The following is a 56,213-nucleotide window of genomic DNA, read 5'->3' as shown; positions in this document are numbered from 1 at the left end:
CGCGCGGATCAACCTCCTCGGAAACGCTATCTTTCCGCGGCTGACCAATGCTGAACTTGCCGAAGCAGCCGACTACCCCATTCCCCATGACAGGATCATCGTTCAGACCGAAGTCGTTCGTGCGGACGGCGGCCCGACTCCGGTTCTCCTCTGGGATGTCACGGACACGGGACACGGTTACAACGCCGACCCCTTTATGTTCGTTGGAAACACCCTCGTATACTATGGCGTCGCCCTCATCTTCGATCGCCGTCACCGGCTCAATGACGGCACGCCCGTTTTCCAGGCCAGGACTCCCACCGGTCTCGATACCCTTCATGAGGGTCAAGAGCTCCACAAATATCACACCATGCTTCTGCGTTTCTTCCGGACGCTGTGCCAGCCGGCCGTTGTGATCGAGGACGTCCAGGTCAACGCGCGTTTGAACCGGAAGCGCGCTCGCCGGGGCCTCGCTCCGATGCCGGTGCAGCGCATCGTTCGCCTTCCCGCTGTGATCCGTCGCCAGGTGCAGTTGGACGGCGCGAGACAGCGCGCTCGCGAGCTCGGTCCTCGCGCGACGCACGAGCGTCGTACTCACCGTCGCACGCTTGCCTCCGGCCGGAGCATCCAGGTGAGGGAAACCGTCGTCAATGCGAGGTTCGGCGAGCGGCCTGCGCCGCAGATGTTCCACGTCGAGGAGCCGCCCCCGGAGTGAGGCCTCGGCCATCGCCAAAACTTCTTCCTCGTCTCACTCTCATCGGCACGCATGTGCGGAAAGGTAAATCCATGGTCAGCGCAATCAGCAAATTCTACGCCTCTGTCGTCGAAATCCACCCCAGTTCTCCGCTTTCCGGCTGCAAGCTCGCTGTCGTGCGCGGCGCGTTCTATCTCGTGGAGGAGGGGATCGATCCGCTTCTCGGTGTGGCTGTGCCGTTCCCCGAGGACTGTACGGTCTTCGACCTGCTCGAGGCGATCGACCTCGACGAGGAGAGCCTCGAACAGGCGCTGGCATGTGTCGGACGAATGGCAAGCGGAAGCTCCCGCGGAGACCGTATCGCCGCTCGCAAGGCTGCCGCACACGCGCTGACCGGCTTCATGGACACGGTCACGGCCGTCCGCCTCGAAGGCGAGCCTCTGGAAGCGGCGTAGTAGCTCGTCGACGGGGGCGGCGGTGTTCCGGCGAGCAAGACCCGTTCGGCTTCTTCGACCGGATCGAATGAATGGTGTCGCGCAAACGGCAAGTCAGGGAGCCCAGGTCAGACTGCGGGCTCCCGACCTCTTTCTCCAATGCAGAATAGGCTCCAGTGGAACTATACTTCGTATATAGTCTCGATTATGAGAATAACAAATTCTAAAATGAAAATTATTACCTTAAATATAATCTGGCTTTCTCAAGAATAGTTTGAGAGTTGTATTGACAGAAATGGAAGATGATCTTATCATTTAATTACCGGAAGCGACGGGAAAAGGGATCGGACATGCGCCGCTTTTCTATTTGCTACAAACCACCGCTTCCGGTGTTTTCGTTCCCCACGAGGGACTAGGAAAAACGACGGGTCGAAAGACTTGGACGCCTGATTGTCGTTCCCCTTGAGGGATTGGAATGCCGTATTCCGCCTCGCGCTGAATACGGAAGCGCTGGCGCCGCGCAAAGGATCATCCTCCTCAAAAGGGAAATTCCACGGCGCCGTTTCCTCCCTGACGGGAGGGTGTACCGAGGAGAGGTTGCGGCCTCGATTCAAAAAGGGATTTGTTGGCCTGACGGACGGATCTTTCATCTGCGTCAGCAGAGATTTCCTCCCCCACGGGAGGGTGCAAAACAGGACTCCCTCCCTGACGGGAGGGCTTCAACCGCCATTGAGGCGGAGAGAGAGGTGGCAGAAATGCCGCCTCTTTCGTTTTGACCAGGAGGGTTGCCTTTCGGTCTGCCGCTCTTGCCGGCTCCTTCGATATGCCGGGTGGCTCCCTGTTCCCATCGTTCGCAGTTTCGTCAGGGCCGGTCAGGCCCCTGCGCCGACCGGCTTCTTCTATGCATCGCCGGAAAACATCCTTTTCCCACCAGCGTATTGCGTGAATAGGAAGACTGGCAGGATGACAAGAAAACCGAAGCCAGACAGCACACATCCGGAATGGCACGAAGCGATGGAGGCTCTCGTGCGGGCACTCGACCTTCCTGATCGCTACGATCGCGTCATTCGCGGATTGGTCATTCCGGGCCTCGGTCGTGTGTTCATGCGGTTCTGGATCGCCCAGGACCTCGTCGATCCTGACTTCATGGCCGACCCCGAGGATGACGCCGACGAGCCGCAATGGTACCAGATCGGCGACTGGCCGCAGCGCGCGGGGACACCAGATGGCACCCCGCAGTTCAAATGGAACCGCCGAACTTCCCTGTATTTTCGCTGGTACGGCCAGCATGTCATGCATGTCGTCGACTGGCTCATCTACGCCGACCGCATTGGTGCGCCATGGCTACAAAATCTCGACGGGCATGGGCGGCCGAAGAAGCTTCTGAAGTGCGTGGACCTGCAGCAGCTCGTCCATGAGGCCGACAAGGGCCTTCGATATCGCGCTCGAAACTACGATCCGGGTGGCGCAAACCCGGAAGTCTTACCCGCGCTTGTCGTGCACGACGAAGTCGAGGTCGCCGATCTCGGGGTCGGTCACGTTCTCGTCCGCCTCCAGACACCGAACGCGCTGTTCATCGAGGGCCGGCGCATGCATCACTGCATCGGCCATGGACGCTACGATCATTATCTTTCCAATCCTCACTACCGGTTCTTTTCTGTCCGCGATCCCGAGGGGCAGCCGTTGGCAACGCTCGAGATCGCGGCAGGCGTTGTGCTTCAGTTTCGAGGACCGGAGAATGCCGATCCGGCGCGCGCTGTTGTCGATCTGCTATCTGCCCATGCGGCGGAACAAAAATGGCTCTGTTACGAGAACGCGGCTGCGGGAGGATACCTCGCATACGGTTTCGACGACATCGATGGAGGCGGCGCGGTGGTGATCGATGACATCCCTGCAGGCGACGGCCCGCTCCCAGTTCGTCCCCGGCCGGCGGGATAGTTTGACCGGCCACGCCGGGATGCCGCCCGCCGCAATGGCCGACCGGTACAGGCGACCGGGAGGTGTGACCCCTTGGCCAAAACGAAAGAGGCGGCATTTCTGCCACTTCTCTCTCCGCCTCAATGGCGGTTGAAGCCCTCCCGTCAGGGAGGAAACGGCGCCGTGGAGTTTCTCTTTTGAGGGGGATGATCCTTTGCGCGGCGCCAGCGCCGCCGTATTCAGCGCGAGGCGGAATACAGCATTCCAATCCCTCAAGGGGAGCGATAACCAGGCGTCCAAGTCTTTCGACCTGTCGATTTTCCTAATCCCTCGTGGGGAACGAAAATACCGGAAGCGATGGTTTGTAGAAAAAAGAAAAGCGGCACAAAGACGACCGATATGTTATCGACGGAGTGCGTCGTGCATCAGGAAAGACTTTGGGCACCCGTCATCTGATGTGGGCTCCCAGGATTGTCCTTCAAGCATGTCGATCGCTGGAGCGTGCTGTGGCCGGGTGGATCAGGGTCCTGTCGGCCTGTCCGGTTGTGCCGCCACTATCCAATCCCGCCTCCCAATCGTTGCACCGGTCCGTCATGCGCCAACATGATCAAATCAGGCGACAACGATCCCACCAGCTACGCCGGGCGGTCGGAACGTCTTTGCGAGAAGAGTTTTACCAAACGAGGGAATGCCGGCCTTATTGGGCAAAAGCACTCGACGCGGGGAGCGTTCTTTTGCTCAGGCGTCGCAGAATTATTCCTTTCCAAATACCGTCAATAGCTTTCGTTAAAGTTTTATACGCCTGCAAATCCGGTTAACAGAATCCACGGGAATAATATTTTGAGATACTTGTTACTTTCCTATTGCCGTCCTCTGCGTATCCGGACAGCATGAATACATGAGAAATAAAACGCTCATCCTGATAGCCGGGAAAACATCAAAACCAAAGGAAACGACATGTCGAACGTATCCCCCCATGCCCATGATGCTCTCCAGGCATTCATCGGATTCATCAAACAGCATGAATACTCCGTCAGGAGAATGTTCGTGAAAGACCTCACGACCGGGCACGAAGCCGATGTCGCCGCCTGGTTCCTTGACTACGAACGCAATGCCGCCCGGGAAAAGGGTTATTGGTCCGGCCTGACGGACCAGGCCTTCGCGGCCACTTTGAAGGAGTGGGCCGGTGGGCGCGATTGCGACGTCCTGAGATACTTCCTCGACATCGACGAGTTCGACGAGGAGCAGGACACCGAGCCCAAGGCGATGAGCCTGGAAGCGGCCGCATCCGGAATCGAGATCCTCCGTGGGCAGGTTGACCAAATGGACGATTCGCTCTGCTTTTTGCTCAGCTCCGAGGCGAGTATGGCGTTCGAAGAATCCGTTTCAAACAGGATCGTCGGCGATGAGGCCATGCGCGAGTTCTCTGCCAGCCTGACCCGACTCTGCAGGGCGCTGAACGACATCCAGCGCCGTACCGGCTGTCACTGCGATATCCGACGTCCAGCAGGCCCGGGAAGCGGCCTGATAGCCGGCATACCGGCGGCTTGAAGCGCCTCCTGGCCGATCTCTGACGGGACGTCTTCGCAGTCCCGGAAGAAACCCCGTCGGCCTCCGCTTCAGCTTCACGGCCGCGCATTTGCGGCACCCACGCGATTTCGACCTGTCCAGCCGCAGCACTCGCCAGCGGTCGAGATCGCTCGCCTTTCCGTCGCCGGCCTTCACGTCGGCGACGCAGTACCTCACCCCACATCAACAGGACCAGAAGGAGCCATATGATGACCAACGCACTCGAATTCCGACCCATATTCCGCGATGACGATGACCCTGCCTATCTCCACTTCCGCAAGCTTGCCGAGTACATCGAAGGATTTGTCGAAAACATCGACAGGCAGGACGAAGACCTCAAGACAGCCCCGATGTATGACCATGACCTCGAGCTGCGGTTCGGCACCAATTATCTTAACTTCGCTCATCCGATGAGCGAACGGGATGATGACGAATATGCCGCGTGCGTCCAGTATGGCGCGACGATCATGGACGTCGCAAGTTCGGCCAGGAAAGAGCCCTGGGCACTTTTGGCGCTTCTCCTCAGCGCTTTCAACGAATCGTGGAGTGGCCATTCCCTTGATTCTTACGATTTGCTCTGGCAGGTCAGGGACCACTTCTCCGCCAGCATCGCGCGGGAAGCATTGCGACGGCTTTCTCGCGAGGAGGAGGCGAAGGAAAACGAGCGCAAACGGCTCGCCGACCCGGACGAGCAGGCACCGATCGATCCTGAGCGGGACATACCGTTCTAATCGACGTTCGGCCCCGCCCGGCACGCATGCCCGGCGGCCATGGCGACGTGGCCGGGCATGCCGATGCCGGCGATCTTCACCGAAGGAAAACATGCAGCTCGGGCGACAGGTTCATCAACGCCGTGATGCCGGACTTCATGCCGACAGGCCCGGGAGCCGGAGTCCGGGTCGAGCCGGTGATTTCCGAACATCGGCAGCCCTCGCACGGACCCACGCCAGCACCCGAAACAATATCGGAAGCGGAAATCGGCAAATCCGTTCGCAAAACATAGGTAAGCAATTATTTTCCGAAGAGTATTCGGGATATCGAGATCGGCAACATCAGGGCATTCAGAAAGACTGCGCGAAGCACCCTGACGGACCTTCGTGCGTGCCAGCCTCCTGAAATCAAGCTCGCCAAAGACACCGGTGCGCATCACCTTTCCCCTCGATTGCCGGGAACGGCTATTCCCGAATCCGTTTACCGACGCAGCGTTTTATGCGTCGGCACCACGACCTCTTTCCCATCGGTCATCGGGCTCACACCGGGTTAACCAGTCGATCGCGATATCCGCGTCGGCCGGCTTGCCGGGGAGTCCCGAGCCCGGCATACCAGTCGGCAGAAGCGACAGACGGAGGTTGCGATGGCGAATTTCGGGAACCCTGCTTACGGCGCCGCCATGGGCAACATGGCCGGCATGGCGCTGATCGCAGGCGGTGTGATGTCGCTCACCCAGGGCCTGCTCGCCGGTCTCGACGCAGCCGCCGAAGCGCGCCGTCATCGTGCATATGGCGACGCGCTGTCCGCAGCCATCTGCCACGCCGACGAAATGGAAGACCTTGCCCGCACCGCCGTCGGCCTGGTTGCCGAACTCGAGGCCGAGGTCGCCCAGCTCCGCGCCGCCTGCCAGCAGCGCCAGCAGGTGATCGATGCTTTGCGGGCGCGCGCATGAGCGACATCACGGACGCTGAATGGCAGCTCATCCGCGAGCATTTCGGGGATATGGCCTACGAGGAGCCGGACAATCACCAAGGCATGCTGAAGGTGATCAAGCGAGAAATTCTCGAGCAATATTCGCGAGGGCATCTGTCGGCGCGTGCAGCCGCCGGGAAACTCGGCTTGCAGGACTCTGCCAATCTCCTCGTCGCACTCGGCGATGCGGGGCTGCCGATGCCGCAGCCGCCCGAGGAGGAGGTGAGGGAGCAGGCGAGCATCTTTGCGACCCTGTTCCGCGAAAACCGGGAGGCGCGCGCCGAGGCAGCGGATGTCGCCGAAGGCCTCGCGCAACTGGACCGCGGCGAGAGCGTCGAGATCGATGTCGTCGTCGCGAAAGCCCTGGCGATCCTCGACCGTGTTCCAGGCATGCCACCCGACCCCGGCGACGAACTGCCGGGATAAACACACCGGCCGGACGATTGTCCGGCCGGCCTCGTCTCTCACCACACCTGTCCGGCTTCCAGGGTTGCAAAACACCGGCACGACCCTGCGCGCATACGCGCGCCCGGAATCTTCACATCGCAAAGGAGCCTGATCGATGCAGCCCAAAGTTATCGCTCTTGTCACGGCCTTCGCCACCGCCGTGCCGCTTGCAGGCTGGCTGACCGGTAACGTCGGAACAGAATGCGCGCCCGGCGGACCTTGCCTCCTGCCGGTCGGCTTCGGCCTCGATGCCCCCAGCGGTGCCTTTGTCCTCGGTGCGTCGTTTGTGCTGCTGGATGCCGTTCACGAGGTTGGCGGCTCAAGAGCTGGACACCTCGATTTACCCCGATTTCCTGCATTGACGGGGCGATGTGAGCCTACCGCCGCTCTCGGTGGTGATATTTGAACTGTCTGTATTGGCATTCCCGCCCCTTGCGGGGCGGCCGTCGTCATGCGGCGGCATGGCGACCTTCGTGGAAGACGTATCGGAGCATGTTGTAGGCGATATTGGCCATGCCAATCTTCACCTTGGCCCTTCCAATCCCGATGGTCCTGATGAAGAGCTTCATCTTATCCTTCTGCCTTGCAAAGACATGCTCGACAGCGGACCTGATCTTGGATCGTCGCCCGTTGGCCCGCGACGTCGTTTCCGGCATTGGCTTGCCCTTCGGCTTTCGCTGATGAATGTCCGACTTCAGGCCATTCCTTACCAGCCACTCCTCGTTCGTCTTGGATCGGTAGGCGCTGTCGGCCCAGACCGTTGAGGCGGTATTGTCCTTGGTCACGACATTCCGGAGTTGGGCACCGTCATGGGCGCTCGCACTTGTCACCGTCCATCCCCGTATGAAGCCATGTGCCCGGTCGATGCCCGCGTGATTTTTGTAACCAAACATCGGAATGGCGATGTCATGGGTCTTCGTTGGCGCTGATGTCGGCGTTTCCCTCGGCTGCTTCGCCTTGGAATACTTCACCGTCCAACGCGCATCGCGATCCTTCTGGGCAAGCTTGGCGGGCTTCTCCTTCCAGTCCTGCGGTATCCCGCCGGCTTTGATCGCGTCTTTCTCTTCCTGATTATTGCGCTGCCTCGGAGCCTGGATGATTGTCGCATCGACGATCTGCCCGCCCTTGGCCAGATACCCGGACCGCGAGAGATGTTTGTCGAAGCGAGCGAACAGATTATCGATGGCACCGGCTCGCACGAGACTTTCGCGAAACAGCCAGATCGTCTTGGCGTCCGGCACCTTGTCGGAAAGGCCGAGCCCCAGGAACCGCATAAACGAAAGCCGGTCCTGGATGACGAACTCGGCCTGGTCGTCGGAGAGATTATAGAGCGCCTGGAGCACCAGGATCTTGAACATCAGCACCGCCGGAAACGGCGGACGCCCGCCCTTTGATCCATCCGATCGCTTCAGCGCCTTGGCCAGCGGCTTCTCGAACACAGGCCACGGGATGATGGCATTCAGCTTCTCGAGCGGATCGCCCACGGCGCTCAGCCGTTCATAACGCTCGTCCAGATCAAAGAAACCAGGCTGTCCCCGCATCATCTGCTCCCGCCAAATCACGCATGTCGGATTGAATCACGATTTGCCGAAAAGGGGGGGTTTTTAGAGGGGTCCAGTTGCCCTTGTCGCCATTGCCATCGGCGGCGTCTTGTCGGCCATCTTCGCCGCGCCGGCACTCGTCGTCGCATCCGTGGTCGCCTTCGTCCTGGCTGAACTGGCGGACTTTGCGGCCTACGCACCGCTGCGCAAACGCAGCCTGATGCCGGCTGTCTTTCTCAGCGGACTGGCCGGCTCGATCGTGCACAGCGTTATCTTCCTATGGCTGGCTTTCGGCTCGCTGGACTTCATTGAAGGTCAAGTGATCGGCAAGGCTTGGGTGAGCCTGCTGGTGCTCGCCTTCCTTCCCTTCAATCGACGGATGGCCGGATAGCCCTTCCACCCGATCCGGCGCTGCCCGCGATCAGGCCGCATGGCGATAGACGCCGAGACTATCCAGCGTTTCCGCGAGCATGTCTTCGTAGTCCTCCCTGATGTCGGGCTTCTCGCCGAAATCATCGAGTTCGCGAAGGCGGAACGAAAGCATCATGAGATTGGTGCGCAGCGTCACCTCGTCATGGAGAAGCCGCGCCTTCACGGCGGCCCCGGTCCAGCCCTCCATCCCGCCAAGAAGAACGATGTCGCGAATGAAAGGGGAGGGCGAGACGCGGTCGAACTCGTCCTGGTCACCGAGGATGAACCGGCGGTGAGAGAGCGACAGGGCAGGGCGACGATATGTCCGCGAATCCAGCTCTCCGGCGTGGAGGCCGTCGACGAAGTCCTCGACGGCCTTCTCAACCGTTTTCATGACGTCGATTGCATATATCGCATCTCTCAGGCTGGGTTTCCCCTTGGCGGACAAGACAAGTTTTACCGTCGTGCCTTCTTTTGATTGGTGGGCGTACATGCGCTTCTCCTGGTGCAAAATATAATTCAACAAAGAAAGTGTTCCGCTAATTTCCATCATCGGCAAGAGGAAAAAGCATTGCTGTAAACAAAAATTTCAAAATAATATTATTACATTTCCGTCGCGGCGATCGTTTCATTGCTGATCCGTGAACTGCACCCAGGCCGCCACACACAAGCAAGCGGCCGTTATACTAAAAAGTTCCATTCCAGTATAACTCGCGGCTTCCTCCTCGCCTGCGACAATCGGGACAGACGAGAAGGATGAAGCCGGCTAGACAATGTCCGACCGGCTTCATCCTTGTTCAAGGCCGTGACTGCGGCATCAGCCGACCTTGAATTGGCTTTCGACAGCGCCGCGCAGGCGCGCCTCGTCGTCCCAACGTCGACGATCCGGCGACGATCTCGGCGACCTCGCATCAATCGGGTTCGGCTGATGCACCCCGATTATAGGGACCCCGTGAATACCGTGCTGCTTGCCCAGGCAGAATTTGCGGATCGCCGGCTCGCTTGCCCTGGACAGGGCATTGAGCTCATCTTCGCCCATGGTCAGCAGAAAGGCCATTGCACCGGTATCGACACCCCGAAGGTTCATCGTGGCCCGTTCGGCTTTCGGCGCGGCGCAGAATTTTCGGACGGTGGCGACGATATCCCGTCCGAGAACCTCCACGGCCGCGGCCTGGCGTGCCTTCCTGAACTCGTCAACGACGTCCGCCCGTGTTAAGTTCGGCTCATAGGCAGGCAGCGGCGATCCGCCGCCGAACAGCAGGGAAAACGGCCAGCGGACGATGTCGTCCAACCATTTCCCCGCCGACGGCAAGGAGTTCCACGCTCCCTTCCCGATCGTACCAACGAACCTCGCTATCGCAGCAGCCATCCTCAAAAGCATAACAGTCTCCCTTGCGTTACAAGCAGACTGTCGCTTCACCGGCCGCAACCGACAAATCCGCGCTCGGGCTTTTGCCGGCAAGCCGGGAGAACGAGGGGGAAGCAGAGGACAGCGATGGCTACGCCGCCGCCTGTGGCTTCCATCTGATCCTTGCGATCAGCTCATCCGTCGCCGGAAGCCGGCGACCGGTTGTGTTGTATCCGCAATTGTAATCACCCCACGAAGCACCGTCCGAGGAATTATGCGTGACCGACCAGAGATATCCGTCGGTGGTCAGAAGGATTTTTCGGGTATAGCCGACGGCGTCATGATGAAGGTCCTCCCACAAGATTTCTCCCTCCGGTTCCCGACCGAGCTGCGGCAGGTCCGCGGATTTCTCGACTTCGGCGATGGCCGCCGCGCGACTCCGATATCCCTGCTGCCGCACAGCCGGAGCAGCCTCGCTTGATCGAAAACGCGGATATTTTTCTTCTGGCACTCGCGCGTTATGGCGACCGTTCCTTCGGTTTGTTGCAAGTAAGAAGGTCAGCCGGCACCCACTACCTAAGAACAATCGAAGTCGGATCAAGATACTCAAGGTCAACAGCAGGAAAATAGTTTTTGAGGTATGTGCTCAAAAAACAATTCACCATAACGTCACAACAAAAAACACACCGGCGTTTGAAAAAAGTTGGATACTCACTCTCTTCTCGGACACCCTCATGAACATCCCGGATTTTCAACATGTCGGCGCGCAAGAAAAACCAGATTAAGTCGCCGACTCTCGCCGAAACCCAAGTACTTTCGTCAAAATTCGACATCTCGAACGTCTGCAGCCGCTTGACGTGGATTGCGAGCCACGACAGCTTTTTCATATCGAACACGATGGACGAAAGGAAAACCGAATGAGCCGCAAGATTCCCGGCATCGACAGCATCTACCGCATGGAGCGCGCAGCTCTGAGCAGTCCGATCCCCGAAATGACCGAGGGCCTGATCGCGAAACATATCACGCCGGTGACCGAACCCGGCATTCTGCGGATGCACTATCCCAAGACCAGGACCTCGGAAAGCGATGTAGTCGCGTGCATGAGACATGCCTGCCGCGCCTACACCAGGACTATCGGCTCGGTTCTGGTCGTCACGGATCATCTCGAGACCCTCGCGTTCGGCACGGCGGAGGATCTCGGTCTCGACCTGGACACGCGTGAGATGCAACCGGCCCTCAAAGCGCTCATCAACAGCATTGATCCGGATCATCTCGCGACAACGAGAGCAGCAAGGAATGCCGAGGGGTCCAGCAAGGTGGAATACCCCATCTATGCAATGCCTGCTTACCCCTACGCCGCTCAGGACGGGAAGCTGGTTGCAACATATGGCACTTATCTGGCCAGCTTCCGGCTATGAGGTCGCGTCGAACACCCCGCCCCGTAGAATGTCCGCCACTCGCGCGGGATTTTCCCCAGTCGCCAGTCCATCTGAACCGCACATGGGGAACCTGCCGGGTGGGGCACGCCAACCGGCGGACCAACAGAACACAGCCTCTCGAAGGCTCCAACTCCGAATTAAGGAACTCAGAAATATGGCTGAAGCAATGACACCCGCGTTGTACAAGCGCGGTGCTGAATCGCAGGGGAACCAATTAATCATCGACCTGCCGAAAGCCAGAGCTACGGTCGAGGAACGGGGTGGCGCAAATGGATAATATCTGGATCAGGCAACCCATCCAGGAGTGGTTGCCCGTCAAGTGGTATGCTGGGTTCCTTCCCGGTCTGCCCGACCTGTGCGTCGGCAGGATGCCGGCAGTGCTCGGCCTCTCGGGGCCGCAGGCCTGGAAAGTCTGGTATGTCGAGACGCCCGAGGAGAACCGCGCGCGTCGGGAAGCGCTCGCGAAGCCCATTCCGCTGCGCGACGGCGGTCTCGATTTCGAGCGCGGGCCGGACGCTACAACCAGCAAAGTCAATCGAAACAAGGACTACGGAGAACCCGTCGTGGCTCTTTATGCTCCGAATGCGGACGACAAAGGCTGGCCATGGTTTACGGTCTTCCGATTGTCGTCAGTGAAGGCCGCCGGGCCGCACGCATGCGAACTCGGTCGAGGCGTATACTCCTACGAGATCGACATGTCCGAACAGGACGCGATGCAGCGCATCGCGCAGATGGGGAGCCTGACAGCGGCGGCCGGAGTTATTTCGGAGATCGTCTATCCAGACCATGCGGGTGCGATGTGACCAGCGCGCCCGCACAGGACAATGCGATACCGGCTGTCGGCGCCGCCCGGGCCTCTTGCCCTGGCCAGAAGCTCGGTCCGGCCAATAAAGAGCAGTCGCACCAAAATCGCAGGTCCTTCGTTACGATCTGAAGTGGCCTGGCGCCGGTTCGCCGCACCGGCCATCCGAAGACCCTTCAGCCTTCCCAGACGCCAAACGACCGAGCCGGAAGCGCACCCGCCTCCGGAGCGGACCACTATCGCAGTCTGGCAGAAGCCAGCTCTTGCTCAACACCCGCCGCATCAAGGGGCAATCAGGAGAACGATCAATGAAAAGAGGCTACATTATCATCGACAACGGTTCCGGCCGGATTCTGCGAAGTCAAAACGAGGTTCAGGCCATGACGTATTTGTTCGCTCACAATACGAACGGCGCGGAGATCGAACGCCGGGTGGTGGAACTCACCTCCATGGACCGTATCGGTGACAAGGTCTTCCACGACGTCATTCAGGAGTGGTGCGACGACATGCCCGCGCACACCGCGCTCTATCGCGAAACGGCCTATCTGCACCTCGTCGCCCAGAACGAAGCCATGCTGCCGAATACCGTCGTTCACGCGCTCGATGTTCTCTCGAAGACAGATTGCGGTGACACCGCGCTCGACGCATGCGCCGGAGATGATTTCCTCGAGGACGTTCTGCGGGCATGCCCTGAGTTTCGTGCCCTTCCATATGCTGGGACGGACGATTGTGACGGATTTCATGACGATGACGACGTCATGGCGGCGCTTGATGGCATTGCGTTTCTCTTCGCGGCCGAAGCCGGCCAGACAGAGATCGCCGACGAACTGGCGAAAACCGTCTTTCGTGATCATCCTCTATAGACTGACACCCCGAGTTGAGGACAACGGTTCACAGCGATGCCATCGAAGCAAGCTGCCGTGTGCTACCCTTCACTCCTGTTTTGTCAGATACAGGGAGAGCATGTATGCCATTGTGAGCCCGCCAAATCGGCGGGCCCTTATGTTCGACAGGCCTGGCCCAGCTATCTGGACGTGGTTCTGTCACGAGCGATGTGATCGTCAGGCCGTCGGTAGCGGGGCAGGGGTACCAATACCGGGCACGTCCGTGATTCCGTGCGCCTTTCCATCGATGAACCTCCTGATCGACCAATCTCTGGCCTGAGACAATGCCTTGAACGCTTTCTTGTCCATTGTCGCCAGCACTGTTCTCGTCTCCTCGGGAAGCTCGCTGATATCCATGGCGGCACGTTTGGGCCGCGACGCCTTGCAGTACTGCCTCACGAGCTTAATCCCGGACTTGTCGATCAACTGCTCGAATACTTCGAGCTCTTCGGGCCTCTCGCGGCCGATGAGCCTCGGTACGAGCGCTGAAGCAAACTCGTGAAGACTCAGATCGGCCGCATCGCCGAGAGGAAGATCCAGCTCCCTTGCCTTCGCCTCCGCTTCGGAACCTGGGCGCTTCATTTTCCCAACAGCCGAAATCCGGGATTGCGACAGCTCGACCTCGTAGTTCGCCGGCTTCCCGGTCAAGGCTTCCCGGATGGCAAGACCAATGGCGCAGGCCATGATCGGCGGGAACGCATTCGCGATCTGCCGGCGCTGCTCGCGCGAATTCCCCTCGAAGACCCAGGCGTCCGGGAAACCTTGCAGCCTCGCCCCCATACGCAAAGTCAGGCCCGGCGTATGTTTGAGAGGTGTATCGGGTCCCGGCGCATCAGGTGCAATGCGTTTCGCATCGATATGCCGAGCCGCCCAATCGTCAAGCTGGAGACCCGAGGAAAAGCCCTGGTTCCCGCTCTTTTCCGAGCCGCCGACAAGCGTCGGGCCACGCTCGTTCGCGCACTCTGCCCATGCATCGGCTCCAGGCCAGCCGTTCGCCGCCATCAGGTCATGCAGTGCTTCGCCCAGAGTTACCGGCTCCGCCGTCAGCACCGGCGGCTTCTTGAAGCGGCTCATGAGGCCGTCGCGCATCGCGACAAGAATGAGCCGGGGCCGTGCTTGCGCCAGCCCATACTCATCGGCGCTGATCGCGAAAAGTTCTGCATCGTAGCCAGCTTCGAACAAATCAGCAAAGATTTTGGCTCGGTAGGCATGAGCCTGCCGCTGACCAAACCCAAGGACGTTTTCGAGCATTACCGCGCGCGGCTTGACTTCGCGGATAATATCGATCGCTCTGCCAAAGAGGTCGCGTTCATCGTTCTCTCCCGCCTGCCTGCCCAACACGGAGTGGGGTTGGCACGGTACACCGCCGGCAAAGAGATCGACCTTGCCGACGTAGGGTGCGAAGTCCTTGTGGCGAACATCCGCAAGGAAGATCGGGCCGAGCCGGGGGTTGGCCATGAGCGTTCGAACAGCAAAGTTGTTGCGTTCCATCAGACCGACCGATTCAAAGCCTGCGGCATGAAGACCAATCGCTGCGCCACCGGCACCGCTGCAGATTTCCAGCGAGGTCAGATGTGTCGGTTCGTCAGGGGAATGGTATCCCGCCCACTCTTCCTCCCAGGCTTTTTCGCGATCGGCATCGCCCGGCCACTCTGTCGGAAGATGAGAAACGTCGACATCAGCCAGCCAGGCAAGCGCCCAGATGAGGTTGATATTGATCGGCCCCCAATCGTTGTAGGTGAATTCGGCCAGTAGAAAGTCGCCCTGGCTCATCCGCTCAAAGCCGAACCGCGCCCTGGCGAGATGACCGGCACAATCTTCCGGCTCGATATCATACCAATCCTTGATATCGGGCAGATCAACCGGGAACAGGGCATCGAACTCTCGAAGAAGAAGGCTGGCAGAACTCATGGCTGCCTTTCGAAGGAATTCCGCCCGCCGCTCGTGACGGTCGCAATCCATGAGATAGCCTCGCGCAAGGAGATGCACCATTCGCTGCAGACGCGTCTTGAAGGTGCTCAAGTGGCCCGCGCCGATCTTGGCCATCAGCGCTCGCAACTTCCTGCTCTGCATCGCACGACGCGCGGCGGGATTGACCGCGTCACGGCGCTTGCGCATCCGCGCAAGGTCGGTCGTATGCAGCACGCGGCCGGCCCCGATCAGCAGATGGGCTTCTTCGCGAACAGTCGGCGCCGACTTTTGAAGTGCAACAATCATCTCCGGCGTCACACAGGCTTCCGTATAAAACGCCTTGGCTTCGTCCGACAGATGCCGCAAACGCAGGAGCCGGTGTGCTTCGGCGCGCGACATTCGCCAATCGCTCGTCATCATCGCGATCTGCTCGCGCTTTTCGGGCACCTTGGCGCAAAGTTGCTGCACGCGCGTCAACAGGCCGAGAAAGGCCGTCGTCTGATCCTCGCGGGATTTGAGGGCAGCCTTGCGCAGTTTTTCCAGAAGAATGTCACGTTCGCGCACTTCGGCGAGCATGGCGACCGCGGGATCGAGAGGTGGAACTTCCATTTGCTGAAGCGCCGCGCCGATATCGGCCTCCGCCTCGATTTCCGCATCCAGACCTGCCTCGGCACCGAAAGCATCATTCCGTTCAAGTTCAATCTGGATATCGGTATCGGGCATGAGGCACTCCATTTCGTTGCCTTCCTCCATGCCGTGAAAATCTTTATGTCAGGTGCCCCAAAAGGGAACAATTGTAACGATCCATGACATCTCCACATGACGATGATGCTGAAAACGCTATTCAATCCTGGAGCAGGGAAAGACTGCGCGTCGGAAAATCCGTTCAGAAATGGAAAACACCACGGGTGAGACCCAGTTTTGACACGAATTGAGTCCGCTGATAGCTGCCAGACGCTATTCGAACGGAGAGACCGATGACCGAAACCCACCCTGATTCCGTAAGTACCAATCTTCTTGTCGAGCTCACCGCCGACATCGTCGCCGCCTATGTCGGTAATCATGTCGTGCCGGTTTCGGAACTCTCGGGCCTGATCGCCGATGTACATGCCGCGCTCAACAATACGACGCAGCCTTCAGCCGCGATGGAGCCGCCGGTCGTCACCGAGAAGCCGAAGCCACCGGTCCCGGTGAAGAAGTCCGTGCAGAACGACTACATAATCTGTCTGGAAGACGGTCAGAAGTTCAAATCGTTGAAGCGCCACCTGATGACCCACTACGGCATGACCCCGGAAGAATACCGCACGAAGTGGGACTTGCCCGCCGACTACCCGATGGTCGCCCCGGCCTATGCCGAAGCTCGTTCGCGTCTCGCCAGGGAAATGGGGCTCGGGCAGCGCCGTAAAAAGTGAATAGGCGAGCTCGACAGATGCGTGCCGACCGTCAGGGTCAGGCGCAAAAGTGCCCGCCAGCCTTCAAATATTCTGATGACAATCGCTTTATACCCCTGCGTTCTCGCTAGCGGTAGTGAACCGGCCCGAGCTTAGGTTCAAATCACGGATATGCATCCATTGCCGCCTTGACTTCCGATAACATTCATTATCGGAATCCAGTCGAGATGAGAAACGAGAACCTAGTCAACTAAGCGCATAGTCTCGGACGAGTCCCTTGTTAAAGGCGCCCAAAAAGTATGTTTACACATACATTGATGCGCCTAATGCCTTTCTTGGGATATTCCGAATACCGCACATTTGCAATGCGCTGCCTAGAGGGTGTATATGCTACAATACGCATAATCACCAATCAGGTATGCCATGGCAGACAAGACCAAGCCATTTGCAGCACTGACCCTCGGCAGCCGCTCGGCGCTGAAGCTGCTCGCCGCCGAGATCCAGGCAGCGTGCAAGGCGAGAGGCTGGACGGAGGCCGACCTCGCTGAGCGCGCCGGGTGCTCGCGGCGGTGGCGTCGCCTTAACCTGACGTAGGACGCAATCATTTCTTTGTCCTGAATTTCAGGCTTGGATCGGCAACGCGATCTCACGCCAGGTGGCGCTGGCGAGGGCGCGGAGTTGGCGATGATCAGCGGCATTCAGGTGTTTTCGATGAAGTTGGAAAAGATTGGCAATTTGGCCGTGGGTTGAGACGAAACGTTGGCATTGACCTGCCGACTTGAACCGCATCATGCGTCGCTCTCGTCGTCGAACGGGAAGGTGAGAATTTTCTGCGAGGGTGTTGAGCCCTTTGTGCGAACGGTGTTCGATCCCCAGCATGATCTCTCGCTTTGCGGCGGAATAAGAACGCAGCTTGTCTGTCACCATCACGCGCGGCGCAACAACTTGGCTCTTCAACAATTTGCGCATCAGCCGAAGAGCGGCTCCCTTGTTTCGACATAGGGCGTGGTCGCAGATCGGTGTGTGTGTTGCCGAAAGGCCATTAATTGGGGCAATAAATCAATGGGTTAGTTCCATAAGGTATCTTATGCGATATGATATAACGTTACGATATTCGCCTTAAAGGCGGTATCGGTAATTGATCCGCCACCCGCATTACTCTATGTTTTTCATCGAAAATGGAATTCGGAGAAGCGATATGACCGAAGCGACCAAAGACCTCCCGCGCGCACCCAGGTTCTGGTGGGAAAAGACCCTCTTCGCGTTGGTCATCCTTCTGCCTTCGACGATCTATCCTTTCGCGACCGCGTTCAATTCCTCGATAACCCCCATCGGCACGTCGCTGGTTGTCGCGGGCACCCTGATCGTCCTCCTCCTGCTTTCGATTTTTGGGATATCGGGCCGACCTTCGTCGAAAAGGCCGAGGCTAGGTTCCAGAACCGTTACGCGGCGGACATCTATTCGATCCCGGTGACCTTCGACGCGAAGCCGACACTCGTGCCGGGCTTCTCCCGGCTGACAGCAATACGCGCTGACAATAGCCAGGCCATCGGCGCCTGGGCGTTGAGGTTCAACCACGGACGCCAGGTGGCATGAGACCTCGTCATGGGCGACGAACCGCCGCCCGCTTTGACGATCCGGTAGAGCCGATTTCCTGAAGTTTCTGATCGACAAGTGATTCACACGGCGCTCATGGCCGTGGCGCAGAACCGTGGCCATGTGCGTTTTCGTGTGGACTGGATGGGGTTGATCGGCAAGACCGACTGAGATTTTATGCGGCGCAAATTAGGATTCGGATACTGGTTTCCAAATTGGGAATTTTGAGCTTGTTTCCAGATTGGGAACGCGATATATAGGAGCCAACGTGAACGTTATCGCTAAGTCCGCGTTGGTCAATTTCTGGAGCGACCTGCCGAAAGGAGCGCCAAGAGAGACTGCTGAAGCGGCGATGACGGAATGGTATGCCACCGCATCAAAGGCAAGCTGGAGCAACTTCAGTGAGCTGAAGAAAACTTTCAACTCGGCCGACATCGTCGCGGGCAACAAAGTGATTTTCGATGTGGGTGGCAACAAATATCGCGTTGTGGGTTTGGTCGCATTTCGGACGAAGCGGATTTTCGTTCTGTTTGTCGGGACGCATGCCCAGTATGACGCGATTGACGTCGCAAAACTCTGATGTGAGGAAGTCGACATGCTGAATTTGAAAGCTTTCCGAACCCTTCAGAGCGAAGACGAGTACAATGCCGCACTGAAGGAAGTTCGGCCGTATTTCGAGAACGAACCTGAAGAAGGCACTGAAGAAGCGGCTCATTTTGACGCGCTCGTTCTTCTGATCGAACAGTATGAAGGCAAAAACTATCCAATCCCGGCTGCGAGCCCGGTCGAGGTGGTCAAGTCGGTGATGGCCGCTAACAACTACACTCGTGCGGATCTGGTAGCCGTTATCGGCTCTAAAGCGCGGGCTGCCGATCTTCTGAACGGCAAACGCGAAATCAATCTCGAACAGATCCGAAAGCTCAGCAAGGAATGGAATATTCCAGCTGGGTCGCTGATTGGTGACGTCGCTGCCTAGTAGGTAAGACCTACAAGGCTCCTCGGCGTCAGCTGCAACTGCGCTCGATTCGATCCGCAATGGTCGGCTCGAGGTGGCAACTAATGAAAGTTCCGGCTCTTGACCTTTAGTCGATCGATCAAAAGGTCGGGTACTTATCCCGAGCCTGACACTATGCCGAACCCGTTCCCGAAAGCCCGAGATTTCAAGTAGGTCAGGATCGGAGGCTCGGCATAGATGCAGGTCTCAGAGAAGCTCAGGCGCAACACTTCGAACTGGCTGTCGCCGGCCCGCAGCAGGAACCTGCTGCCGTTGCTTGGTCAGCCAGCCAGCGCTCACGCGGTTTGCAGCTCGACGGCCGAGCAGCCAGCGCCACCTCGAACCGATCCCCAGCCAATCGCGGCGACGACGCGCAATACAGCGCCATCGGCCGACTTCCGTCACTGACCTCGAAGGTGAGCTTGGCAGCCGGATCGAGCCGGACGTGATCCGAAACCTTGCGGATGATCGCGGAGAACTTCCCCGCCGGCATGTGGTTCCTGCCGTCCTCGTCTATATCCCAGAGCTGGACGAACATCTCCGACCAGGCTTCTGGGTTGGCGCCGCAATCGAGCGCCGAGAATGCACCCGCTTTGACCTCGGTGACATGATAGCCCGCCTTCACCGGCTGCCCCTCGTAGAGAAACACGAGCGGCGCCTCGGGCGCAGCCGCCAGCCCGTCGAGAAGCTGGCCAAGCGTGATATCGGAGGAAACAGCCTTGTCGATCGCATTCATGTGCGCTACTCCTATCATTCAATGATTCAAGGATTATTGAAATATGGATGAACGTCAAGCCCTCACGTCATTTGCGGCCCTGTCGCAGGAAACCCGCCTCGCTATCGTCCGAACGCTGGTCGTCGCCGGACCGGACGGGTTGGCCGCCGGCCTGATCGCCGAGCGCATGGGCGTCTCGCCCTCGAATGTATCCTTCCACCTGAAGGAGTTGGAGCGCTCTGGCCTCATCGCGCAGCGACGGGAATCCCGCTCGATCGTCTACAGTGCCAGCTACGATGCGCTGGCCGATCTCGTGAAATTCCTCATGGAGGACTGCTGCGCCGGCCACCCGATGGTCCGCGAGGGCGTGGAGCGATCCGAGGGATGCTGCAAGACGGATGCTGACCAGAGCGAGGGCGACGTCGTTGCGTAATCCGAACGTTCCCGTTGGCATCGTCGCCGCGCTCGGCCTGACCCAGATTATCGGCTACGGCACCCTCTACTATAGCTTCAGCATCCTGGCGCCCGGCATGGCGGCGGATCTTGGTATTACCGTCGCACAGGTCTTTGCCGTCTTCTCGGCCTCGCTGTTCGTTGGCGGGCTGTCAGCGCCGTACATAGGGCGGCAGATGGATCGCATTGGCGCGGCATCGGTAATGGCGATCGGCTCGGCGTTGTCCGCGCTGACCTTGATCTTGTGCGCCTGGTCGCCGTCGGTGGCAGTCTTCGCGTTGGCCATTGTCCTGTTAGAGATATCGTCCGGCATGGTCCAGTATCAGGCCGCGTTCGCGGCACTGGTGGAAGCCGATCCCCGCTCCGCATCACGGAGCATCACCTATCTCACGCTGATCGCAGGATTCGCCTCAACGATCTTCTGGCCGATTGCCACGGCACTGCTCGGCTATCTGTCCTGGCGGGAAATCTACCTCGTCTATGCCGGGCTTAACCTTCTTGTCTGCATGCCGTTCCACCTCTGGATCGTGCGAAAGGGAAAGGTCGCAGCCGCCGGCGGAATGAGGCCGATGCGCGAGCCCGTCGTTGGGGCCATTCCTCGCGAGCGCCGCCGCGGCGCTGTCCTTGCCGTCTCGGCAGCATTCGCGCTGCTCGGCTTCACGCTTGGAGCCATGCTCGCCCATATGGTGCCGATGCTCGGTGCGCTTGGATTCGGAAGCGCCGCCGTCGTCATCGGCTCGCTGTTCGGCCCGGCGCAGGTTCTCAGCCGACTGATCAACATGATCTTCGGCACGCGGCTCGCGCCGCCCGGTCTTGCGGTTCTCTCCGCCGTCTTCATGGTGCTGAGCGTCGTCATCTTGGCGCTGTCCGGCAACTGGCTCCCCGGTGCGGTTGCCTTCTCGATTTGCCTCGGCCTTGGGTCGGGCATCAACAGCATCGCGCAGGGCAGCTTGCCGCTCTACCTGTTCGGTTCGGACGGATACGGTGCGCTCACCGGCAAGATGGCCGCCTCACGACTGGCCGCCGGCGCGGCTGCGCCGTTCACCTTCGCGGCGACGATGGAGCAGTTCGGCATAGGCGCGTCACTCGTCTTGAGCGCCGCGCTCGGCTCGATCGGCGTTGCGGCGTTTGTCGCGGTGGCGATGGCGACGAAGCGGAGCCTCGTCGCCACACCGAGCCCGTCAATTTGACCGCAACCAACGGGCATCGTCGATGCCTGGCCGCGTCACGGCTTTTGTCGAGCAATACTCCTTTTGTCGACCTCGGATGCTTGTTTCCGAGTCAGTCCGATATCATCAAGTTGGTGTTCGTCGAGCATCGACAGGGGGTGGGATCGTTGCGAGGCACCCATGCTTTGGGCTTCCTCGATAGGAAGTTCATCCGCATCCCGCCGCAGAACCACCATCGCCACGCCGATGATCAGCGCGGCTCCCAACCATTGCAGGGTGATGAGGCGCTCGCCCAGGAAAAGGAACGACCCGATGATCCCGAACACCGGAATGAGGTTGAAGAAGCTGCCGGCAACGCTCGCCCGCATCGACCGGAGCGCGTACAGATAGAGCCAATAGGCAAGCGCATAGTAGAGCAGTCCCGAGAGAATGATCGTAGCGATGTCCTGGACCGGTACGGCGGCTGCGCCCGATAGATCGACCCGGGACAGTTCAAGCGGCCAGATTGCGAGCATCCAGCCGAGAGCCACGGTCTGCTGGACGGCGACCGTGTAGAGCGGATCGGCGATGAGATTGCGCGCGAGGACCGTGTAAATCGCGCAGCAAAGCACGCCCGCCAGAATCAGAGCTGTCCCCAGCTTCACGGCTGAAGACGGCTCGCCACTCCAGACGCCGCTGACCAGCAAAATCCCGCACGTCGCTAGAGCCACGAGGCCGACGAGTTGGCGATCAATTCGTTCCCTGAGAAATATCCAGGCAAGGCCGAGGATGAGAATAGGCTCGAAGGCCCAGAGCAAGGCCGTGACACTCGCACTCGTCTGGGAAAGGCCGAACATGCTGAATGTGTAGGCCCATCCGGGATTGAGAAGGCCGAGCAAGCCGATAGGCAACAACAAACGGGTGGCTGGAATATCCGGCTTGGTGAAAGCAACCGCCAGCCAAAGTGCGATGACGCTCGGCACGAGCTGAAAAAGAAGAATTGTGACAGGTGGAAACGACGAGAGGAGTGTCTTGCTGAGAATCGTACCAAGAGCCCAGCACAGACACGCCCCTACAATCGCCACACGAGGCGAAAGCGAGGACATGACTATCTCCAAAGAAGGTTCAAACGAAGGTGGTGGACCGCCGAAAGCTAGGCGTCGTCGTCACACCGATCGTATGAAGGCAGTCTTTGGGGACGCTTGCTCATATCGCCTTGGATACCCGTCGTTGTTGCATGCCCAGCGGGTGGAATTTAATCGACCCGGTTCCCGCTTATATCACGCTGCCCTGTGCTCGAACACCACGCGGCGATGGCTGCGTTGACGTTTCCCTTATCCCAGAGAGCGCGTCATATAGACCGATGGCTCCCGACCACGGATCGCTACGAACAGTCTTGGTTCATTCAACACTGTCGTTGGCGACGGGACGGCCGAAGGCCGGGCTAGATCGACCTTAGCGATACCCGCTTCTCAAGCTCGGCCGCCTGTTCCTTGCGCTCACTGTAGCGGTCGGTGAGATAGGCGGAAGCATCGCGCGTGAGGAGGGTGAACTTCACCAGCTCCTCGCAGACGTCGACCACACGGTCGTAATAGGAGGAAGGCTTCATCCGACCGTCGGTGTCGAATTCCTGATAGGCCTTGGCGACCGAGGACTGGTTCGGAATGGTGATCATCCGCATCCAGCGGCCGAGGATGCGCATCTGGTTCACCGCGTTGAAGGACTGACTCCCGCCCGAGACCTCCATGACGGCGAGCGTCTTGCCCTGCGTCGGCCGAACCGATCCGACCGAGAGCGGAATCCAGTCGATCTGGGACTTCATGATGCCGGTCATCGCGCCATGACGTTCCGGGCTCACCCAGACCTGGCCTTCCGACCATTGCGAAAGCTCGCGCAGCTCCTGCACCTTCGGATGGCTCACCGGCGCTTCGTCAGGCAGCGGCAGGCCCTTCGGGTCAAAGATACGAACCTCGCATCCAAGGCGTTCGAGCAGCCGGCGGACCTCGAACGCGAGCAGGCGGCTATATGACACCTCGCGTAGGGAGCCGTAGAGGATCAGGATGCGGGGCTTGTGCGTCGAGTACGAAGGGCGCAGGGCATCGACGTCGGTCGTGCGCAGGTGCTGATCCTGCAAAGCGGGGAACGTGTCAGGCAATGCGCTTTCCTTCCTGGTCGAGAACCTGTTCGCCATCCTCCTTGAAGAACGGCCCCTTGAAGGTATCGGGCAGGATGTCGAGCACGGCCTCGGACGGGCGGGCCAGCCTCGTGCCGAGCGGGGTCACAACGAAGGGACGGTTGATGAGGATCGGCGTCGCGACCATCGCATCGAGCAACTGGTCATCGGTCAGGCCCGGGTTGTCGAGACCGAGATCCACATAGGGCGTGCCCTTCTCGCGGATGGCTTCCCGAACCGTCAATCCAGCGTCTGCGATCATGGTCGCAAGCTGCTCGCGCGTCGGCGGATTCTGCAGATACTCGATGACAACAGGCTTGATCCCGGCCGCGCGGACCAGCGCCAGTGTGTTGCGTGACGTCCCGCAGGCGGGGTTATGGTAGATGGTGGCGTCCATGGTCAGTGCCTTTCGGTAACGGTGGTTCGGGAAACGGCGGGGGCAGCCTCGTACCAATCCTTCGAGCGGTTCACGATCCACACGACCGACAGCATCACTGGAACCTCGATCAGCACGCCGACGACGGTTGCGAGTGCCGCGCCGGACTGGAAGCCGAACAGGCTGATGGCGGCGGCAACCGCGAGTTCGAAGAAATTGCTGGCGCCGATCAGAGCCGATGGCCCGGCAACGCAATGCCGCTCGCCGGTCATTCGGTTCAAGAGATAGGCAAGCCCGGAGTTGAAATAGACCTGGATCAGGATCGGGATGGCGAGCAAGCCGATGACGGCGGGCTGGGCGATGATCTGCTCGCCCTGGAAGGCGAAGAGCAGAACCAGCGTCGCGAGGAGCGCCAACAGCGAGACCGGCTGGAGCTTTGCGAGCATGCCATCGAGTGCGCGCATCGTTCCGTCTGCGGTGAGCCGCCGGCGGATGAGCTGCGCGATGATGACGGGTACGACGATATAGAGGGCGACGGAGAGAACGAGCGTGTCCCACGGCACGGTGATGGCGGAGAGGCCTAGCAGCAGGCCGACGATCGGGGCGAAGGCGACGACCATGATCGCGTCATTCAGCGCGACCTGCGAGAGGGTGAACAGCGGCTCGCCGCGCGTCAGGTTGCTCCAGACGAATACCATGGCCGTGCAGGGCGCGGCGGCCAGGATGATGAGCCCGGCGATGTAGGAATCGATCTGGTCGGCAGGCAAATAGGGTCGGAACAGCCAACCGATGAACAGCCAGCCGAGCAGCGCCATCGAGAACGGCTTGACCGCCCAGTTGATGAACAGGGTCACGCCGATGCCGCGCCAGTAAGTGCCGACCTGCGCCAGCGACCGGAAATCGATCTTCAGCAGCATCGGGATGATCATCAGCCAGATCAGGATCGCCACGGGGATGTTCACCTTGGCGACCTCGGCCGCGCCGATAATCTGGAAGAGACCGGGCATTAAATGGCCAAGGGCCACGCCGACGATGATGCAAAGGAAGACCCAGATGGTGAGATAGCGTTCGAAGGTGGACATCAGGCGGACTTTCCTTCGGGGCTGGTCGTACCCTCCATCGCACCGATCTGGCGGAGCCTGGTCTCCAGCGCCATGCGATCGATCGAGGCAAGCGGGAGGTTGATGAAGGCCGTGATGCGGTTCTTGAGGAAGCGTGCGGCCTGGGCGAAAGCACGCTGGATCTCGACGTCCGATCCGACGGCGGCTGCCGGGTCCTCGACGCCCCAATGGGCCGTCATCGGATGGCCGATCCAGACCGGACAAGCTTCGCCGGCGGCGCTGTCGCAGACCGTGAAGATGAAATCCATCTGTGGAGCACCGGGCTCCGCGAACACATCCCAGCTCTTCGACGAGAAGCCCGTCGATGGATAGCCGAGTGCCTCCAGTTCCTTCAGGGCATGCGGGTTGACCTCGCCCTTCGGCTGGCTGCCGGCTGAGAAGGCTTTGAATTGTCCGCCACCTTCCTTGTTGAGGATGGATTCGGCGAGAATAGAGCGAGCGGAATTGCCCGTGCAGAGGAACAGCACGTTGTAGGTCTTGTCGGTCATGGTCGTGGTCCGTGGTTAGGTCGGCGGCCTTGTGAGCCTCATGATGGTCGCCGATGATGGGCAGATGGAGGAAAGCTGGCGTGTTGCCAGCACCGCAGCAGGCACGCTGTCCCGCTGCACTTCAGAGAATCCGATGCTCGCGAAGAAGGAAGCCGCGCTCGTCGTTGCGAGGAAGACGCCGCCGCCAGGGTCGAGACTCGCCACAGTCACCTCGACGACGGCTTTGCCGAGGCCGGTTCCGCGTCGATCCGGATGCACGACGACGGAACGGAGGAGGTAGTCGCCATCGCAGCGCTCGACGCCGGAGAAACCCAGAACTCGGCCATCCGATGACAGCGCCTTGAAGAAGGTGCGGCCGTCATCCTCGATGTCGTCGGTGGGCAGACGGGCGTCCGTCAACGCCGCCTTGAGGTCAGCATCGCTGCCTGTGATCTGCTCCAGCCTGATCGTGCTCATGACACCTTCGCCTCCGGGCTGCAGCAAGGCCCCAATTCGGCGATCAGCGGGGCGCAAAGCTCCGTCGATCCGCCGCAGCAGTCCTTCAGCAGGAATAGCGTCAGCTCACGCAGGCCGTTGAGGTCGGCGCGATAAATGATCGATCGGCTCTGCCGCTCGCTCGTGACCAGGCCTGCCCGCGAAAGCGTCGCGAGATGCGCCGACATCGTGTTCTGCGGCACGTCGATGAGGCGGGCCAGTTCGCCGGCCGGGATGCCGTCGGGCTCGTGCCGAACGAGAAGCCGGAAGGTCTCCAGCCGCGTGGTCTGGGCCAAGGCGCCAAGCGCCGCGATTGCAGTGTTACTATCCATATATCCAGAATATCGGATATGTTGCCGATGTCAATGCGGCTGGCGATGAATTGATGCCGCGGCTTATGCCACGACATCATTCGGATCAGATGTTCAGAGCTGGTCGAGGAACGACAGCAGAGTGTCATCCGCCTTGAACCGGCGGTAAGCTGTCCCTTCGAACGGCTGTACCTTTGCGAGCGCCGCTTCCTTGATGGCAAGATGGGCATGAAGATATGGCTGGGTCGAGCGCGTAGACTCGTGTCCAAGCCACAACGATATCACCGTCGTATCGACGCCTGCGCCCAATAGTTCCATGGCGGCGCTATGTCGGAGGACGTGCGGGGAAATGCGCTTGGCTCGTAGCGAAGGGCACCGCTCCGCTGCTTTCGCCACGTACTTCGCCAAGAGATACTGCACTGCATCAGCGCTCATCCGAGCACCATGCACGGTCGGAAAGAGTACGTCGCTGTTCGTCCTTTGCGATTCCTCCATCCAATTTTTGAGCGCGCCGTTCAAAAGCTTGGTGATTGGCGTAATGCGCTCTTTCCGCCCCTTCCCGAAACATCGGATTCGACCGCCAGCGCCAAGTGTGACGGCGCTGCGGTCAAGGCCCACAAGTTCGGAGAGCCGCAACCCGGTTTGCACGGCTGTTAGCAGCAGGGCGTGATCGCGGCGGCCGATCCATGAACGACGGTCGGGAGCCGCAAGGATGGCTTCGATCTCGGTTCGGACCAGATATTGAACTTCCCGCTTCGAGCCGATCTTGCCGGGGATGGCGAGAACCCGTTGGATCTGTCCACCATAGGTTGGCTCTTCAAATGCCAGGAAGCGGAAAAATGCCCGGATGGCGGTGAGCCTGAGATTATGGGTCGTGGGGCTGGCGCGACGCTCCAAATCGAGATCGTCAAGGAAGGCGACCACGAGGTCGGCATCGAACGCATCGAGGCGAAGGTCCGAAGGGGCAACGCCGGTCCGGCGATGCGCAAACTTCAAGAAAAGCTTGAAGGTGTCGCGATAGGAGGCGATCGTATGCGGGCTGGCGTTCCGCTGGCGCGTAAGGCGCTGGGTGAAGAAGCGTTCGATCAGGCGGGGAAGAGGATTGGTCATGCAGTCGCCTCCCAGCTTGCTTCGAGCAGCAGCTTCGCGTGATTGAGCAGAGCCGGATGGGCCGACAAATACCAATAGGTATCCCGAACATGCGTGTGTCCCAGATACGTCGAAAGCTCGGGCAACCTCCGCGCGACATCTTCCCCCTGTTCATACCAGTTCAACAGGGCGCGCACCGCGAAGGTATGCCGAAGATCGTGAATCCGTGGCCCCTGCCGCGAGTCCGGCGCACGCAATCCGGCCTTCCGCGTCCAGGTGACAAAGGCATCACAGGTATTCCAATGGTTAAGGGCGCGGCCATAAACACCTGTAAAGAAGAGCCTGCCAGCCCGCCGCGCTGGGCTGACATCACGTTCCGTCGCGTAGCGGGCGAGAACTTCCGTCGTGGTCGGGTGCAGAGGCACTATTCGGCTCTTTCCGAACTTGGTCTGCCGGATCGTCAAAATGCCGGCATTGAGATCCACATCGTCTCGCTCAAGCAGGAAGGCCTCCGAAAAACGCAGACCGGATGATGCGATCAAACCGAAGAAGCAGTGGAGGGTTCGACCTCGCAAGCTCTTCGGATGCAAGACGAGCATCGTCGCGAGAAGGTCGGAAATCTGGTCGTCCGAATAGATATAGGGACGCGGTCGACGCTGAGGCGGGAAAATCCCGGATGGTGGAACTTCCGTCCTTGGCTCGACCACCGCGACGTGGCGCGCAAAGGAACGGATCGTTGACAGGCGCGAAGACCAGCTTGCCGGGCCGCATTGATGACCTGCCCATTCCACCGCAAGCTTCGATGTAATGTATGGTTCGCCGCACACCTGAGCATATTCGACAAAGTTGCGAAGGCGCCTCTCCTGGGTCGTCAAATGGTATCCGAGAGAGCGTCGCAAGGACAGGTATTGTTCAAGGGCGTTCTTCAGATCTGTCATAGCAGTGTCCCCATCCAAGGCCGCGACAGGGAACGAAGCCCCTCCATATCTACCTTTGCGTAAATCCGCGTCGTGTCGGGTTCTTTGTGGCGAAGCACTTGGCTGACTTCCGTCAGGCTGGCTCCTGATCGTATCGCGATGGTCGCGAATGTGTGCCTGAACACATGCGCATAGCGTGATCGCAATCCCGAAATCCCAGCGCGCTTCAGCGCCCGCCCAGCGATAAGGGATACCGTCGAGGCGGACCGGAAAGGGGTATTTGGCGTCTCAACCCTATGAAAGATGGTTCGGCTGCCCGACGACGGGCGTCCGCGCAGAATGTAGTCGGAGATCGCCTCTCCAACATCCTGCGGGAGGGGCATGGATGCGATCCTCCCGCCCTTTCCCTTCACGCGGAGCAACCCCGCTCGCCAATCAATGTCGTCCAGTGTGAGTAATGCCGCCTCGCCGGCGCGGAGTCCAAGACGAGCAAGCAATAACAGGATTGCATAATCCCGACGGCCGGCAACGGTCGATCGATCACACGTCAGCAAGACGTGCTCCAGCTGATCGGGTGTCATGAATGTCGGCAGCGTTCTCAGGCGGAGGTCCCTCACGCTAGGAATGGCAGAGGCGAGATCTTCCTGTATAAGTCCAACCGTTTGCAGAAACCGAAGTAGGCCGCGCAACCGCGAGCACATTATGTTCGCCGTCGCGCTACTATAGCCATCGAAACGATCGGCAAGGTACTTGCGAACGTCATTGTGCGTGATTTGAGAAATGCCAGCGTGCTTCTCCCAGGTTGATTCTAGGAACTGGCGGCCGAACCAGATATGCGATGCGATCGATCGCATCGCATAGCCCCTGCGGCGTAGGCTTCCCGCATATGAGGCTAACGTGTCGCCGATTGGATCATCCGGCACGGGAGGCCGAGATAGAACGCCAGCATTCAGCAAGTCATTCTGCAAGCGTCGGAGGGCACGACGCTCGCCGTTCCGCAGCGTGCCTGCAGCAGCACTCTCGTCGACGAACTTATCGATATCGTGATAGTCGAGGCGCTGCGGATCGCTTTCGCCACCGCCGTTCTTCCAGACGAGAAATGCGCTGATCACCCTTAGCGTCGAGCATATGCTTCTGGCAGCATATCCCTCGGTCTTCATCACCTCGATCAGGGACGCGACGCACGCTCGATGCGACCAGTCTTCGATCGGCCATCTAAGGGTAACCGGCTTCAGTTGAGTGGTAGTCATGGATGCCTCCGCTAGTTTGCTGTGCGGGGGCGATGTTAATATGCCGAGCCTCCGATCCTGACCTACTTGAAATCTCGGGCTTTCGGGAACGGGTTCGGCATAGTGTCAGGCTCGGGATAAGTACCATTATGCCGAGCTCGGCATAATGGTACATAGATGTCGCGCGCGGGCGCCGCCGCTTTTGGCCGCTCGCGCGGGTCCGGTGCGCCATTGCCACGCGCGAATTCGTCACCCCGGCCATGCGGCAAGGGAAATTGTTCGTCCCGCTCGCCCAGTCGGCCGAGATCGTCCGACAGATCGAATAGCCGTTGCGCGACAAGGTGAACGACGTCCCCTTCCCGCTGGATTTTTCCGTTAATCGCCATCATCGAAGCGGAGAGAAGAACGCGGCGCTGGCGCTCGAACAGCGTCGGCCAGACCACCGCATTGACGATGCCGGTCTCGTCTTCGAGCGTCAGAAACATCACGCCCTTGGCCGAGCCCGGCCGCTGGCGCACCAGCACCAGGCCGCCGGTCATCAACCAGCGGCCGTCGCGCTCGGCCATCGCTTCGGCGCATGTCACCATCCCCTTCTGGCGAAGGTCTTTGCGGAGGAAGGCGATCGGGTGCTGGCGGAGGGTGAGGCCGGTGTGGGCGTAATCTTCGACGACCTCGTGCCCTGCCCTCATCGAGGGCAAGACGACCGAGGGCTCCTGCACTTCCGAGACTTGGCGCGCTTCGCGCTCGGCGGTCGCGGCCCAAAGCTCAAGCGGCTCGTCGCGCAGCGCCTTGATCGCCCATAGCGCATCACGGCGTTGGAGCTGCAGTGACGGCAGGAACGCATCGGCCTCGGCCAGTTTCACCAGCGCGGCCGTCGGCACGCCGGACCGCCGCCAGAGATCGTCGGCGGAGGCGAAGGGGTCTTCGGCGCGCGCCGTGACGATGCGGGCGGCATCCACCGTCGAGAGCCCCTTCACCATGCGCAAGCCGAGGCGGACCGCGCAATGACGGCTTCCATCGACTTGCTCGAGTGTGCAGTCCCAGCGCGATGCGTTGACGCAGAGGGGCCTGATCTCGACACCATGCTGCACGGCGTCCTTCACGATCTGGGCCGGCGCATAAAAACCCATCGGCTGTGAATTGAGGAGCGCGGCACAGAACGCGTCCGGGTGGTGGCATTTGACCCAGCTCGACGCATAGGCAATCAATGCAAAGCTGGCAGCATGGCTCTCGGGAAAGCCGTAGCTGCCGAACCCTTCCAACTGAGAAAATGTGTTCTCGGCGAACTCGGCCGAATATCCGTTCTTGACCATGCCGGCGATCAGCTTGTCCTTGAACTTCGAGACGCCGCCGGAGAACTTGAACGTCGCCATGGATTTCCGCAACTGGTCCGCCTCCCCGCCGGTAAACCCGGCGCAGACCATGGCGACTTTCATGGCCGACTCTTGGAACAAAGGCACACCGAGGGTTTTCGAGAGCACCGCCTCCAGTTCGGGTGTCGGATAGACGACCGGCTCCTTGCCTTCGCGCCGGCGGAGATAGGGATGCACCATGTCGCCCTGGATCGGCCCGGGTCTAACAATCGCCACCTGCACGACCAGATCATAAAATGTGCGCGGTTTCAGGCGCGGCAGCATCGACATCTGCGCCCGGCTTTCGATCTGGAAGGTGCCGAGCGTGTCGGCCTTGCGGATCATGGCATAGGTGCGCGGATCCTCGGCTGGGATCGAGGCGAGGTCGCGGACATCACCCTTGTGCCCGGCCATCAGGGCGAAGGCCTTGGCCATGCAGGTCAGCATGCCCAATGCCAACACGTCGACCTTCATGAATTTCAGCGCCTCTATATCGTCCTTGTCCCACTCGATGACCTGGCGATCGTCCATGCGCGCCGGTTCGATCGGCACGAGATCGTCGAGCCGGTCATTGGTCAGGACGAAGCCACCGGGATGCTGGCCGAGATGGCGCGGCGTGCCCATCAGCTGCTGCGCCAGTTCCAGCGTCAGCTTCAGCCGGTAGTCGGCCGCGTTGAGATTGTTCTCCCGGATCTGCCGTTCCGAGACCCCTTCCGACCAGCCCCAGACGCCCGACGATAGCTGGCTGATCATGTCTTCCGGCAGACCGAGCGCCTTGCCAACATCACGCAGCGCCCCCTTGGCCCTGTATCGCGTTACCGTCGAACAAAGCGCGGCCTTGCTGCGACCGTAGGTGTTGTAGATCCACTGGATGACCTCCTCCCTCCTCTCATGCTCAAAATCGACGTCGATGTCCGGCGGCTCGTCCCGCTCCTGGCTAATGAAGCGTTCGAACAGCAGGTCGTTGGTATCAGGGTCGATGGAGGTGACGCCGAGACAATAGCAGACGGCCGAGTTGGCGGCGGAGCCCCTGCCCTGGCAAAGAATCCCCTTCGACCGGGCGAACCGGACGATCGAGAACACCGTCAGAAAATAGGGCGCATAGTTCATGACCCGGATCAGCTCCAGCTCGTCGCGCAAGGATTTTTGGACCTTGTCAGGCACGCCCTCGGGATAGCGATTGGCGGCTCCCTCCCAGGTGAACTTGACCAGCGACTGCTGCGGATCGAGACCGGGGACGATCGCCTCTTCCGGATACTGGTATTGCAGCTCCTTCAAGTCGAACTTGCAGCGTTCGACGATTTCGCGACTGCGCGCCAGAGCTTCCGGGTATTCGGCAAACAGCCGGTGCATTTCCTCAGGCGCCTTGAGAAAGCGGTCGGCATGACGCTCACGGTCGAAACCGACCTCATCGATGGTCGTTCGCGTCCGGATGCAGGTCACGACGTCCTGCAGCTGCCGGCGGCTCGGCCCATGAAACAGCACGTCGTTGGTGACGACGGTGCGAACCTTGAAGCGGGCGGCCATGGCTGCGATGCCGTACAGGCGCATCCGGTCGTTCGGCCGGCGGCGCAGGCAGAGGCTCACATAGGCGCGATCGCCGAACAACTCACCCATCTTGCGAAGCTGGACGGCGCAGGTCTCGTCGGCTTCATCCGGGACTAGCACTCCGATCATGCCAGCCGCGTGCTCGGCCACATCAGTAAAATCGATCAGGCAGTTTCCCTTGCCGCCGTGGCTTTTGCCGAGCGACAGCAGCCGCGTCAGCCGCGAATAGGCCGAGCGATCCATGGGATAGACGAGGATCGACATGCCGTCGGTGAGATCGAGCCGGCATCCGACGACGAGCCGAACGCCGGTGGCTTTGGCAGCTTCCCAGGCGCGCACGATGCCGGCAAGGCTGTTGCGATCAACGACACCGATCGCGTCGATGCCAAGCGCGGCCGCCGTGGCGAACAGTTCATCGGCGCTGGACGCCCCGCGCAGAAACGAAAAATGCGTCGTAACCTGAAGCTCGGCATAGGGTGTCATCCGAACACCCCATGCACGAACCAGAGGTGCGAGCCGGTTTCGGGATCGATGCCGTCGCCGGCGCGATAGACCCAGTAACGCTCGCCAAGCTCGTCCTCGACCACGAAATAGTCCCTGACCGCCTGGAACTCGCGCGGCCTGCGCCACCATTCGCCGAAGATGCGTTCCGGACCGTCGGCGCGCATGACCTTCCGCCGCTTGCCGCGCCACGTGAATACCGCCGGCGGCTGGTCCGGCAGCAGAGCGATGACCTCGATGCGCTCCGGGTTTGCGAAGAGCCGCGTCGGCCGCGGCCATTTTACCGCCCAGGCTTCGCCGATATCAGGCGCGGTTGCAGCTATCCGCCGGACCGAACGCTCGGGTACGTCGGAGGCGACGGGCGCGACGCGAAACAGCCGGTGGCCGCGATTGCCGAGGATATCGACCAGCGGCGTGATGTCGGCAATCTCCTCTTCGATCAGCGCGGAAGCGACCTGCCGCTCCTCCAGCGGCTCGGCGAAGACGGCGACCAGCACCAGCTTCTCGATGCCGAAACCGGGATCGATGGTCTCGATGCGGTCACAGAGAAGCTTCGACAGCCGAGCCGGATCGCGGACGGGTTTGGCAAGACCGGCGCGGAGATGCTGGCGCGTGTTGTCGACGCGATGCACGAAAAGGTCGCAGCGCCGCGCGCCGAGGCCGTCTTCGGCAAGGCGAGCCGAGAGCTGGCCGACCAGCCGGCGCACATATTTGGCGATGGTCTCAGGTGCGCCGATCGGCTCGGCAAAATTCTTCGCGACCTCCACCAGCTCCGGCGTGCGGATCGGTTCGATCGGTTCGGCGATGCGGCCAAACATCTGATCCAGCCGGCGCGCGGGCTCCGGCCCGAACCGCAACGTCAGAGGTGCTCGTGGCATGGCCGAGAGCTGGCCGACCGTGTCGATGCCGAGAACACGCAGGCCCTGGACGATCTCCGCCGGTAGCCGCAGCGCGACGATCGGCAGGTCGATGACCGCTTTCGGCACGTCGCCCGCCGGCACCACCGTCGTTTCCGCCGCCAGCAGCCGGGCGAGCGCATGCGCGGCGCCCCATGTATCGGCGACAGCGGCTCGCGCCGTGAGCCCGCGGCCGCGCAGCATGTTGACGAGGCCCGACACGAGCAGCGCTTCGCCGCCGTGCAGGTGATCGGCGCCTTCCGTATCGATGACGAGACCGTCGGCACCATCGACCGCAACGACTGGGCTATATTGCCGAAGCGTCCAGAGCGCCAGCCGTTCCAGCGCAGCCGCGTCCTCGACCGGGGCCGCATCCACCATGAGAAGATCGGCGACCATGGCCTGCGCCTTGCTGGCGGCCATGCCGATGCGCAGGCCAAGCTTCATGGCTATCGGATCGGCGGCAGAGATCCAGCGTTTCGAACCGCGGCGGGCAATAACGACCAGCGGCTTGTCAGCCGGCAAGGCTTCGCCAGCGTGCCGTCTGATCCTCTCCGTCGCGAGCTGTGGGAAGTAGATCGATACGACCTTGGGCATCGGGGGCTCCAATTTCAAATTCGGCGCATTGGCCGGCTTTCACGCGCATCAGTTCTGCGAGCCAGCGCGCCCTCCCGACGCCGGCAACAGGTAGTCTTTCCGACGGCAGGGTGCTGATGCGCCACCGTGTCGTCGAGGCGGTCGGCTGCCCATAGTCCGAGGCCTCGTTTTGCCTTCGCCATCGCCGCAGCACGATGCCCATGGCCCCCGTCTTCTCGGCGGCGAGTTGCAGGCGCCGCGAGGCGGTCATCGGCAAACGGACAAGCTCGCCGACCACGGCGGCAAGTCCGCCGAAGGACAAGCCCTCCTCCATCGCCGACAGCGCCTCCTCTTCCCGATCGCTTTCGCAAAAGACCACACGGTCCGGATGGAGCCCGGCCTGGGCGACGGCAGGGAAAAACAGGTCGGGGCGCGTCATGCACCACAGAACCTTGCCACGGGATCGGGCGGCGATGCCGGCAACGAACAGCGCCGCCGCAGCGCCATCGACTGTCCCTCCCCCGCCGCCGGCGATCTCGTGCAACGCCCCGAAGGCGAGCCCTCCTCCCGGCAGTGCCCGATCAACCTCGGAGACGCCGAAAGGCAGCACTTGCCTTGCGCGCATCGAGCCGCCTTCAAGCTGGCCGATGCGCTCGCGAAGCTCCGCCAGCACGGGGTGGAGGGCATGGTTTGCCACGGCAGAATTGTTACTCCTTCAGGGTTTTCAGCGGTTCTTTAAGCTGATATGTTCATTATTTGTTCCGATTGCCCAACTGAGTCAATCGGGCCTCCGCTCCGGAAGTACCCCTCGGCTAAGTCGTTGAAACGAATCCCTTAGCTTCATCAAGGAGATATCCATCGATCGGAGGGGTAGGAAATTTTTCTTAGGCATGCTGGGGACAAATGGCGGCTGCGCATCTCGAAAAACTCAACGATCGGCAGCGCGAAGCTGTTGAACATGGCGTTGGTCTGCCGGACGGAAAGATTGGCGGCCCGCTGCTGATCATTGCCGGCGCGGGCAGCGGCAAGACCAACACGCTGGCACACCGCGTCGCGCACCTGATCGTCAACGGCGCCGATCCGCGGCGCATTCTGCTCATGACCTTTTCCCGTCGTGCGGCCTCGGAAATGGCGCGCCGCGTCCAACGCATCTGCCGGCAGGTGCTCGGCGACAACGCCGCCATCATGACCGACGCACTGGCCTGGGCCGGCACCTTCCATGGCATTGGTGCCCGGCTCCTGCGCATGTATGCCGAGCAGATCGGTCTCAGCGTCGACTTCACCATCCATGACCGGGAAGACAGCGCCGACCTGATGAACCTCGTCCGGCATGACCTTGGTTTTTCCGCCAAGCAGAGCCGGTTCCCCACCAAGAGCACCTGCATCGCTATCTATTCCCGCGTCGTTAATTCGCAGGCTTCGATCAAGGAGATCCTGAAATCCTCCTATCCCTGGGTATTGGAATGGGAGGAAGAGTTGAAGCGGCATCGTAAAGTTAACTTCAGCGAAGCAAAAGCGTGACGCCCGCCACGTGCACTGCTCATGTGCGAGCGATCTTCGCCCATAGGTTCATCGCCGCTGTGCGCAGTTCGCGATGATGGCTGGAGGGAATGTCGTGGCGCGGGATGTGGAAGAGGTTGGCAATCGGATCATGGATGGAAACGAAGAGTTGCAGATGTCGCTTTGACTTGAAGCGCTTCATGATCCGCTCTCGCCGTCGGATCGGCTGGTGGGAATTCTCCGCCCGATTGTTCAGGCCTTTATGGGAGCGGTGCTCGACACCGGGCATGATTTCCTGCTTTGCGGCGCCATAGGAGCGAAGCTTGTCGGTGATCATCACGCGCGGCGATCGTCCCTGGCCTTTCAAAAGCTTGCGCATCAGGCGCTTGGCCGCCTTGGCGTCGCGGCGGCTTTGCACCAGAACCTCCAGGACAAAACCGTCCTGATCCACGGCGCGCCATAGCCAATGCTTCTTGCCCCGGATCGAAATAACGACCTCATCGAGATGCCATTTATCGCCGAGTCGGCCGCGCGAACGTTGACGGATTTGGTTGGCGAAAGTTCGTCCGAATTTCTCTGCCCACAGCCGGATCGTTTGATGCGAGACAATGATGCCGCGAGCGGCCAGCATGTCTTCGACCATCCGCAGGCTCAGGGGAAAACGGAAATAGAGCCACACCGCGTGGGCAATGATTTCAGGGGGAAAGCGGTGACGACGGTAGAGCGGATCACGGTCTGTCATGCCTCTTCATCGCCTATCAAGCCCCAAGTTCCGTTAACTTTACGATGCAGCGCAAGGTCATCGCCGCTTTCGGCCGTCACCCGCACCGCAATCAGGTCCTCGGCCGAGAATCGACGCAGGCGGAAGACGCTTACATCGCTGGAGGGGATTTCCCGCACGAGAGGGCGTTTCAGGCGTGACGCCTGGAGGCGAAACGCATCGAGGGTTGATGCTTTCGTCGGCTGCTCGGGTAGATTACGGTTGTTGCGTATTCGTATTCTCTGGAAGGAAAACATCATGGCTGACACTTGGCTTCCCTCACTCAAGACAGCAACCCCGCAGGAGGGGTTCGACCTTGCCACCAAAATGGCGCGGGTCGGCGTCAAGGTGACCCAGCCGTCCGCAGAAATTCGCGACAAGCTGCGCGCGGCCTACGATCAGGACACCGCGCAGCTGATCGCCTCCTCACAGGTGATCGCCATCCATTTCCAGACGGTGGCAGCCGCCAACAATTATTGGCGCGACTGACGCCCGGTCAATCATAGGCGAGGGCGTCAGTCGCACCGGCGTTTCAGTCAAAGTTTCAGCCCTCGCAATCGCAGCGCATTGGCGATGACGCTGACCGACGACAACGACATGGCGGCCGCCGCGATGATCGGTGAAAGGAGGAGGCCGAAAGAAGGGTAAAGCACGCCCGCGGCAATCGGGATGCCGGCGGCATTGTAGATGAAGGCGAAGAACAGATTCTGGCGGATATTCGCCATCGTCGCCTGCGACAGACGCCGCGCCTTCACGATCCCCATCAGATCACCCTTGAGCAGGGTGACACCGGCGCTTTCGATGGCGACATCGGTGCCCGAGCCCATGGCGATCCCGACATCGGCAGCCGCCAGCGCCGGCGCATCATTGACGCCGTCGCCCGCCATGGCGACCACACGGCCTTCCGCCTTGAGACGGCTCACCACGGCGCTCTTTGCATCCGGCAGCACGTCGGCCTCGACCTCATCGATGCCCAGTTGACGTGCGACAGCTTCGGCTGTGGTTTTATTGTCCCCGGTCAGCATGACGATGCGGATACCCTCGCCATGTAAGGCTTTCAACGCTTTCTGCGTCGTTGCCTTGACCGGATCGGCAATGGCGAAAATGCCGCCGGCCCTGCCCTCAATGCCGATATAGATCGCCGTCGCGCCATCGTGGCGCAAGGCGTCCGCCCGTTCGGCAAGGGCCGACGCATCGACACCATGCTCCTTGAGGAACGCCGCATTGCCGAGCACGATCGCCTTGCCCTCGACGGTGCCGAGCGCGCCCTTGCCGAGAGGAGAGTCGAAGTCCACCACGGGCGGGACCTCGATGCCCTTCTTCTCTGCCGCCTCCACGATCGCCAGAGCAAGCGGATGTTCCGACGCCTTCTCGACGCCAGCGGCAAGCCGCAGGATTTCCGTTTCATCGAAGCCGTTTGCCGCAACGACCGCCGTCACCGACGGCTTGCCCTCGGTGAGCGTGCCGGTCTTGTCGACGACGAGCGTGTCGACCTTCTCCATATGTTCGAGCGCCTCGGCGTTCTTGATCAGGACGCCGGCGCTCGCACCCTTGCCGACGCCGACCATGATCGACATCGGCGTCGCCAGCCCCAATGCGCAGGGACAGGCGATGATCAGCACCGAAACGGCCACGACCAGCCCATAGGCAAAGCGCGGCTCCGGCCCCCAGATGCCCCAGACGATGAAGGCGAGAATTGCAATGACAATGACCAGCGGCACGAACCAGCCCGAGACCTGGTCGGCCATGCGCTGGATCGGCGCCCGCGACCGCTGCGCGTCGGCCACCATCTGGACGATGCGCGACAGCATGGTATCGCGGCCGACCTTTTCCGCACGGATCACCAGCGCCCCGGTCTGGTTCAGCGTGCCGCCGATGACCTGATCGCCTACAGTGCGGGTGACGGGCATGGATTCGCCGGTCACCATCGCCTCGTCGAGCGAAGAGCGGCCGTCCTCGACCACGCCATCGACGGGCACTGTCTCGCCGGGCCGCACGCGCAGCCTGTCACCGAGCACGACATGCTCGACCGGCACGTCTTCCTCCATGCCGTCGTCACTGACGCGCCGCGCCGTCTTCGGCGCCAGATCGAGAAGCGCCCTGATCGCGCCTGATGTCTGCTCGCGGGCGCGCAGTTCCAGCACCTGGCCGAGCAGCACCAGAACGGTGATGACCGCCGCCGCTTCGAAGTAGACCGCGACCGTGCCATCTTCCGCGCGAAAGGCGGCGGGGAAAATGCCCGGCGCAAGGACGGCGACGATACTGTAGGCCCAGGCGACGCCCGTGCCCATGGCGATCAGGGTGAACATGTTGAGGCTGCGATTGACCAGCGACGCCCAGGCGCGCTCAAAGAACGGCCATCCGCACCACAAAACCACCGGCGTTGCCAGAACGAGCTGAATCCAGATCGATATCCGCATCGGCACCAGATGATGCAACGCGGGCACGAGGTGGCTGCCCATTTCGAGCACGAACACCGGAGCGGCGAGGACCAGCCCGATCCAGAAGCGCCGCGTCATGTCGGCGAGTTCCGGGCTGGGGCCGCTGTCGGCGGTCACCATCAACGGCTCCAGCGCCATGCCGCAGATCGGGCAGCTTCCCGGCCCATCCTGCCGGATCTCGGGATGCATCGGACAGGTCCAGATCGCTCCCTCGGGCGCGTCCGGAGCGGGCGCCGCGTCTCCTGCAAGATAACGGGCCGGGTCCGCCTTGAATTTCGCCTTGCATGAAGCCGAGCAGAAATAATGGGTGTGGCCCTCATGGGTCAGGTGATGTTCCGCTGTCTGCGGATCGACCTCCATGCCGCAGACGGGGTCCTTCACAAGATGCCCGTCACCCGAATGGGCGTGACCATGCGAATGGTGCTGATGCTCACCGTGTCCGTTCATTCTCTAACCCGCCGCCTCACCTGAACCTGGAAAACTCATCGTTTCGCTACATTGCCAAACAGCGCGTTCAGCCCCTCGGCCATTGTCGGATGCGCAAGAACCGCATCGCGCAGGACACTGTAGGACAGACCGCCAAGCATGGCCGCCTGCGCCACGGCCATCACTTCTCCGGCCTCCGAACCGATCATCGCAAAGCCTGCGATCCGGTCCTGTGGATCGATCAGCGCCTTCATGAAGCCCGAGGTTTGCGAGGTCGTCCGCGTCCGCAGCACCGCCTTCATTGGCAGTTTCGCGACGCGCAAATCCATTCCATTGGCCCGCGCTTGCGCTTCGCTCATGCCGATGCGGGCAAGGGGCGGGTCGATGAACATGCAATAGGGCATCAGCCGCCCGGTGGTCGTTCTGTCTCCACCGTCAAGATTGTCCCGGATAATTCGGAAATCATCGAGCGATGCGTGGGTGAATTGCGGACTTCCCGCGCATTCTCCGATGGCCCAGACGTCCCTTGCAGTTGTCTCCAGTCGATCGTTCACCTTGATGTAACCGCGATCCGTCAGCGCAATGCCTGCCTCTTCGAGACCGATCCCTCGCGTGTTGGGCGTGCGGCCGGCAGCGACCAGAATGTCCGTGCCCTCGATCGTTCTTAAACCGCCCGGCGTCCGAATGGTGGCGCGCACGCTTTCGCACGACCGGCCCTCCACCTTCTCGACTTCGGCCGACAAAAGCACCTCCATGCCTTCCGCCTCCAGAATCCGCCGAACTTCTTCGGACACATCTTCATCCTCGCGCTTCAGCAGCCGTGGCCCACGGTCCACAATGGTGACGCGGCTGCCGAAACGCCGATAGGCCTGCGCGAGTTCAAGGCCGACATAGCCGGCGCCGAGCACGATCAGATGTGCCGGCAACCGGTCCAGTTCGAGCGCCTCGATATGGGTGAGCGGCCTGGCTTCGGCCAGACCGGGGACGGGTGGAATGGTTGCATGTGTTCCAAGATTGAGAAACAGCTTGTCCGTGGCGAGCAGTCGCGTCCCGCCGTCGTTCAAGGCAACTTCGATCGTTTCTGGTCCGATGAGGCGGGCGTTGCCCATGATGAGTTCCGCGCCCGTCGCCTCGTAGCGTTCGAGATGAAACGCAACCAGACCCTCGACCATGGCGCGCTTGCGCGCCACGACCGTCTTCATGTCGACCGAGACAGGGCCGGATGCAACGCCGTACTCCGCGGCGTGGGCAACGGCATGAGCAATACCCGCGCTCCATATCTCGTTCTTGCTGGGCAGGCAGTTGATGTTGGGGCACGAGCCGCCGATCCAGCGCCGCTCGATGACAGCTACCTTCTGGCCGGCTTGCGCCATATGCCAGGCGAGGTATTTCCCGCCCTCGCCACTGCCGATCACGACAGCGTCGTAGCGTTCCGCTTCCATCATCAACTATGCATCCTTCTGCAACAGCGACCCTATCCGCGCGATGAAAATATGGCGCTCGGCCATATATGCGGGATCATGTCATACTCTTGCGGTGTCGAACAATCACTGTTGCTTTTGAGGGAGGCCCCTTGAGGTGGCCTTACTGCCAGTTTCGGCGCCGTCGCATCATTTCCGGGCCACGGCCTTTAAATGGACCGGAATCATCGAGTGTAGTCGGTTCTGCTCCGGCTGTATTGCCCGAAAGGGAACATCCTGGCTGCACAGGATTGGCCAACTTTCTGTAGGAGAAAATCATGTCGTTGAATGGCAAAGTCATTTTGGTAACCGGCGCTGGCCAGGGGATCGGACGCGGCATTGCGCTGCGGCTTGCAAAGGAAGGCGCCGACCTCGCGCTGGCCGATGTCAAGGCTGACAAGCTCGACTCCGTTCGCAAGGAAGTCGAAGCGCTCGGACGCAAGGCCACCACCGTCATCGCCGATGTCAGCAAGCGCGACGACGTCTACGCCGCTATCGACCATGCGGAAAAGCAACTCGGCGGATTCGACGTCATCGTCAACAATGCCGGCATCGCCCAGGTCAAGCCGATCGCCGACGTCACGCCCGAGGACATGGACCTGATCTTCCGGATCAATGTCGACGGCGTGCTCTGGGGTATCCAGGCGGCTGCGAAGAAATTCAAGGATCGCGGACAGAAAGGCAAGATCATCAATGCCTGCTCGATTGCCGGACATGACGGCTTCGCCATGCTTGGCGTCTATTCGGCGACCAAGTTCGCCGTGCGTGCGCTGACGCAAGCCGCCGCCAAGGAATATGCCAGCGCGGGCATCACGGTGAACGCCTACTGCCCCGGCATCGTCGGCACCGACATGTGGGTGGAGATCGACGAGCGCTTTTCCGAGATCACCGGAACGCCGAAGGGCGAAACTTACAAGAAGTATGTCGAAGGCATCGCTTTGGGTCGCGCGCAGACGCCGGAGGACGTGGCAGCGTTGGTCGCCTTCCTCGCGGGCGCCGATTCCGACTACATAACGGGACAGTCGATCCTGACCGATGGCGGTATCGTCTACCGATAAGGCCGCCTGCCAAATCGCGAAAGTTCAGAAGCGTCCGCACCGGGAAACGGGCTTGTGAAAATTTCTCCCTCCAGCGGAATGGTTCCGTCTGGAAGAGCCGCCTTTGTCGAGAGAATTGTCCTCTTGTTGCTTGGCATGGCCATCGCCGCCTTCGGCCGCCATTCGTACCACAGGTTCTTGACCGGCATTCGACGCCTACTGAAGAGCGGTCGGTTCCTCATCTACGCGGGTTTCGGGCGGGATTGCCGTCATCCGGTCAAACCCCTGACTGGTATGAAGGCTCTACAGGGCCGGCGTCGGGTTGGCGTCGCAGTGAGGTCGCACTGCGCCCCCGGATCGGGTCGGCGAGCAGCCTGAGGCCGTTCAGCACCACCAGCACCGTGCCGCCTTCGTGTCCGACGACCGCGAGCGGCAGCGGCAGGGCGAAGAACAGGCTCGAGGCGACCAGAAGCAGCATCATGCCGATGGCGAAAATCAGATTCTGACGAATGATCCGTCGGGTACGGCGCGCCAACCGATGCGCGGCGGCAAGGCGGGCCATGTCCTCCGACAACAGCGCGACATCGGCTGCCTGCAAGGCGACGTCGCTGCCCGCTGCGCCCATGGCGATGCCGACATCGGCCCGCGCCAGCGCGGCGGCGTCGTTCACCCCGTCGCCGACAAAGGCCACCTTTCCATTCTTCGCCAGTTCGCCCACCAGCCGGACCTTGTCTTCAGGCAGAAGATCGGCATGGACATCCTTTGCCTCCAGTCCGAGTTCCGCGGCGATCCGCAAGCCGACAGGGCGCCGGTCGCCGGTCATCATGGCGATAGTGCCCACCCCAGCCGTCCTGAGCGCAGCCAGTCCGGCGGCCGAGGTCTCGCGCGGGCGGTCGGCGACGGTGAGCGCACCATAGACCCGATCTCCCCGCCCCAGCCACACCACGGTCTGGCTGCCGTCCGTCAGCTGCGCAAATTCGGGTGCGTCGAGCGATGCGCCCATGCGCGCGGCCATGCGCGGATTGCCGGCCCAGAGCGAGCCCACGGCATCCTCCCCCGTAATCCCCTCACTGGGCACGGTTTCCACATCGCGCACCTCGGCGGCGATTATGCCTTTTTCGTCGATGTGGCGGCGGATCGCATCGGCAATTGGATGTTCGGAATGCGCCTCGAGACCGGCGATCAATGACAGGAACCGCTCTTCGGCCTGTGCTCCCGATTCCGACGCCATCACCTGCGTCACCTCGGCCTTGCCTGTGGTCAGCGTACCGGTCTTGTCGAAGGCGAAGATATCGACATCTGCCAGCGTCTCCAGCGCCGCGCCACCCTTGAACAGCACGCCGCCGCGCGCGGCCGCCGCCAATGCCGAGAGGATCGCGGCCGGGACCGATATCACCACCGCGCAGGGGCTGGCCGCGACCAGCAGCGTCGCGGCGCGATAAAGCGCATCCTGCATTGTCCAGCCGAGTGCGAGGAATATAACGAGAGCCATTATCGCGCCGGCCAGCACCGCGATGGTATAGCGCTGGCCGAACCAGGCGCTGAACCGTTCGGAAGGAGCGCGCTCGGCCTGAGCCTCGGTCACCAGTTCGATCATTCGCGCCACGGTGCTTTCCGCGACCGGGCGGGTGACGCGCACCACCAGCACGGCGTTGAGGTTCACCGTGGCCTCAAACACCTTAGCACCGCGACTTTTGCCGACCGGCATCGATTCGCCGGTGATCGTCGCCTCATCGAGCGAGCCTTCCCCTTCCGCCACCTCGCCATCGGCCGGCACACGCGCACCGGGGCGCAGCACCACCAGGTCGCCGGCCACGAGATCGCCCACCGAAACTTCCGTGATGGTGCCGTCAGGAGCGCGCCTGAGCGCGGTGTCGGGACGCAGCGCCATCAGCGCCTCGACGGCATGGCGTGCCCGGCCCATCGCCCGCTGCTCCAACGTGGTCGAGAGGCTGAACAGCGTCAGCAGCACCGCCCCTTCGAGCGCAGCACCCACCGCGGCGGCGGCAAGGGCGGCCACGATCATCAGAAGATCGATGTCGAGAATCCGCTCGCGCCAGAGCGACATCAGGGCCCGGACCCCGGTCGGCACACCACCGGCCAGATAGACCAGCACGAGACCGACCGGTCCCCAAAGACCGGGGATCAAGAAGGCATCGACAGTCGCAAGCGCCATCCCGGCAAGCGTGATGCCGGTCAATGCTGTCATGAAGCGGTCGGAAGAAAGGTCGATTTGCAATTTGTGTTCCTGGCTGTGCCGCGACGGCGGCAGTGGCTGGGGGAGACCGGCGATGATGCGCCGGATGGGCTGGCGTTACATTCCCGGTCGATCAGGCTCCTGGTCGCTATTCTTTTTCCATTACGACATCGAGCTTACCTCCAGGATCGCGCCGCCGGCAGCCGCAATCAACACCACGAGCGATGGCGGGAATTTCCAGCTCATCAGGGCCACGAAGCAGGTCAGCGCCAGCGCAAAGTCACGGGGCGAACCGACCGAGCTGGTCCAGAGCGGATCGTAGAGCGCGGCGCCCAGAATGCCGACCACCGCGGCATTGGCCCCTGCCATCGGCGCCCGCACGCCGGAGCGTGCGCGCAGCGTGTTCCAGAACGGCAGCGCGCCGACAAGCAGCAGGAAGCCCGGCAGGAAGATCGCAAAAAGGGCAAGCGTCGCGCCGGCGATCCCGTTCGGGCCGGGTTCGAGCAGCATGCCGAGATAGCCGGCGAAGGTGAAGAGCGGCCCCGGCACCGCCTGGGCCGCGCCATAGCCGGCCAGGAACGCATCGGGCGTGACCCAGCCCGGGCGAACCACTTCGGCTTCCAGCAAAGGCAAGACCACATGGCCGCCGCCAAATACCAGCGCACCAGCGCGATAGAAGGCGTCGATCACCGCTAGGCCCTGCGCGGGAAATAGCATCACAGCTAGCGGCAGGCCGAAGATCAGGATGAAGAACAGGGCCAGCGCGATTGTTCCCGCCTGCCGCGAAACCGGGAAATGCAGCGCTTCACCCGGCGCTCCCGCCGTGTCCCGGCAAAGCCAGAGCCCGGCGAGCCCACCGAGCAGGATTGCACCCAGCTGACCCGTGGCTCCCCCGATCAGCACCGCCATCAATACGGCGGCGAGCGCGATCGTCTGGCGTGAGCGGTCGGGACAAAGCGTGCGCGCCATCCCGCAGACCGCCTGCGCCACGATGGCCACCGCGACCAGTTTCAACCCGTGCAGCACCCCGATGCCGAGCGGGCCTGAAAACGCCCCCGCTCCGAGCGCGAACAGCATCAACAGCAGGGCGGAAGGCAAGGTAAAACCAAGCCAAGCGGCCAGCGCACCCGCCGGCCCGGCACGCTGCAGACCTAGAGCGAAGCCGACCTGGCTGGATGCTGGCCCAGGAAGGAACTGGCACAGCGCGACCAGGTCGGCGTAGCCACGATCGTCGATCCAGCCGCGCCGGGCAACGAATTCCTCGCGGAAATAGCCCAGATGCGCGATCGGTCCACCGAAGGAGGTCAGGCCCAGTTTCAGGAAGGCGGCCAGAACCTCGCCGGGGGTTCCTTGTCGTCGGCTTTGGGCCACGGCATTCAGCGTGTCATTGGCGGGCATGATCTCTCCGTGATGCTCGCGATTTCCGGGACTCACCAGACGCCCTGAAAGGGCGCATGCGATCATTGTCCCTGTAATGGGGCAATGGAACAGACCGGTGACTGCCGAAGCGCGCGCCTCGTCTTCCATCAGCATCGCAAGCGGTGTCCACAGGACCGCACCCCGCAAGAGAGATAACGGATGACTCATGCCGTGGTTGTCCGGGGAAGACCAGCCTGCGGACGACGGCCCTCCAGAAGGTCGGCGTCGGTGGCGAGCGCATCAGCCATGAAATCCATGAATGCACGGATACGGGCGGTGTTGCGCAGGTCCTCATGGGTCAGCAGCCACAGATCGAGCCGGAAATCTTGCGGAAACAGGGCGATCCGGACAAGATCGGGGGTACGGTCGGCTACGGCGCAGGGCAGCGGCGCAAGGCCGATTCCGGCCCTTGCCGCGGCAATCGCGGCCGAGATCGAGTTGGTGCGATAGATTGGCCGCATTTTCGGCAGCCAACCCGCCAACTGATGACCGATCGCTCCATGTGACCGGCCGAAGCCGATCCAGTCGCTGCCGGCAAGATCGTCATCAAGCCCCTGAGCGGCGCGTTCTGCCGAGGCATAGACCCCGAAGGCCAGCCGGCCGACACGCCGGCCGACCAATGTTTCCTGCGGCGTGTTGCCGATGCGCAGTGCGACATCGGCCTCGCGTCGGGTCAGGTCCAGGGGAGTGTCCGAAACGATCACTTCCAATTCGATCCCTGGCTGCGCTGCATGGAAGGCCGCCAGATGCGGTGGCAATAACCCGATCGCCAGCATATCGATGGCTGTGATGCGGATAAGCCCGCTCAGGCGCTGGTCCTGTCCGGTCACCTGACGCGACAGGGCGATAATTTCCTCGTCGATCCGGATGGCGGTCTCCTGCATGGCCTCTCCGGCGCCCGTCAGCGCATAGCCGTCCGGCAACCGCTCGAAGAGCCGAACGCCCAGACGTTCCTCGAAGGCGCTGAGACGGCGAAACACGGTCGAGTGCGTTACGCCAAGGCTGCGCGCTGCGCCAGACAGCGTGCCCGCCCGGGCCACAGCGAGAAAGAAGCGCAGATCGTCCCAGTTCTGGTTCTGTGCATCCATGAAGGATCACCCCTTCCAAGCCTGCTCCCATTGCCGGCAGCTTGTCGCCATCTTGCCGGCAACACCGCGCGTTCGCTTTGCTCCGTCAGAAAAGCTTGACCACGATCATTGCTCCACTTAAGTATGTGATTGCTCACTTACTAGGTACTTTATGCGAAAATCCGCGGAATTGCGCAAGGCCGAAATCGTCGCGGCCGTCCTCGACCTGGCCGATCGGATCGGGCCGGATCGGGTGACGACAGGTGCTGCCGCAGCGGCCGTGGGCGTCAGTCAGGCGGCCCTGTTCCGGCATTTCCCCACCAAGGCCGAGATGTGGCTTGCCGTGGCGGATCATGTGGCCGGGGAACTGGCAATAGCCTGGCAACGGGCCATGACTGGGACTGATGGCCCCATCGACCGGGTCACGGCGCTGGTGGGCGCGCAACTGGGGCAGATTGTTTCCACACCGGCGCTGCCGATGCTGCTGTTCTCGCGCGAGCTGAATGTCGGCAATGAGGATTTGCGCGCGGCCTTTCGAGGTCTGCTGATGAAGTTTCAGGGGCTGATCGTGACCGAACTGGCGCGCGGTCAAACAGCCGGTTCCCTGCGCCGCGAAGTCGCCCCAGAGGATGCCGCCGTTCTGCTGACGTCGCTGGTGCAGGGCATGGCGATCCGCTGGTCGCTCGGCGCGCGCAACTTTTCCCTGATCGGGGAAGGCAAGCGGGTCCTTGAAATACAACTTCGGCTTTTGACCGGGAAGGAGGATTAGGCCATGCGGCGTCGGTGGATGTTAGGTGCGGCGGCGGGTCTGGTGCTGGGCGCGGGTGTGCTGTTCCTCACCGAGCGACCGCTCACGGTCAGCGTGGTGCAACCAGAGCAGGATGTGGCCCTGCGCATCTATGGCCTTGGCTCGGTCGAGGCGCGGATCCTCAGCCGGGTCGGGTTCGAGGTTGGAGCTGCCCTGACCGGGCTGGCCGCCGACGTCGGGGACCGGGTAGTCAGAGGGCAGGAACTGGCGACCCTCGATCCAGCCGAGCAGGAGGCGCGCACCGCCCGCGCCCGCGCTGCGGTCGAGGCCAATGTCGCCGCCCTCGCCCGCGCCGAGGCCACGGTGGCGCGTGCCCGCAGCGTACTGGCGCAGCGCCAGGCGGCAAATCAGCGTCAGCAGGGATTGGCACAGCGCGATGTGTCCTCGATCCAGCGCGCCGAGGAAGCGCAGCGCGACGAGGACGTGGCCCGTGCCGATCTTGCGGTCGCCCAGGCGGATGTGGCGGTGATCCGTTCTCAGGGCGCGGATGCGGCGGCAGCCCTGCAACAGGAGAAGGTCCTTCTCGCCCGTCATCGGCTGAGCGCACCCTATGACGCGGTGATCGTCACGCGCAATGCCGAAGCGGGAACGGTGGTACGGGCCGGCGACCCGATCTTCACCCTGATCGCTCCCGAAACGGTCTGGATCCAGGCCTATGTCGATGAGGAGCGCGCCGGCCAGCTTGCGCTTGGCCAGCCCGGCACGATCCGGCTGCGCTCGCAGCCCCAGGCTGAATTCCATGGCACCATCGCCCGCATCGGGCTTGAAAGCGACCGGGTGAATGAGGAACGCCGGATCTGGCTGACCTGCACGGACTGCCCCCAGCCGATGTATCTCGGCGAGCAGGCAGAGGTGCGCATCACCACCGGTAACCGCGACAGTGCGCTGATGGTGCCCGAGGTGGCGATCACCGGTTTCGACGGCCATCGCGGGCGGGTCTGGCTGGTACGGGACGGACGATTGGAGCAGGTCGAACTGACCTTCGGCGCGCGCGACGATCGTGGTCGGGTCGAAGTCACGGGCAGTCTGCCGGACGATGCCGCCATCGTCGCCCGGATGCCGCAAGGCGCGACCGAGGGGCGGCGGGCGCGGACCAGGACCACGCCATGAACCTTGCTCTCAAGGATATACGCCACGGACTGTTCCGCTTCGTCCTCACCTGTTTCGGGCTGGGGCTCTTGATGACGGTCGTGCTGTCGATGATCGGCATCTATAACGGCCTTGTCGCCGATGCGCTGGCGGTCGTGAAGGCGCCGGCGGCAGATGTCTGGGTGGTCGAGAGCGGCACCCAGGGGCCGTTTGCCGAAGCCTCGAACATCCCGCTGACCACGCGCGACGCCGTGGCGCGGATGCCCGGCGTGGCCGAAGCCGGCGCGATCAATTTCCAGAACATCGAGGCTGCCCATGCCGGCGCTTCGCTCCGGCTCTACGTCATCGGCTATGAGCCGGGACATCCCGGCGGGCCGCAGCGCATCGCCGAAGGGCGCGGCATCGGCACAAGCCATTTCGAACTGGTGGCAGACCGCAAGACCGGTCTTCTGACCGGTGAGACGATCCGTCTCGGGCGCAACCGTTTCACCGTGGTCGGGCTGGTCGAAGGAGCAATGAACGCGGGCGGCGATCCAGCGGTCTATATCACGCTGTCCGACGCGATGGCATTGCAAACCGAGCTTGACCCCGCAGCCCAGCGCGTTCAGGCGGCGCGGGGCGCCGTTTCGGTCAAGTCCGCTTCGGTCGCGGCCGTGATCGCACGGGTAGCGCCGGGCGCGGATGTCGAATTGCTGACAGCGACCGTGCGGCAATGGAAACATCTGGCGGCGCTGACGCAAGCCGAGCAGGAGGACATTCTGGTCTCCTCGGTGGTCGATCTGGCGCGGCGGCAAATCGGCCTGTTTCTCGGTATCCTGCTCAGTGTTTCGGCGGTAGTGATCGCGCTCATCATCTACACGATGACGATGGAGAAGCTGAAGCAGATCGCCACGCTGAAGCTGATCGGCGCGCCCGACCGCACCATCATCGGGCTGATCGTGCAGCAGGCGCTGATCCTCGGTGCTTCAGGCTGGGGGATCGGACTCGTGCTGATCCTGACGGTAAAGGACTATTTCCCGCGCCGGGTGGTGCTGGAGCCGTTCAACGTGATGGTGCTGGCCGGGATCATCTTCGCCGTCTGCATCGCCGCCTCGGGCCTTGGCGTACGGGCGGCGATGAAGGTCGATCCCGCTACGGCTCTGGGGAGCTGACATGGCGGACGGCGAAATCCTCATCGACGTGAAAGGTGTGGCCAAGCATTTCGGCGAGGGCGAAACCCGTGTCGATGCACTGCGCGACGTCGACCTTCAGGTCCGGGCCGGAGAGGTGATCGCGCTTCTTGGCCCCTCCGGCTCGGGCAAGACCACACTGCTCAACGTCATCGGCTGCATCCTGGCGCCATCGGCGGGCAAGGTGACGCTGGACGGCGAGACGGTGTTTGAGGGGCAATGGCTGCGGCGCGACCTGCGGCGGCTCAGGCTGGACAAGATCGGCTTCATCTTCCAGACGCACAACCTTCTGCCCTTCCTGACCGCCGAAGAAAACGTTGCCGTGGTCCTCGACCTCGCCGGCTGGTCGGTTGAGAAGGGTCGGGCGCGAGTACGCGAACTGCTCGATTATCTTGAAGTCGGTCGCCGCGCCGCGGCCAAGCCGGCGCTCCTGTCAGGTGGCGAGGCGCAGCGGGTGGCCATTGCGCGGGCGCTGGCCAACCGTCCCCGCATCATCCTGGCCGACGAACCGACCGCCGCGCTCGACGGCAAGCGCGCCGGACTGGTGATGGACCTGTTGCGCAAGCTTGCCGTCGAGCAGGAAGCCTGCATCGTCACCGTCACCCACGACGAGAAGATATTCGACCGCTTCGATCGCCTGATCCACCTGCGTGACGGCAGGCTGGCCGACGCCTGATATCTGAGGACACCATGACCGCAAGACCTCTCTCGCAATCCATCATCGCTGGCGTGGCGGTCGTGTTTGGCCTGGCTACCGTCATTTCGGGCGGCCGCGCGCTCTTCGGCGGGGCCGACATGGGAGCGGTGGTTCCCGTCGTGTTGTGGTTCAACTTCATGACCGGCTTCGCCTATCTGCTGGCAGGGATCGGACTTTGGCGCGGCACGGCCTGGGCGCCTGCCCTGTCCATCGGTATCGCGACGGCAACGGCCATGGTCCTTGCTTTCTTCCTTTGGCACGTCTGGCGCGGCGGGGCCTACGAGAGCCGCACGATGGCCGCGATGGTCCTGCGGCTCGGCATCTGGGTTGCTATTTCGACAGTTGCGGTAAAGATCCGATGGCCACGATAGTGGCTCGCGACGACTGCGCTGGCGAGTCGACAGGCATTCGCTTTGTCCCGTGTCGCGATATCGCGAAGTTGTTGGATTGGATATTAACTGAATTTGGCGCCGACCAGCTCATGCAAATGCTCAAGGTATGCGGCCAAAAATTCTTCAGAACCCATAATCATCAATCCGGTATATTTGATCTTACGCAAAATGTAATCTGCGGGTTCTTTTGGGACATCTCGTTATGTAATTATAGCTTTTCTCGGAGCGCTTCATACAGCGTTTTTCCATTGAACGCGCCGTGAGGCCTGGCAAAGTTGTAGAAGCGCTCCCATTCGTCGAGTTTGGCCTCCAGATCGACGTCGCCTTTGTAGCTGAGGAGCTGGTAGAATTCCTGTTGATCCGATCGGTGCGAACGTTCAACCTTGCCGTTCAGTTGCGGCGTGCCGCGCTTGATGTATGCATGGCGGATGCCCTGGTCCTCGACGTGCCAGTGGAACTTCGCCTGGAATTCATGGCCATAGCACCTACGGAAGGAACGAGCGGAGGCAGTTGAGACAGCGGTGCGCGCAGCTTTTCGCTGCAGGCGCGCACCGTTCGAGGCGGCCATGGCCAGTCAAGGTTTCTCTAGAATGTGAGTGTTCACAACCCATTCGGAGAGACCGACCATGACCAGCGCAAATATTATACCCGCCGATGCGGTGTTGGTAGCCATCGACATTGCCAAGATTCGCAACGAAGTTCTGATCGAAGACCCAGGCCACAAACGTCGCCGCCGGCTGCAGGTCCTCAACAGTCGTGCGGAGCATGATCGACTGATCGAAGTTCTGCAGACGTATGGCCGACCGGTGGTCTGCGGCTTTGAGGCGACGGGCAATTATCACCGGCCCATCGCGTGGCGCCTGGCCGAAGCAGGCTTCGAGGTGCGGCTGGTGTCGTCGCTGGCGCTCGCCCGAACCCGCGAGGCCTTGCACAACAGCTGGGACAAGAACGATCCCAAGGATGCGCAGGTGATGCTGCACATGCTGAAGATCCAGGCGACGCAAGTCTACCATGATCCACTGCGCGCCGGCATCAACGACGTGCAGGAACTGTCGAAGACGCATGAGGCGATCGCCAGGGCCAAGACCGAGATCCAGCATCGCATCCTGACGCATTACCTGCCGCTGTATTTTCCCGAGATCGATCGCTTCCGGGGAAACAGCCGCAGCGATTGGTTCTTCGCTTTCCTCGATGCCTTTCCGGCGCCGGCAAGTATTGTGGCGTTGACGAAGGAGGAGTTCGTTAAAGCTGCATGGAACGTCGTCGGTCGCAAAGTCAGCAAGACACAGATTTTGATGGATATTTACGAGACGGCGCGCACATCGATCGGACTGCCGCTACCGCTCGAGGCCCCTGCCATTCGTATGTTCCGGATGGTCATTGCCGAAGCGCGCAGCCTGATCCGGCAACGCAATGAGATCGAGGAACAGGCCGACGAACTGCTGCGGTGCAGTCAGGATTACCAGCTCCTGCGCCAGATCCCCGGCATCGGGCCGATCAACGCGTTGACGATCATTGCCGAGGCGGGAGATCTCCGGCGCTTTCACCATCACCGTCAGTTTCTCAAATTCTGCGGGCTGGATCTCTCGACCCAGCAGTCAGGCCAATATCGCGGCCAGACCCGCCTTTCCAAATTCGGCAATGCTCGGTTGCGCCGCACCCTGTGGATCGCCGGGCAAGTCGCCATCCGTCAGCGTGAGAATGGCTTTCGGCACAAGTTTGAACGCTACATCGCAAGAGATCGCGACAATCCAGACCTGCGCCGCAAGGTGATGACCGCAATCACCGCCAAGATGGCCCGCGTCGTGCACGCCGTCGTCAAAAGCGGTTCAGACTACCGGCCCTTCGTTGAAGGGCGGGTACCGGGTGGAAGGACCTCTGTCAGTTAGGGCCGTGAGGGTGTTGATTGCCACTGAGAACTGATGGAGTGGATGCCCCCTCCCGACGGCATCGCAATGTGCCAGAGTGATGTTCGCCAGAACGTCACTTAGAGGAGAGAGCGTCCATGAATGAAGTTAGCATCGTCGGCCTGGACCTTGCAAAGCGGGTGTTTCAGGTTCATGCCGCCGGAAGCGATGGCGGTGTGGTCTTGCGCAGGAAACTGTCTCGCGGCCAAGTGATCACCTTCTTTACGGAACTGCCCAAATGCACGGTCGCGATGGAAGCTTGTGCCACCGCGCATTACTGGGCGCGTGAGATCGGCAAGCTTGGCCACGAGGTTCGATTGATCCCGCCGGCTTACGTGAAGCCTTTCGTCAAACGACAGAAGAATGATGCTGCCGACGCGGAAGCGATCGTGGAAGCAGCGACCCGGCCGTCGATGCGCTTTGTCGTTCCGAAGTCTGAACCGCAGCAGGCCTGCTCCATGCTCTTCCGGACGCGGGACCTCTTCGTCCGTCAGCGAACACAGCTTATCAATGCCCTTCGCGCACATCTGGCCGAGCATGGTGTCATTGCACCTCAAGGCGTTGCGAACCTGGCCCTGTTGGCGGAGATTATTGAAGATCACGAGGCCGGCCTCGAACTTATCGTTGTAGAGACCGGGCGACTGTATCTGGACCAAATCGACGCGCTGTCCTCTCGGATCGCATCGCTGGAAAAGGCACTCAGATCGGAAGCGAAGCGTTCGCAGAGTACCGCTCGCCTCATGTCCATGCCCGGCATGGGACCGATTACCGCCATGGCAGTTGAGGCCTTCGCGCCCACGATGGCTACTTTCCGCAGGGGGCGAGACTTTGCGGCCTGGCTCGGCTTGGTGCCAAAGCAGCATTCGAGTGGAGGAAAGCAGGTTCTCGGCCGAACATCGAAGATGGGACAACGCGACATCCGCCGGCTTCTTATCATTGGCGCGATGACCGTCATTCGATGGGCATGCCGGAAGGCTCCACCCGAGAACTCGTGGCTGGCACGAATGCTGGCGCGCAAACCTCGCATGCTCGTCGCGATCGCCCTCGCCAACAAAATGGCTCGATCCATCTGGGCAATGATGACCAAGAACGAAGATTACAAGGATTCCGTTCTGCCTGCAGTGTAGGCAAGTGCTGAGCTAAGGTCAGGACGGATCGTCGGCGTGTGAGGAGGTCAGCGAACGGTAAGGACAAAGATCGGTGAGAGTGGGTCTGGGAATGCATCCGGGTCAGTGAGCCACGAGCTCGTAGAACTGTTTTTGCACCAGGTCCGCGTAGCTCCATACCGGCCAGCGGTCGTATTCGGGCCGCACAATAGGCCTGATACATGACCGCACCCGATCACACGTTCAAAGCCGCTCGAAGAACTGCTTGCATGAACGGGGGCATCCATACATGACCCGGCGTGGCCTGATATTTCCATTGAGAATTGACCCATGTTCCAACCTTCCCTCGCATGTTTTCAGCGGGGGCTATGGAGTGATCGACATGGCGTTATTGAGCGTGATCCGACGCTGGCATTTTCGAGAAGAACTATCGATCCGGGAGATTTGCCGCAGGACCGGCCTGTCCCGGAATACCATCCGCAAATACCTGCGCCTGGACGGCGTGGAGCCGAAGTTCAAAGTCCCGGAGCGGCCAAGCAAGCTTGATCCTTTTGCTGATCGGTTGTCTGCCTGGCTGAAGAGCGAATCCAAGAAGAACCGCAAACAGAAGCGGACGATGAAGCAGTTGCATGCCGATCTTATGAGCCTTGGCTACGAGGGCTCCTACAATCGGGTTGCGGCATTTGCTCGGGAATGGCGTGATGATCGGCAGAGAGAATTGCAGACGACGGGCCGCGGGACATATGTGCCCCTGGCGTTTGACCCCGGCGAAGCCTTCCAGTTCGACTGGTCGGAAGACTGGGCCATCATCGGCAATGAGCGCACCAAACTGCAGGTGGCGCACACGAAGCTGAGCTACAGCCGCGCCTTCATCGTTCGGGCCTATCTCCTGCAGACGCACGAGATGCTGTTCGATGCCCACAATCATGCATTCCGCGTGTTCGGAGGCATCCCCGGCCGTGGCATCTACGACAACATGCGTACCGCGATCGACAAGGTCGGCCGTGGCAAAGAGCGTGACGTTAACGTCCGTTTCCAGGCGATGGCCAGCCACTATCTGTTCGAACCCGAGTTCTGCAATCCGGCTTCAGGCTGGGAGAAGGGACAGGTCGAGAAGAACGTTCAGGACGCGCGTCATCGTCTTTGGCAGCCCACGCCGCGCTTTCCCTCGTTGGATGCTCTGAACGACTGGCTCGAGCAGCGCTGCAAGGAATTCTGGGCACAGACCCCACATGGGCAGATGCGCGGCACCATTGCCGACATCTGGGCGGAGGAAGCTACCGCGCTTATGCCTGTTTCCCGACCATTCGATGGGTTTGTCGAATATACCAAGCGTGTCTCTCCAACCTGCCTCGTGCATCTGGAGCGCAATCGCTACAGCGTCCCGGCATCCTTCGCCAATCGACCGGTGAGCCTGCGGGTCTATCCGGATCGTGTCGTGGTCGCTGCGGAGGGCCAGATCGTCTGCGAGCATCGTCGCGTCATCGATCGCTCTCATGACCGACCGGGGCAGACGATCTACGATTGGCGGCACTATCTGGCGGTCGTGCAGCGCAAGCCAGGTGCGCTTCGCAATGGCGCACCGTTCGCCGAACTCCCCGATGTATTCCGGGCCTTGCAGCAATACCTGCTGAAGAAGCCGGGCGGCGACCGGGAGATGGTCGATATCCTAGCGCTGGTTCTTCAGCACGATGAGCAGGCCGTCCTGTCGGCGGTCGACATGGCGCTGAAGTCTGGCGTTCCGACCAAGACGCATGTGCTGAACCTGCTGCATCGCCTTGTCGACGGCAAATCCTTCACACCGCCGACCATTGATGCGCCGCAAGCCCTGACGCTCGTCAACGAGCCCAAGGCCAATGTCGAACGATACGATGCCCTGAGAAAGACGGAGGCCCGCCATGCGTCATAATCCAGCAAGCGGCGCGATCGTCATCATGCTGCGGCAGTTGAAGATGCATGGCATGGCCCAGGCCGTTGGCGAGCTCACCGAACAAGGATCGCCGGCGTTCGAGGCCGCCATCCCGATCTTGTCACAGCTTCTCAAGGCGGAGACCGCGGAACGGGAAGTGCGATCGACGGCCTACCAGCTCAAGACCGCACGCTTTCCCGCCTATCGTGATCTGAATGGCTTCGATTTTACCAGCAGCGAGATCAACGAGGCACTCGTCCGCCAACTTCATCGCTGCGAGTTCCTCGACGACGCCAACAACATCTGAATAGCCCCTAGATTTGTAGACGCCTTCTCCCCTAAATCTGAGGCAGGAGGCCTACATGGGCAAAGGCAATTTCACGGAAGAGTTCAAGCGCGACGCGGTGCGTCAGATCACCGAG

General features: G+C 61.2%; 55 protein-coding genes and 4 pseudogenes (1 of these 59 running past the window's edge). 31 read left to right on the top strand and 28 right to left on the bottom strand.

The window, feature by feature from the left end:
• From L0976_RS25415 to L0976_RS25395, 5 genes are all read left to right on the top strand, one after another.
• Nucleotides 1-694, top strand: the 3' portion of a protein-coding gene (locus L0976_RS25415; RefSeq protein WP_234189724.1) for a hypothetical protein. 164 nt of this gene lie to the left of the window's left edge; 694 of the gene's 858 nt are visible here — the last part of the coding sequence; the start codon falls outside the window, past its left edge; the stop codon is at nt 692-694.
• A 71-nt stretch (nt 695-765) separates the two neighbouring features.
• Entirely contained in the window at nt 766-1,128 is a 363-nt protein-coding gene (locus L0976_RS25410; RefSeq protein ID WP_234189723.1) for a hypothetical protein, read from the top strand.
• Between the two features lie 942 nt (nt 1,129-2,070).
• On the top strand, nt 2,071-3,045 hold the full coding sequence (locus L0976_RS25405; RefSeq protein ID WP_234189722.1) for a PcfJ domain-containing protein: 975 nt from the start codon (nt 2,071-2,073) through the stop codon (nt 3,043-3,045).
• A 936-nt stretch (nt 3,046-3,981) separates the two neighbouring features.
• The gene (locus L0976_RS25400) at nt 3,982-4,575 is read left to right on the top strand and encodes a hypothetical protein (protein ID WP_234189721.1); all 594 of its coding nucleotides are present in this window, start codon (nt 3,982-3,984) and stop codon (nt 4,573-4,575) included.
• Between the two features lie 227 nt (nt 4,576-4,802).
• The gene (locus tag L0976_RS25395) at nt 4,803-5,324 is read left to right on the top strand and encodes a hypothetical protein (RefSeq protein ID WP_234189720.1); all 522 of its coding nucleotides are present in this window, start codon (nt 4,803-4,805) and stop codon (nt 5,322-5,324) included.
• On the opposite strand, the gene L0976_RS25390 is transcribed toward L0976_RS25395, so the two are convergent.
• A complete protein-coding gene (locus L0976_RS25390; RefSeq protein ID WP_234189719.1) occupies nt 5,321-5,740 on the bottom strand; it encodes a hypothetical protein in 420 nt (139 codons plus the stop codon). The two genes, L0976_RS25395 and L0976_RS25390, sit on opposite strands and share 4 nt — an antisense overlap.
• Nucleotides 5,741-5,947: 207 nt before the next feature.
• Here L0976_RS25390 and L0976_RS25385 point away from each other — a divergent pair, with 207 nt between their 5' ends.
• The 3 genes from L0976_RS25385 to L0976_RS25375 all read left to right on the top strand — a co-directional run bounded on the left by L0976_RS25385 (nt 5,948) and on the right by L0976_RS25375 (nt 7,129).
• On the top strand, nt 5,948-6,256 hold the full coding sequence (locus L0976_RS25385; RefSeq protein ID WP_234189718.1) for a hypothetical protein: 309 nt from the start codon (nt 5,948-5,950) through the stop codon (nt 6,254-6,256).
• A complete protein-coding gene (locus L0976_RS25380; RefSeq protein ID WP_234189717.1) occupies nt 6,253-6,702 on the top strand; it encodes a hypothetical protein in 450 nt (149 codons plus the stop codon). Before L0976_RS25385 ends, L0976_RS25380 begins: the two co-directional genes overlap by 4 nt.
• Nucleotides 6,703-6,838: 136 nt before the next feature.
• A complete protein-coding gene (locus L0976_RS25375) occupies nt 6,839-7,129 on the top strand; it encodes a hypothetical protein (protein WP_234189716.1) in 291 nt (96 codons plus the stop codon).
• A 43-nt stretch (nt 7,130-7,172) separates the two neighbouring features.
• Here L0976_RS25375 and L0976_RS25370 read toward each other — a convergent pair whose 3' ends face one another.
• Nucleotides 7,173-8,264, bottom strand: coding sequence for an IS5 family transposase (locus L0976_RS25370; protein WP_234189752.1), 1,092 nt, complete (start codon nt 8,262-8,264; stop codon nt 7,173-7,175).
• 109 nt (nt 8,265-8,373) lie between these two features.
• On the opposite strand from L0976_RS25370, the gene L0976_RS25365 reads away from it, so the two are divergent.
• Nucleotides 8,374-8,655, top strand: coding sequence for a VUT family protein (locus L0976_RS25365; RefSeq protein ID WP_234189715.1), 282 nt, complete (start codon nt 8,374-8,376; stop codon nt 8,653-8,655).
• 30 nt (nt 8,656-8,685) lie between these two features.
• Here L0976_RS25365 and L0976_RS25360 read toward each other — a convergent pair whose 3' ends face one another.
• Together L0976_RS25360 and L0976_RS25355 are read right to left on the bottom strand one after the other, a co-directional pair.
• Nucleotides 8,686-9,234 (bottom strand): hypothetical protein, encoded by a 549-nt coding sequence (locus L0976_RS25360; protein ID WP_234189714.1) that lies wholly within the window; start codon nt 9,232-9,234, stop codon nt 8,686-8,688.
• Between the two features lie 258 nt (nt 9,235-9,492).
• Complete coding sequence (locus L0976_RS25355; protein ID WP_234189713.1) at nt 9,493-9,966, bottom strand: hypothetical protein; 474 nt, start codon at nt 9,964-9,966, stop codon at nt 9,493-9,495.
• A gap of 974 nt (nt 9,967-10,940) precedes the next feature.
• Here L0976_RS25355 and L0976_RS25350 point away from each other — a divergent pair.
• From L0976_RS25350 to L0976_RS25340, 3 genes are all read left to right on the top strand, one after another.
• Entirely contained in the window at nt 10,941-11,441 is a 501-nt protein-coding gene (locus L0976_RS25350) for a hypothetical protein (RefSeq protein ID WP_234189712.1), read from the top strand.
• A gap of 290 nt (nt 11,442-11,731) precedes the next feature.
• On the top strand, nt 11,732-12,265 hold the full coding sequence (locus tag L0976_RS25345; protein WP_234189711.1) for a hypothetical protein: 534 nt from the start codon (nt 11,732-11,734) through the stop codon (nt 12,263-12,265).
• 307 nt (nt 12,266-12,572) lie between these two features.
• The gene (locus L0976_RS25340; protein ID WP_234189710.1) at nt 12,573-13,127 is read left to right on the top strand and encodes a hypothetical protein; all 555 of its coding nucleotides are present in this window, start codon (nt 12,573-12,575) and stop codon (nt 13,125-13,127) included.
• A gap of 198 nt (nt 13,128-13,325) precedes the next feature.
• On the opposite strand, the gene L0976_RS25335 is transcribed toward L0976_RS25340, so the two are convergent.
• Nucleotides 13,326-15,782 (bottom strand): DNA cytosine methyltransferase, encoded by a 2,457-nt coding sequence (locus L0976_RS25335; RefSeq protein WP_234189709.1) that lies wholly within the window; start codon nt 15,780-15,782, stop codon nt 13,326-13,328.
• A gap of 254 nt (nt 15,783-16,036) precedes the next feature.
• On the opposite strand from L0976_RS25335, the gene L0976_RS25330 reads away from it, so the two are divergent.
• Both L0976_RS25330 and L0976_RS25325 read left to right on the top strand, forming a co-directional pair.
• Nucleotides 16,037-16,471: a MucR family transcriptional regulator gene (locus L0976_RS25330; RefSeq protein WP_234189708.1), complete on the top strand. Its 435-nt coding sequence runs from the start codon at nt 16,037-16,039 to the stop codon at nt 16,469-16,471.
• Nucleotides 16,472-16,873: 402 nt separating this feature from the next.
• Nucleotides 16,874-17,044 carry a hypothetical protein gene (locus L0976_RS25325; RefSeq protein ID WP_234189707.1) on the top strand — a complete coding sequence of 57 codons (171 nt, stop codon included), beginning with the start codon at nt 16,874-16,876 and terminating at the stop codon, nt 17,042-17,044.
• Between the two features lie 27 nt (nt 17,045-17,071).
• Here L0976_RS25325 and L0976_RS25320 read toward each other — a convergent pair.
• Both L0976_RS25320 and L0976_RS25315 read right to left on the bottom strand, forming a co-directional pair.
• A pseudogene (locus L0976_RS25320) lies at nt 17,072-17,446 on the bottom strand (IS6-like element ISRsp9 family transposase); the annotation flags it as partial.
• A gap of 294 nt (nt 17,447-17,740) precedes the next feature.
• Entirely contained in the window at nt 17,741-18,169 is a 429-nt protein-coding gene (locus L0976_RS25315; RefSeq protein WP_234189706.1) for a hypothetical protein, read from the bottom strand.
• A gap of 145 nt (nt 18,170-18,314) precedes the next feature.
• Here L0976_RS25315 and L0976_RS25310 point away from each other — a divergent pair, with 145 nt between their 5' ends.
• Nucleotides 18,315-18,626, top strand: a complete 312-nt coding sequence (locus L0976_RS25310; protein WP_234189705.1) for a type II toxin-antitoxin system HigB family toxin — start codon at nt 18,315-18,317, stop codon at nt 18,624-18,626.
• A gap of 15 nt (nt 18,627-18,641) precedes the next feature.
• The gene (locus L0976_RS25305) at nt 18,642-19,022 is read left to right on the top strand and encodes a type II toxin-antitoxin system HigA family antitoxin (RefSeq protein ID WP_234189704.1); all 381 of its coding nucleotides are present in this window, start codon (nt 18,642-18,644) and stop codon (nt 19,020-19,022) included.
• A gap of 235 nt (nt 19,023-19,257) precedes the next feature.
• Here L0976_RS25305 and L0976_RS25300 read toward each other — a convergent pair whose 3' ends face one another.
• Nucleotides 19,258-19,776 (bottom strand): DUF6428 family protein, encoded by a 519-nt coding sequence (locus L0976_RS25300; RefSeq protein WP_151652271.1) that lies wholly within the window; start codon nt 19,774-19,776, stop codon nt 19,258-19,260.
• Nucleotides 19,777-19,819: 43 nt separating this feature from the next.
• Between L0976_RS25300 and L0976_RS25295 the strand changes: the two genes are divergently transcribed.
• Together L0976_RS25295 and arsK are read left to right on the top strand one after the other, a co-directional pair.
• The gene (locus L0976_RS25295; protein ID WP_133037164.1) at nt 19,820-20,188 is read left to right on the top strand and encodes a helix-turn-helix transcriptional regulator; all 369 of its coding nucleotides are present in this window, start codon (nt 19,820-19,822) and stop codon (nt 20,186-20,188) included.
• Nucleotides 20,154-21,398, top strand: coding sequence for an arsenite efflux MFS transporter ArsK (arsK, locus tag L0976_RS25290; RefSeq protein WP_151652270.1), 1,245 nt, complete (start codon nt 20,154-20,156; stop codon nt 21,396-21,398). The genes L0976_RS25295 and arsK overlap by 35 nt, the downstream gene beginning before the upstream one ends.
• Nucleotides 21,399-21,433: 35 nt before the next feature.
• On the opposite strand, the gene L0976_RS25285 is transcribed toward arsK, so the two are convergent.
• The 13 genes from L0976_RS25285 to L0976_RS25225 form a co-directional block, all read right to left on the bottom strand.
• On the bottom strand, nt 21,434-22,462 hold the full coding sequence (locus tag L0976_RS25285) for an EamA family transporter (RefSeq protein ID WP_151652269.1): 1,029 nt from the start codon (nt 22,460-22,462) through the stop codon (nt 21,434-21,436).
• A 338-nt stretch (nt 22,463-22,800) separates the two neighbouring features.
• Nucleotides 22,801-23,547, bottom strand: a complete 747-nt coding sequence (gene arsH, locus L0976_RS25280; protein WP_192800822.1) for an arsenical resistance protein ArsH — start codon at nt 23,545-23,547, stop codon at nt 22,801-22,803.
• Complete coding sequence (arsC, locus tag L0976_RS25275; protein ID WP_151652268.1) at nt 23,504-23,926, bottom strand: arsenate reductase (glutaredoxin); 423 nt, start codon at nt 23,924-23,926, stop codon at nt 23,504-23,506. The genes arsH and arsC overlap by 44 nt, the downstream gene beginning before the upstream one ends.
• A gap of 2 nt (nt 23,927-23,928) precedes the next feature.
• Entirely contained in the window at nt 23,929-24,987 is a 1,059-nt protein-coding gene (gene arsB, locus L0976_RS25270) for an ACR3 family arsenite efflux transporter (RefSeq protein WP_151652267.1), read from the bottom strand.
• Entirely contained in the window at nt 24,987-25,514 is a 528-nt protein-coding gene (locus tag L0976_RS25265) for an arsenate reductase ArsC (protein ID WP_151652266.1), read from the bottom strand. Before L0976_RS25265 ends, arsB begins: the two co-directional genes overlap by 1 nt.
• Nucleotides 25,515-25,529: 15 nt before the next feature.
• Nucleotides 25,530-25,970, bottom strand: a complete 441-nt coding sequence (arsN2, locus tag L0976_RS25260) for an arsenic resistance N-acetyltransferase ArsN2 (RefSeq protein WP_151652310.1) — start codon at nt 25,968-25,970, stop codon at nt 25,530-25,532.
• Complete coding sequence (locus L0976_RS25255) at nt 25,967-26,320, bottom strand: helix-turn-helix transcriptional regulator (RefSeq protein WP_151652265.1); 354 nt, start codon at nt 26,318-26,320, stop codon at nt 25,967-25,969. The genes arsN2 and L0976_RS25255 overlap by 4 nt, the downstream gene beginning before the upstream one ends.
• Before the next feature lie 93 nt (nt 26,321-26,413).
• On the bottom strand, nt 26,414-27,409 hold the full coding sequence (locus L0976_RS25250) for a tyrosine-type recombinase/integrase (RefSeq protein ID WP_151652264.1): 996 nt from the start codon (nt 27,407-27,409) through the stop codon (nt 26,414-26,416).
• Entirely contained in the window at nt 27,406-28,326 is a 921-nt protein-coding gene (locus L0976_RS25245; RefSeq protein WP_234189703.1) for a tyrosine-type recombinase/integrase, read from the bottom strand. Before L0976_RS25245 ends, L0976_RS25250 begins: the two co-directional genes overlap by 4 nt.
• Nucleotides 28,323-29,555 (bottom strand): tyrosine-type recombinase/integrase, encoded by a 1,233-nt coding sequence (locus L0976_RS25240; protein ID WP_151652262.1) that lies wholly within the window; start codon nt 29,553-29,555, stop codon nt 28,323-28,325. Before L0976_RS25240 ends, L0976_RS25245 begins: the two co-directional genes overlap by 4 nt.
• A 62-nt stretch (nt 29,556-29,617) precedes the next feature.
• The gene (locus tag L0976_RS25235; RefSeq protein ID WP_234189702.1) at nt 29,618-32,917 is read right to left on the bottom strand and encodes an error-prone DNA polymerase; all 3,300 of its coding nucleotides are present in this window, start codon (nt 32,915-32,917) and stop codon (nt 29,618-29,620) included.
• Nucleotides 32,914-34,428, bottom strand: a complete 1,515-nt coding sequence (locus L0976_RS25230; RefSeq protein WP_234189701.1) for a DNA polymerase Y family protein — start codon at nt 34,426-34,428, stop codon at nt 32,914-32,916. Before L0976_RS25230 ends, L0976_RS25235 begins: the two co-directional genes overlap by 4 nt.
• On the bottom strand, nt 34,346-35,032 hold the full coding sequence (locus L0976_RS25225) for an ImuA family protein (RefSeq protein WP_370643845.1): 687 nt from the start codon (nt 35,030-35,032) through the stop codon (nt 34,346-34,348). Before L0976_RS25225 ends, L0976_RS25230 begins: the two co-directional genes overlap by 83 nt.
• Nucleotides 35,033-35,310: 278 nt before the next feature.
• Here L0976_RS25225 and L0976_RS25220 point away from each other — a divergent pair.
• Nucleotides 35,311-35,892, top strand: a pseudogene (locus L0976_RS25220) (UvrD-helicase domain-containing protein); the annotation flags it as partial.
• 55 nt (nt 35,893-35,947) lie between these two features.
• Here the strand turns inward: L0976_RS25220 and L0976_RS25215 are convergent.
• Nucleotides 35,948-36,649 carry an IS6 family transposase gene (locus tag L0976_RS25215; RefSeq protein WP_234189699.1) on the bottom strand — a complete coding sequence of 234 codons (702 nt, stop codon included), beginning with the start codon at nt 36,647-36,649 and terminating at the stop codon, nt 35,948-35,950.
• Between the two features lie 44 nt (nt 36,650-36,693).
• Here L0976_RS25215 and L0976_RS25210 point away from each other — a divergent pair, with 44 nt between their 5' ends.
• Together L0976_RS25210 and L0976_RS25205 are read left to right on the top strand one after the other, a co-directional pair.
• Nucleotides 36,694-36,828: a DUF924 family protein gene (locus tag L0976_RS25210; protein ID WP_234189698.1), complete on the top strand. Its 135-nt coding sequence runs from the start codon at nt 36,694-36,696 to the stop codon at nt 36,826-36,828.
• A gap of 97 nt (nt 36,829-36,925) precedes the next feature.
• Nucleotides 36,926-37,156, top strand: coding sequence for a hexameric tyrosine-coordinated heme protein (locus tag L0976_RS25205; protein WP_024845346.1), 231 nt, complete (start codon nt 36,926-36,928; stop codon nt 37,154-37,156).
• 47 nt (nt 37,157-37,203) lie between these two features.
• On the opposite strand, the gene L0976_RS25200 is transcribed toward L0976_RS25205, so the two are convergent.
• Together L0976_RS25200 and L0976_RS25195 are read right to left on the bottom strand one after the other, a co-directional pair.
• A complete protein-coding gene (locus L0976_RS25200) occupies nt 37,204-39,555 on the bottom strand; it encodes a heavy metal translocating P-type ATPase (protein WP_255696201.1) in 2,352 nt (783 codons plus the stop codon).
• Between the two features lie 35 nt (nt 39,556-39,590).
• Entirely contained in the window at nt 39,591-40,979 is a 1,389-nt protein-coding gene (locus L0976_RS25195; RefSeq protein WP_130520663.1) for a mercuric reductase, read from the bottom strand.
• Nucleotides 40,980-41,272: 293 nt separating this feature from the next.
• Here L0976_RS25195 and L0976_RS25190 point away from each other — a divergent pair, with 293 nt between their 5' ends.
• Nucleotides 41,273-42,052, top strand: coding sequence for an acetoin reductase (locus L0976_RS25190; RefSeq protein WP_130520665.1), 780 nt, complete (start codon nt 41,273-41,275; stop codon nt 42,050-42,052).
• A 256-nt stretch (nt 42,053-42,308) separates the two neighbouring features.
• Here L0976_RS25190 and L0976_RS25185 read toward each other — a convergent pair whose 3' ends face one another.
• The 3 genes from L0976_RS25185 to L0976_RS25175 form a co-directional block, all read right to left on the bottom strand.
• Nucleotides 42,309-44,270 (bottom strand): heavy metal translocating P-type ATPase, encoded by a 1,962-nt coding sequence (locus L0976_RS25185; RefSeq protein ID WP_234189697.1) that lies wholly within the window; start codon nt 44,268-44,270, stop codon nt 42,309-42,311.
• A 120-nt stretch (nt 44,271-44,390) separates the two neighbouring features.
• Complete coding sequence (gene chrA, locus L0976_RS25180) at nt 44,391-45,626, bottom strand: chromate efflux transporter (protein ID WP_234189750.1); 1,236 nt, start codon at nt 45,624-45,626, stop codon at nt 44,391-44,393.
• Between the two features lie 185 nt (nt 45,627-45,811).
• On the bottom strand, nt 45,812-46,735 hold the full coding sequence (locus L0976_RS25175; RefSeq protein WP_234189696.1) for a LysR family transcriptional regulator: 924 nt from the start codon (nt 46,733-46,735) through the stop codon (nt 45,812-45,814).
• Between the two features lie 169 nt (nt 46,736-46,904).
• On the opposite strand from L0976_RS25175, the gene L0976_RS25170 reads away from it, so the two are divergent.
• Genes L0976_RS25170 through L0976_RS25150 form a run of 5 tightly spaced genes read left to right on the top strand, consistent with a single transcriptional unit; the run spans nt 46,905 to nt 50,848 of the window.
• Nucleotides 46,905-47,483, top strand: a complete 579-nt coding sequence (locus L0976_RS25170; RefSeq protein ID WP_130520671.1) for a TetR/AcrR family transcriptional regulator — start codon at nt 46,905-46,907, stop codon at nt 47,481-47,483.
• A 3-nt stretch (nt 47,484-47,486) separates the two neighbouring features.
• Nucleotides 47,487-48,632, top strand: a complete 1,146-nt coding sequence (locus tag L0976_RS25165; RefSeq protein WP_234189695.1) for an efflux RND transporter periplasmic adaptor subunit — start codon at nt 47,487-47,489, stop codon at nt 48,630-48,632.
• The gene (locus L0976_RS25160) at nt 48,629-49,762 is read left to right on the top strand and encodes an ABC transporter permease (protein WP_130520672.1); all 1,134 of its coding nucleotides are present in this window, start codon (nt 48,629-48,631) and stop codon (nt 49,760-49,762) included. The genes L0976_RS25165 and L0976_RS25160 overlap by 4 nt, the downstream gene beginning before the upstream one ends.
• A gap of 1 nt (nt 49,763) precedes the next feature.
• Nucleotides 49,764-50,456: an ABC transporter ATP-binding protein gene (locus tag L0976_RS25155; RefSeq protein WP_130520674.1), complete on the top strand. Its 693-nt coding sequence runs from the start codon at nt 49,764-49,766 to the stop codon at nt 50,454-50,456.
• Between the two features lie 14 nt (nt 50,457-50,470).
• Nucleotides 50,471-50,848 carry a hypothetical protein gene (locus tag L0976_RS25150; protein WP_130520676.1) on the top strand — a complete coding sequence of 126 codons (378 nt, stop codon included), beginning with the start codon at nt 50,471-50,473 and terminating at the stop codon, nt 50,846-50,848.
• A 229-nt stretch (nt 50,849-51,077) separates the two neighbouring features.
• Here the strand turns inward: L0976_RS25150 and L0976_RS25145 are convergent.
• A pseudogene (locus tag L0976_RS25145) lies at nt 51,078-51,353 on the bottom strand (integrase core domain-containing protein); the annotation flags it as partial.
• Between the two features lie 142 nt (nt 51,354-51,495).
• On the opposite strand from L0976_RS25145, the gene L0976_RS25140 reads away from it, so the two are divergent.
• The 4 genes and pseudogenes from L0976_RS25140 to L0976_RS25125 all read left to right on the top strand — a co-directional run.
• On the top strand, nt 51,496-52,758 hold the full coding sequence (locus L0976_RS25140) for an IS110 family transposase (protein WP_234189694.1): 1,263 nt from the start codon (nt 51,496-51,498) through the stop codon (nt 52,756-52,758).
• Nucleotides 52,759-52,874: 116 nt separating this feature from the next.
• Nucleotides 52,875-53,903: an IS110 family transposase gene (locus L0976_RS25135; protein WP_234189693.1), complete on the top strand. Its 1,029-nt coding sequence runs from the start codon at nt 52,875-52,877 to the stop codon at nt 53,901-53,903.
• A gap of 361 nt (nt 53,904-54,264) precedes the next feature.
• On the top strand, nt 54,265-55,791 hold the full coding sequence (gene istA / locus L0976_RS25130; RefSeq protein ID WP_234189749.1) for an IS21 family transposase: 1,527 nt from the start codon (nt 54,265-54,267) through the stop codon (nt 55,789-55,791).
• A pseudogene (locus tag L0976_RS25125) lies at nt 55,781-56,095 on the top strand (ATP-binding protein); the annotation flags it as partial. The gene istA and the pseudogene L0976_RS25125, both read left to right, overlap by 11 nt.
• Between the last annotated feature and the right edge of the window lie 118 nt (nt 56,096-56,213).

Origin of the sequence: Shinella sp. NM-101 (genome assembly GCF_021401195.1) — a bacterium.
In the GTDB taxonomy this organism is placed as follows: Bacteria; Pseudomonadota; Alphaproteobacteria; order Rhizobiales; family Rhizobiaceae; genus Shinella.
Note: the sequence above shows the minus strand (reverse complement) of the source record. Positions and strands in the feature narration are given on the sequence as shown.

Bases quoted from the DNA above. Each gene is read 5' to 3' on its own strand.
- L0976_RS25410 (WP_234189723.1), top strand. From the start codon at position 766: ATGGTCAGCGCAATCAGCAAATTCTACGCCTCTGTCGTCGAAATCCAC.
- L0976_RS25405 (WP_234189722.1), top strand. From the start codon at position 2,071: ATGACAAGAAAACCGAAGCCAGACAGCACACATCCGGAATGGCACGAA.
- L0976_RS25400 (WP_234189721.1), top strand. From the start codon at position 3,982: ATGTCGAACGTATCCCCCCATGCCCATGATGCTCTCCAGGCATTCATC.
- L0976_RS25395 (WP_234189720.1), top strand. From the start codon at position 4,803: ATGACCAACGCACTCGAATTCCGACCCATATTCCGCGATGACGATGAC.
- L0976_RS25390 (WP_234189719.1), bottom strand. From the start codon at position 5,740: ATGCGCACCGGTGTCTTTGGCGAGCTTGATTTCAGGAGGCTGGCACGC.
- L0976_RS25385 (WP_234189718.1), top strand. From the start codon at position 5,948: ATGGCGAATTTCGGGAACCCTGCTTACGGCGCCGCCATGGGCAACATG.
- L0976_RS25380 (WP_234189717.1), top strand. From the start codon at position 6,253: ATGAGCGACATCACGGACGCTGAATGGCAGCTCATCCGCGAGCATTTC.
- L0976_RS25375 (WP_234189716.1), top strand. From the start codon at position 6,839: ATGCAGCCCAAAGTTATCGCTCTTGTCACGGCCTTCGCCACCGCCGTG.
- L0976_RS25370 (WP_234189752.1), bottom strand. From the start codon at position 8,264: ATGCGGGGACAGCCTGGTTTCTTTGATCTGGACGAGCGTTATGAACGG.
- L0976_RS25350 (WP_234189712.1), top strand. From the start codon at position 10,941: ATGAGCCGCAAGATTCCCGGCATCGACAGCATCTACCGCATGGAGCGC.
- L0976_RS25345 (WP_234189711.1), top strand. From the start codon at position 11,732: ATGGATAATATCTGGATCAGGCAACCCATCCAGGAGTGGTTGCCCGTC.
- L0976_RS25340 (WP_234189710.1), top strand. From the start codon at position 12,573: ATGAAAAGAGGCTACATTATCATCGACAACGGTTCCGGCCGGATTCTG.
- L0976_RS25335 (WP_234189709.1), bottom strand. From the start codon at position 15,782: ATGCCCGATACCGATATCCAGATTGAACTTGAACGGAATGATGCTTTC.
- L0976_RS25330 (WP_234189708.1), top strand. From the start codon at position 16,037: ATGACCGAAACCCACCCTGATTCCGTAAGTACCAATCTTCTTGTCGAG.
- L0976_RS25325 (WP_234189707.1), top strand. From the start codon at position 16,874: ATGGCAGACAAGACCAAGCCATTTGCAGCACTGACCCTCGGCAGCCGC.
- L0976_RS25315 (WP_234189706.1), bottom strand. From the start codon at position 18,169: ATGGCCACGGTTCTGCGCCACGGCCATGAGCGCCGTGTGAATCACTTG.
- L0976_RS25305 (WP_234189704.1), top strand. From the start codon at position 18,642: ATGCTGAATTTGAAAGCTTTCCGAACCCTTCAGAGCGAAGACGAGTAC.
- L0976_RS25300 (WP_151652271.1), bottom strand. From the start codon at position 19,776: ATGAATGCGATCGACAAGGCTGTTTCCTCCGATATCACGCTTGGCCAG.
- L0976_RS25295 (WP_133037164.1), top strand. From the start codon at position 19,820: ATGGATGAACGTCAAGCCCTCACGTCATTTGCGGCCCTGTCGCAGGAA.
- arsK (WP_151652270.1), top strand. From the start codon at position 20,154: ATGCTGACCAGAGCGAGGGCGACGTCGTTGCGTAATCCGAACGTTCCC.
- L0976_RS25285 (WP_151652269.1), bottom strand. From the start codon at position 22,462: ATGTCCTCGCTTTCGCCTCGTGTGGCGATTGTAGGGGCGTGTCTGTGC.
- arsH (WP_192800822.1), bottom strand. From the start codon at position 23,547: ATGGCGAACAGGTTCTCGACCAGGAAGGAAAGCGCATTGCCTGACACG.
- arsC (WP_151652268.1), bottom strand. From the start codon at position 23,926: ATGGACGCCACCATCTACCATAACCCCGCCTGCGGGACGTCACGCAAC.
- arsB (WP_151652267.1), bottom strand. From the start codon at position 24,987: ATGTCCACCTTCGAACGCTATCTCACCATCTGGGTCTTCCTTTGCATC.
- L0976_RS25265 (WP_151652266.1), bottom strand. From the start codon at position 25,514: ATGACCGACAAGACCTACAACGTGCTGTTCCTCTGCACGGGCAATTCC.
- arsN2 (WP_151652310.1), bottom strand. From the start codon at position 25,970: ATGAGCACGATCAGGCTGGAGCAGATCACAGGCAGCGATGCTGACCTC.
- L0976_RS25255 (WP_151652265.1), bottom strand. From the start codon at position 26,320: ATGGATAGTAACACTGCAATCGCGGCGCTTGGCGCCTTGGCCCAGACC.
- L0976_RS25250 (WP_151652264.1), bottom strand. From the start codon at position 27,409: ATGACCAATCCTCTTCCCCGCCTGATCGAACGCTTCTTCACCCAGCGC.
- L0976_RS25245 (WP_234189703.1), bottom strand. From the start codon at position 28,326: ATGACAGATCTGAAGAACGCCCTTGAACAATACCTGTCCTTGCGACGC.
- L0976_RS25240 (WP_151652262.1), bottom strand. From the start codon at position 29,555: ATGACTACCACTCAACTGAAGCCGGTTACCCTTAGATGGCCGATCGAA.
- L0976_RS25235 (WP_234189702.1), bottom strand. From the start codon at position 32,917: ATGACACCCTATGCCGAGCTTCAGGTTACGACGCATTTTTCGTTTCTG.
- L0976_RS25230 (WP_234189701.1), bottom strand. From the start codon at position 34,428: ATGCCCAAGGTCGTATCGATCTACTTCCCACAGCTCGCGACGGAGAGG.
- L0976_RS25225 (WP_370643845.1), bottom strand. From the start codon at position 35,032: ATGCGCGCAAGGCAAGTGCTGCCTTTCGGCGTCTCCGAGGTTGATCGG.
- L0976_RS25215 (WP_234189699.1), bottom strand. From the start codon at position 36,649: ATGACAGACCGTGATCCGCTCTACCGTCGTCACCGCTTTCCCCCTGAA.
- L0976_RS25210 (WP_234189698.1), top strand. From the start codon at position 36,694: ATGCAGCGCAAGGTCATCGCCGCTTTCGGCCGTCACCCGCACCGCAAT.
- L0976_RS25205 (WP_024845346.1), top strand. From the start codon at position 36,926: ATGGCTGACACTTGGCTTCCCTCACTCAAGACAGCAACCCCGCAGGAG.
- L0976_RS25200 (WP_255696201.1), bottom strand. From the start codon at position 39,555: ATGAACGGACACGGTGAGCATCAGCACCATTCGCATGGTCACGCCCAT.
- L0976_RS25195 (WP_130520663.1), bottom strand. From the start codon at position 40,979: ATGATGGAAGCGGAACGCTACGACGCTGTCGTGATCGGCAGTGGCGAG.
- L0976_RS25190 (WP_130520665.1), top strand. From the start codon at position 41,273: ATGTCGTTGAATGGCAAAGTCATTTTGGTAACCGGCGCTGGCCAGGGG.
- chrA (WP_234189750.1), bottom strand. From the start codon at position 45,626: ATGCCCGCCAATGACACGCTGAATGCCGTGGCCCAAAGCCGACGACAA.
- L0976_RS25175 (WP_234189696.1), bottom strand. From the start codon at position 46,735: ATGGATGCACAGAACCAGAACTGGGACGATCTGCGCTTCTTTCTCGCT.
- L0976_RS25165 (WP_234189695.1), top strand. From the start codon at position 47,487: ATGCGGCGTCGGTGGATGTTAGGTGCGGCGGCGGGTCTGGTGCTGGGC.
- L0976_RS25160 (WP_130520672.1), top strand. From the start codon at position 48,629: ATGAACCTTGCTCTCAAGGATATACGCCACGGACTGTTCCGCTTCGTC.
- L0976_RS25155 (WP_130520674.1), top strand. From the start codon at position 49,764: ATGGCGGACGGCGAAATCCTCATCGACGTGAAAGGTGTGGCCAAGCAT.
- L0976_RS25150 (WP_130520676.1), top strand. From the start codon at position 50,471: ATGACCGCAAGACCTCTCTCGCAATCCATCATCGCTGGCGTGGCGGTC.
- L0976_RS25140 (WP_234189694.1), top strand. From the start codon at position 51,496: ATGACCAGCGCAAATATTATACCCGCCGATGCGGTGTTGGTAGCCATC.
- L0976_RS25135 (WP_234189693.1), top strand. From the start codon at position 52,875: ATGAATGAAGTTAGCATCGTCGGCCTGGACCTTGCAAAGCGGGTGTTT.
- istA (WP_234189749.1), top strand. From the start codon at position 54,265: ATGGCGTTATTGAGCGTGATCCGACGCTGGCATTTTCGAGAAGAACTA.